Source organism: Aeromonas cavernicola (assembly GCF_002795305.1).
Classification (GTDB): Bacteria; Pseudomonadota; Gammaproteobacteria; order Enterobacterales; family Aeromonadaceae; genus Aeromonas; species Aeromonas cavernicola.
In genome coordinates, this window is sequence record NZ_PGGC01000081.1 from 1 (window position 1) to 57,671 (window position 57,671).

The following is a 57,671-nucleotide window of genomic DNA, read 5'->3' on the forward strand; positions in this document are numbered from 1 at the left end:
TCCCTCCCTCACCGCCAAATCATAACCCCAAGTAATTAATTTACTTGGGGTTTTTACTTATTTGCGATCTCGCAATAGACCGAAGATGGCGCCGCAAGTCAGTGCTGACGATCACCCTAGGGTAGCGAGGAGCGGGGTGCTGTGAAATAATGCGCGTTTGGTCATCGTTCGAATAGTTCTGTGAATACTACGCAAGTAGCTATCTAATTCACTGTTTTATTTAAATTAATTTTAAAGAGCCCCCATGAAGTTCATCATCAAGTTGTTCCCTGAAATCACCATTAAGAGCAAGTCGGTTCGTCAGCGTTTTACCAAAATGTTACAAGGCAACATTCGTAATGTGTTGCGACGTTTTGACGAAGATGCCCGTGTGAGAATGGACTGGGATAAATTGGTGGTGAGCTCGCGCAATGATCAGTTCCATGACCGTTACCTTGACACCTTGGCCTCTATCCCAGGTATTCAATATTTTCTCGAAGTGAAGCTGAGTAAATTCACGGATTTACATGACATTTTTGAGCAGACTCGCGCCGTTTGGGGCGAGCGCTTAAAAGGGAAGACCTTTTGTGTGCGAGCTCGCCGGATTGGTCAGCATGATTTCAGTTCACTGGAGCTGGAGCGCTATGTTGGCGGCGGGTTAAATCAGCACTGTGAGACGGCGGGCGTGCGTCTTAAAAAGCCAGATATTAAGGTCAACTTAGAAGTTGAGAATGATGAGCTGTACATCGTCAGCGCGGTGCATCATGGCATCGGTGGCTTTCCTATGGCGACTCAGGAAGATGTACTGAGCCTGCTTTCTGGCGGGTTTGACTCGGGAGTGGCCTCTTATCAATTCATTAAACGGGGTTGCCGAGTCCACTATTGCTTTTTCAATTTAGGCGGTGCGGCGCATGAGATTGGGGTCAAACAGGTGGCCTACTACTTGTGGAATAAGTTTGGGGCGTCTCATAAGGTGCGCTTCACGGCCATCGATTTTGAACCTGTAGTAGCTGAGATCCTAGAGAAAGTCGATAACGGCCAGATGGGGGTTGTGCTCAAGCGGATGATGATGCGGGCCGCAGGCCAGGTTGCCGATTATTTCCAGATACCAGCACTGGTGACGGGGGAGTGTGTAGGGCAGGTATCCAGCCAGACCCTGACCAATCTCAATGTCATCGATAGGGTGACCGACAAGGTGATCCTGCGTCCGCTGATTACGTGGGATAAACCAGACATCATCAACGAGGCTCGCCGTATTGGCACGTTAGAGTTTGCCGAAACGATGCCTGAATATTGCGGAGTTATCTCCCAGAAGCCGACCGTGAAAGCCGAGCTTGCACGGATTGAAATGGAGGAGAGGAATATGGACTTCGCCATTTTAGAACGAGTGGTGCGCGAGGCCCGCCACCTAGATATCCGCCGCATCGGCGAAGAGACCGCCGCAGATGTACAGGAAGTGGAAACGACCCAAGCGTTTGCGGCCAATGAGGTGATTTTGGATATCCGCTCTGCTGATGAACACGACGACAAACCGTTGGTCGTGGCAGGGGTGGATGTGCTGCATATTCCTTTCTTTAAGTTAGCGACCACATTCGCTGATTTATCCAAAGATAAAACCTATCTGCTTTACTGTGACCGCGGCGTGATGAGCAAGCTGCAAGCGCTCTACCTTAAAGAGAAAGGGTTTAATAATGTAAAGGTATACCGCCCGTAATGGGGAGTGATTGACCACCAAGCCAATCAAGACAAACAGTGCCGATCAGTTCAAGCTGATCGGCACTGTTGTTTAACCCTCTCTGTTCGAACCGAGGTCACCGCAGAGATGACGGCGCATGCTGGCGATGGGGGGGATGATGCAAGAGGCTGCGAGCAGCCCCCTGTTATCAGTTTTATCAGTCGCTCTTATGGGTGGTGGGGGTGGGGCTGAAATTGCGCGCGAGGGACCACATAGCGGCAATCGGGGAAACGGGTACAGGCAAGAAAAAGCTGGCCGGCATGAGGCCCTTTTCTCACTTCACGCTCAATCAGGGGGGCGGCACAGCGCGGGCAGTGGGGTGTGGCGTCCTCCTGTTCATCGCTAAACAGGTCACTTTCCTCTTCCTCGGCTGGGTGCACGATGCCTGTTTGTGATGCCTCAACTGGGGAAGGGTGAGCATGATGACCACCTGTTGAGTGATGATGAGTGCCTTCCTCGATGTCGATCCCCGCGAGCAATCGTGGATTGAAGGTCGGCTCGCGCCGCTCACCGGGCTGTGAGGGCTCCTCGTAAGGCTCGCGGGGTGCCAGTAGCAGCGGAAGGATCTGAGCGCGTAGCGCATCGATCGGATACTCACTACTGACAGGTATTTGCAGCAGGGGCAGACCTGCACTGTCACAGGCGAGTTGTAACAGAGACTCCCGTGGCTGGCGTTTGAGATGACGCGACGCAGCCTCGTCGAGTGTCAGCGCGCAGATAAACCTGAGGCTGTCAGGATGGCAAAGTAGAAAATCGATGTGCTCGTCGTTGATCTGATTGAATAATTGCTGCCACTGTTTTTTACCGAGCGTCGCTTTGGGGGTCAACACAGATGCTAAGTGCACTTTGGTGAACACGCGGGTTTCATTACCCACTGCTAGCGTCAATGCGTTAAGAAATGACCACTCGGCTGGACTAAGCAAGGCCTCTTGCAGCTCACAAGGTAAGTAAGCCGATAGCCGTCTCTTGTGCCAGATCCATACCAGGACAAGTAATACAGACAGTAGCAACGCTGACATAACGAGCATATTCATGAAATAACAACCCAGTGCTAATCCGAAAGGCGCTTACCTTACCACAGCTGATGGTGGCTAAGGCAGCAGGCGAGCGGATGGCATCCCCGCTTTTTCGCCAATTAGCACGGATGGGGCTTCATATGACCAGCAGCAGCAGGCACAATGCAGGGGAACCCAATTCCAAGGAGAGCAGGATGCAAAAGCAATTGGTGATCACCGTGATCGGGGCAGACAAACCGGGTATCGTCGAGGTGTTGGCTGCCGTCATCAATCGTGAGCAAGGCAACTGGCTGGGCAGTGCCATGAGTGAGCTGGCAGGCCAGTTTGCCGGTATCCTTCATGTCTCGGTCCCTGACCAACACTATGGTCGCTTGTGCGAGGCATTAGTCAATCTGCCGGATCTCACCATCAGTTTTGCCGAAGGCACTACGCACGTCGAACCTCCTCATCAATTGATGATGACGGTCACCGGTAATGACAGACCGGGCATCGTCCACGAGTTGGCCAGTCTGCTGCGCCAGCTCAATATCAATGTGGCCGATCTCACGACGGGCTGTGAGCCCGCGCCCCACTCTGGCGCCCCGCTTTTTTATGCCCATGCGTTGGTTGCACTCCCTGATGGGCTCGCCCTCGAAACACTGGTTTCGGCACTAGAAGCCCTTTCCGATGACCTAGTGGTTGATATTGACGAAGATGTTGGTGAGTAATATTTCCGTCATTAAAACGTCATATATTCACGCCACCACGGCTGCATAGGCAGTCTGACATCAGAGGCACAACATGAGCACCGATAAGCTGTATGAAGAGAAAGAGCTAAGCTGGCTTTCATTCAATGAACGGGTGTTACAAGAGGCGATGGACAAAACGGTTCCCCTCATCGAACGGGTGCGCTTCTTGGGGATTTTCTCCTCCAATCAGGATGAGTTTTTCAAGGTTCGAGTATCGGATGTGAAACGTCGCATCCTGATTAATGAAGTCCATGGCGGCGATAACGATGCTATTACCCTGCTCAGAGCGATCCAACAGAAAGTGATGGCGCTCGGTGAGGCGTTCGACAACACCTACAAAGAGCTGCTGATCGCACTGGCCCGCCATAACATCTTTCTGGTCAACGAAAACCAGCTTTCTGAGGCGATCCAGCAATGGCTTCGGGTCTTCTTCAAGGAAAAAGTGCTGCGCCACATCATCCCGATCTTACTCAATAAAGAGGTCAATCCGGTCAAGTTCCTCAAGGATGAGCACACCTATCTGGCTATCGAGATGAAGAAAAATGGTCAGGTGATCCAGTACGCGTTAGTGGAGGTGCCGACCGATGACTTGCCCCGCTTCTTCCAGCTGCCGCCGGAGGGGACTCGGCGCAAGAAGCAGATTATTATTTTGGATAACGTCATCCGCTTCTGTCTCGACGAGATCTTTAAAGGCTTTTTCGACTACGACGAAATTGCCGCCTACGCGGTCAAGCTGACCCGAGATGCCGAGTATGATCTCTCTGATCAGCTGGACTTGAGCTTGGTGGACAAGATGAGTGATGGCTTGAAGCAGCGCCTCACCGCCATGCCGGTGCGCTTTGTCTACGAGCGGGAGATGCCTGCCGCCATGATAAGCTTCCTCAAGCTCAAGCTGCAGATCAGCTCCTACGACGCCATCATGCCGGGGGGGCGCTATCACAACTTCAAGGATTTCATCGGCTTCCCCAACGTGGGCCGAGATTATCTGGAAAACCCTAAGCTGCCGGCCCTCGATTGCCGTGATTTTGATGGCTTCGTCAACGCCTTCGATGCGATTACCAAGCAGGATATTCTGCTCTACTACCCGTATCACAAGTTTCATCATTTCACCGAGCTGGTGCGCCAAGCGGCGTTCGATCCGGCGGTCAGCGCCATTCGCATCAATATCTACCGAGTCGCCAAGAAGTCGCGGATTATCCACTCCCTCATCGATGCCGCCAACAACGGCAAGAAGGTGACCGTGGTGGTCGAGCTGCGCGCTCGTTTCGACGAGGCCGCCAACATCGACTGGGCTAACATCCTCACCGATGCGGGGGTCAAGGTGGTGTTTGGAGTGCCGAGTCTCAAGATCCACTCCAAGCTCTGTCTCATCACCCGCCACGAAAATGGCGAGTCGGTGCGCTACGCCCATATCGGTACTGGCAACTTCAACGAGAAGACCGCCAAGATCTACACCGACTTCTCGCTGCTGACCCGCAACCCAGACATCACCGCTGAGGTGGAAGGGGTGTTTGAATACATTGAATATCCGTATCGGCGCTACAAGTTCAATCACCTGCTGGTGTCACCCATCAACAGCCGTCGTCAGCTCTACCGGCTGATTGACAATGAGCTGACTAACGCCAAAGCGGGTCAACCCAGTGGCATCACGCTTAAGATCAATAACTTGGTCGATCGGGATTTGATTAATCGGCTCTATGCTGCGGGTCAGGCTGGGGTGCCCATTCAGATGATTATCCGGGGCATGTGTGCCCTGCGTCCTGGGGTGCCGGGTCTTAGTGACAACATCAAGGTGATCAGCATCATTGACCGCTTCCTTGAGCACCCACGGGTGATGGTGTTTCACAACAAGGGTAATCCCCAGCTCTACATCTCCAGCGCCGACTGGATGAGCCGTAACATCGACGGCCGAATCGAGGTGGGTACTCCCATTTATGACGAGCGCCTCAAACAGCGGATCTTGGATATTCTCGAGCTGCAACTGAGTGACACCAGTAAGGCCAGAGTGATTGATGCCGAGCAGCGTAACGAATACGTCAAGCGAGGCAATCGCCGTAAAATACGCTCGCAAGTCGAGATTTATGACTACCTCAAACGAATCGAGTCAAATAATGGACAATAGCCTCTATGCGGCGGTGGATCTGGGTTCTAACAGTTTCCACATGGTGATCGCGCATCTCAGTGAAGGGCGTTTTCGCATTGTCGATCGCCTCAAAGAGCGGGTTAGGCTCGCCGAAGGGATGGATGAACAGAAACGAATGAGCCCAGCGGCAATGGCCCGTGGTCTGGCTTGTCTATCTCTGTTTGCCGAGCGCCTCACGAATATCAAGCCAGAGCATATTCGCATCGCTGGCACCTATACCCTGCGCCGCGCTAGTAACGCCCGTGAATTCGTGAGTGAAGCCGCCAAAGTGCTCAACCACCCCATCGAGATCATCAGTGGTCAGGAGGAGGCGCGTCTGATCTATCAAGGTGTGGCCCATACCCAGCACATCGAGGGGCAAGCGCTGGTGATCGACATTGGTGGTGGTAGCACCGAGCTCATCATTGGTGAAGGCTTTGTCCCGAAGGCCCTCACCAGCCGCAAGATGGGCTGCGTCAGCTTTACCCAAGGTTTCTTTGCCAGCAGCAAGCTCACCGAAAAAGCCTTTAGCGGTGCCATATTAGAAGCGCAGCATCAACTGGCCCCAATTGTTAACCAGTACCGCAAATTAGGGTGGCAGCGTTGCCTTGGCAGTTCAGGGTCGATTCGCACCGTGCGTGATGTGCTGCAAGCAGAGGGGATCACTGACGGCACCCTGACCCTCAGTGGGTTAGCGCAGCTTAAAGAGAGGCTGATTGCAGCAAAACACCTCGACCATCTTAAGCTTGCTGGGTTGTCGGAGGAGCGGCACGAGGTGTTTGCTGCCGCAGTTGCCATTTTGCTGGGGCTGTTTCTGTCGCTGCCGATTGAGCGGCTCGATTACTCTGACGGCGCGCTGCGTGAAGGGCTGCTCTACGAGTTTGAAGAGCGCCTGCAGCATCACGATATTCGTGAGCGCACCGCGCAAGCGCTCGGCACTCATTACCGGATGGATAAGAGGCAGGCCACGCGGGTGGAGCAGAGCGTATTGACACTATTTGATGCGCTGCATACCCCCTGGCAGCTGGCGATAGAGCCGTATCGGGCCATCCTTGGCTGGGCGGCGCGTCTGCACGAGATTGGCCTTGCCATCAACTACAGCGGCATCCACCGTCACTCAGCCTATATTTTGCAGCACACCGATCTACCCGGCTTTAATCAAGACGATCAGACGTTGCTGGCCGCGCTGGTGCGGTTTCAACGCAAGGGGCTTAAGCTCGCCGAATTACCGCCATTACCTAACCACGACGTGCAAACCGTGCTGCGCTGCATCCGCATCCTGCGTTTAGCAGTGGCGGCTCATCACAAGCGGCAAGATGATCTGCTGCCCCCGTGGCATGTGGATGCTGAAGGGGAACAGCTAGTGGTAAACCTGCCCGCGAGCTGGTGCGAAGAGAACCGCTTATTGATGCAAAATCTTGAAAAAGAGCAGCGTTATTGCCACGAGCAGGGGTGGCCACTGCTATTTGTACGTCATTAACGGGGGCGTGGGGTTCGCTTGTTGGATCATCAAGCGCGAGCCAAGTGGCCAACATGATGAACTGAGCACGATATAAAAAAGTCAGCCCCGCAGATGCGGGGCTGATTGTTAGCGTGGATGACGGTGTGGGATGGTTAGCTTAGACCGCCAGATAGTCCATGATCCCTTCGGCCGCTTTGCGCCCTTCATAGATGGCGGTGACCACCAGATCAGAGCCGCGCACCGCATCACCACCAGCAAATACTTTCGGGTTAGTGGTTTGGAAGGCATAGTCGGCTTGCTCGCGCGCCTTAATCCGATCTCGGCTGTCGAGGTGAATACCAAACTCCGCCAGCCAGGGCTGGGGATTGGGCTGGAAGCCAAACGCCATCACCACTGCATCGGCAGGAAGCACTTGCTCAGAGCCGGTAATGACTACCGGATTGCGGCGGCCATTAGCGTCGGGTTCACCCAGCTCAGTGCTCACTACCTTGATGCCGCAGGTGTGGCCGTTAGCATCGAGCTCGACGCCGATAGGTTGGAGGTTGAACATAAATTCCACCCCCTCCTCTTGGGCATTTTTCACCTCCCGCTTGGAGCCTGGCATGTTCTCGGCATCACGCCGATAGGCACAGATCACCTTGTCGGCCCCCTGACGGATGGCAGTGCGCACGCAATCCATGGCGGTATCGCCGCCGCCGAGCACCACCACCTGCTTGCCAGCAAAGTCGATATAATCGCTCTGCGCCTTCTCGAACCCCAGCAATCGGTTGGCGTTGGCGATGAGGTAGGGCAGGGCGTCATAGACGCCCGGCGCCTCTTCGTTGGCAAAGCCACCCTTCATGTACTTGTAAGTGCCGACCCCGAGGAAGACCGCATCGAACTCGCCGAGCAGGTCGGCGAAGGTGACATCTTTGCCCACTTCGGTTTCGAGACGAAATTCGATGCCCATGCCTTCGAAGATCTCGCGCCGACGCTGCATCACCTCTTTTTCTAACTTAAAAGAGGGGATACCGAAGGTGAGCAGACCACCGATCTCTGGGTATTTGTCAAACACCACTGGGGTCACGCCATTGCGCGCGAGCACATCGGCACAGGCCAGACCCGCTGGGCCGGCACCGATCACCGCGACTCGCTTATCGGTTTTGATCACATTGGAGAGATCAGGGCGCCAGCCCATCTCAAAGGCTTTGTCGGTGATATATTTTTCGATATTACCGATGGTGACTGCCCCGAAGCGATCGTTGAGGGTGCAAGCACCCTCGCACAGACGATCTTGCGGGCAGACCCGACCACATACCTCTGGCAGACTGTTGGTTTGGTGGGAAAGCTCCACCGCCTCCAGAATGCGCCCCTCATTGGCCAGTTTTAGCCAGTTGGGGATGTAGTTATGCACCGGGCACTTCCACTCGCAATAGGGGTTGCCACAGTCGAGGCAGCGATCGGCTTGCATCCCCACTTGTGCTTGGTTGAAGGGCTCATAAATCTCCACAAATTGGATTTTGCGGATTTTGAGCGGCTTCTTGGGGGGATCAACCCGCTGGACATCAATAAACTGAAATACGTTCTGGCTCATAGGGTTCCCTCCTTATTGTGCCTGGATTCTGAGTTCTGCACTGGAACGGCTGGTGTGGCCGAGCAGCGATTTAACATCGCTAGACTTGGGTTTGATCAGCCTGAACATGGGCACATAGGAGTCGAAGTTGGCCAAGATCTCCTCGGCGCGTGAGCTACCGGTCTCGTTAAGGTGCGCCGTGATAATACCGCGCAAATGCTCCTGATGGATGGCGAGGTTCGCCACGTCTAGCAGCTCGACCAGCTCGGGGTTGGTACGTTTGGCAAAGTTGCCGCACTCATCGAGCACGTAGGCAAAGCCGCCAGTCATGCCTGCGGCAAAGTTAACGCCAGTCTTACCAAGAATGGTGACGATGCCGCCGGTCATGTATTCGCAGCCGTTGTCACCGATCCCCTCAACCACGGCCAAGGCGCCAGAGTTGCGCACCGCGAAACGCTCGCCCGCCGTGCCTGCTGCGTAGAGCTGGCCACCGGTGGCGCCATACAAGCAGGTGTTGCCGATAATGGCTGCTTCGTGGGATTTAAACGCCACGCCAACATGCGGCTTGACCACCAGCTTACCGCCGGTCATTCCTTTGCCTACGTAGTCGTTGGCATCGCCAGTGAGGATCATCTCAAGGCCCCCTGCGTTCCAGACGCCGAAGCTCTGACCCGCAGTACCGTTGAAGTGAACCCGTACCGGATCGGCCGCCATCCCTTGGTTACCATGACGCTTGACGATTTCGCCAGAAAGACGCGCCCCTACCGAGCGGTCGGTGTTGCGAATGTCGTAGCGGAACTCGCCACCGCTTGAGGTTTCCACTGCGCTTAGCAGGTCTTCCACCATTTTCAGGTTGAGCGGCCCCTTGTCGAAGGTGGGGTTATGCTGCTGACTAAACAGGCTGGAACCTGCCGGTGCCACCGGACGGGCCAGAATGCCACTAAGATCGAGCTTGGTTTGCCGGGCCGTGAGGCCGGGCAGGGCAGCCAGCAGATCGGTGCGACCGATCAGATCGGTGAGCTGGGTGACACCCAACTCGGCCATCAGCTCGCGGGTCTCCTCAGCGATGAACTTGAAGTAGTTCATTACCATCTCGGGTAGGCCGGTGAAGTGTTCGCGGCGCAGTTTTTCGTCTTGGGTGGCCACGCCGGTGGCACAGTTATTGAGGTGGCAGATCCGCAGGTATTTGCAACCGAGCGCCACCATGGGGCCGGTGCCAAAACCGAAGCTCTCAGCGCCGAGGATGGCCGCCTTGATGATGTCTAGCCCGGTTTTAAGCCCGCCATCTACCTGCAGCCGCACCTTATGGCGCAGGCCGTTGGCCACCAGTGCCTGCTGGGTTTCAGCCAGCCCCAGCTCCCATGGGGAGCCCGCATATTTGACCGAGGTCAGCGGGCTGGCGCCAGTACCGCCGTCGTAGCCGGAGACGGTAATGAAATCGGCATAGGCTTTGGCCACGCCACAGGCGATGGTGCCAACGCCCGGCTCTGAGACCAGCTTCACTGACACCAAACAGTTCGGGTTGATCTGCTTGATGTCGAAGATGAGCTGAGCCAGATCCTCGATGGAGTAAATATCGTGGTGTGGCGGCGGTGAGATCAGGGTCACGCCGGGCACTGAATAGCGCAGCTTGGCGATCTGGGCGGTCACCTTGTCACCGGGCAGCTGGCCACCTTCGCCAGGCTTGGCCCCTTGAGCCACCTTGATCTGCACCACATCGGCGTTCATCAGGTAGTGGGGGGTGACGCCAAAGCGACCGGATGCTACCTGCTTGATGCGGGAGTTTTTCTCAGTGCCAAAGCGCTTAGGATCTTCGCCACCTTCACCTGAGTTGCTCTGACCGCCAAGGCGGTTCATCGCCACGGCTAGGGCCTCGTGGGCTTCAGGGCCGAGGGCGCCGATGGACATGGCGGCGGAGTCGAAACGGGGGAACAGCTTGTCAGCCGGCTCCACCTGATCCAGCGAGACCGGCGTGTCGACTGGGTTGAGCGTCAGCAGATCGCGCAAGGTGGCCACTGGGCGCTCGTTGACCAGCCGTGCGTACTCCTTGTAATCGGCGTAGTTGCCGGAGCGCACTGCGGTTTGCAGGGTTTGCACCACATCGGGGTTGTAGGTGTGATACTCGCCGCCATGCACAAATTTGAGCAAGCCGCCGTGGGTGAGTGGTTTACGTGCCAGCCAGGCTTGACGGGCCAGATTGTGCTGATCTTGCTGAATGTCGCTGAAGTCGGCACCCTGAATACGGCTCGACACACCGCGGAAGCAGCTATCGACCACCGTTTTGGCCAGGCCTACCGCTTCGAACAGCTGGGAGCAACGGTAGCTGGCAACCGTGCTGATGCCCATCTTGGACATCACCTTATAGAGCCCCTTATTGATACCGTTGCGGTAATTGAGTACCGCCTCACGCAGTGACATGGTGAGGATGCCCTCCTCAACCTGCTTCGCTAAGGTCTCATAAGCGAGATAGGGGTAGATAGCGGTAGCGCCAAAGCCGAGCAGCACCGAGAAGTGGTGCGGATCACGGGCGCTGGCGGTCTCCACCAGAATGTTGGCGTCACAACGCAGATTGTTGTCCACCAAGGTACGTTGCACCGCGCCCACCGCCATGGCTGCTGGGATTGGCAGGGTATCTGCGCTGATATCACGATCTGACAGCACCAGCAGCACAGTGCCACTCTTGGCTGCGGTTTTGGCCTCATCGCAGATGCGCACGATGGCCGCTTCCAGCCCCTCTTCGGGCTTGAAGTTGAGGCTGATCACCTGATGACGGTAGTGCTCGCCTTCCAGGGCCAATAACTGGCTAAAGTCGGAATAGAGCAGGATCGGTGACTGGAACAGCACGCGGTGAGCGTGACCAAAGGTCTCGTTGAAGACGTTTTGTTCGCGACCGATACAGGTGGCCAGTGACATCACGTGGTTTTCCCGCAGCGGGTCGATAGGTGGGTTGGTCACCTGTGCGAACATCTGGCGGAAGTAATCATAGAGCGTGCGCTGACCGGAGGAGAGCACCGCCATCGGGGTGTCATCGCCCATCGAGCCGACAGCCTCTTGGCCATTCTCGCCGAGCACCCGAATGATCTGGTCGAGCTCCTCGAAGGAGTAGCCGAACAGCTTTTGATAGGTTTTCAGCTGGTCGTTCGAGAAGGCGCGGGCACCGGTGCTCGCATCATCCATCTGTTCGAACGGCACGAGTCGAGTGCAATGCTTATTCATCCACTGACGGTAGGTATGACGGTTTTTGAGATCGTCATCGATCTCGAAGCTGGTCCACACCTTGCCGTTGCGGGTATCGACTACGAATAGCTCGCCCGGGCCAACCCGCCCTTTTTCCAACACTTCGTCTGGGGTGTAGTCCCAGGTGCCTACTTCGGAGGCCAAGGTGATGAACTTGTCTTTGGTGATGACGTAGCGGGCTGGGCGCAGGCCATTGCGGTCCAGCGCGCAGGTGGCGTAGCGGCCGTCGGTCATGACGATGCCCGCTGGGCCATCCCATGGCTCCATGTGCATGGAGTTAAAGTCATAGAAGGCGCGCAGGTCATCATCCATGTTCGGGTGTTTTTGCCACGCTGGCGGGATCAGTAGACGCATGGCGCGGAACAGGTCCATGCCACCGGCTAAGAATAAGTCCAGCATATTGTCGAGGCTGGAGGAGTCAGAGCCGGTGGTGTTGACGAACGGGGCCGCTTCTTGCAAATCGGGGATCAGCGGGGTCGCAAACTTGTAGCTGCGCGCCTTGGCCCATTGGCGGTTGCCCGCGATGGTGTTGATCTCGCCGTTATGGGCCAGATAGCGAAACGGCTGGGCCAGTGGCCAGCGTGGACTGGTGTTGGTTGAGAAACGCTGGTGAAACACGCAGATAGCTGCCTGCATGCGAATATCTGCTAAGTCGAGATAAAAACGCGGCAAATCCACCGGCATGCACAGCCCTTTATAGACGGTGACTAGGTTGGATAAGCTGACAACATAGAAGTAATCGTCGTTGATCCGCTTCTCGATACGACGGCGTACGATATAGAGGCGCCGCTCTAGGTCTTGTTCAACCCAGCCCGGTGGCGCGTTAACAAATACTTGTTCGATATTAGGTAACGAAGCCTTGGCAATGTCGCCGAGGACATTGGTATCGATAGGCACTTTGCGCCAACCAACCAGACTTAAGGTCTCTCTTTCGAGTTCTTCATCAATGATATCGCGAGTGGCTTGCGCCAGTACCGGATCTGGGTTGAGAAACAGCATACCTACCGCGTATTTGCGGCCCAGATGCCATCCTTTCTCTTCGGCTACGGCCCTAAAAAAACTGTCCGGTTTTTGTAGTAATAAGCCGCAACCATCGCCGGTCTTGCCGTCGGCTGAAATGCCGCCGCGGTGCTGCATGCGAGCCAAGGCTGACATCGCAAGACGGACAAGTTTGTGGCTGGCGACACCTTCCATGTGGGCCAACAGGCCGAAGCCACAGTTATCCCTCTCCAGCGTTGGATCATATAGTGACATTGCAATTTCTCCCTTGCTCGACCTTGCATTGCAAACTGCATAAATTGCGATCGGCTCTTGTGGTTCCGTACGCCTTGAGGTGGCGGACCACCAAACTAATGGGATTTTTCCATAAGGTCAATGAGACAACGGCGCTGTTTCTCTTCTTACATTCGCATAACAAAATGTGCTTTTACGGCAGTTTGGCGGAAATAATATAATGTTAATTTCGATAAAGTGTATTTTTTTAGCATAACCATCTGTCAAGTTAGACCTTAGTGGTTGACTCCATCTGTGTGGTTAAATGTAGTAATTTTACTAATCAGATCTAGTGGGTGAACACGCCGATCACATTTTGTGAGTGTAGCGCTTGAATTTATTGCGTTACCATGCACGTTGAATTTTTCATTGTTCAACAATGCCTTATCATCGATCTTAGCAATTTGACAAAAAAATCATCAGTGGGTCAAGCGACATTAAACCGATCATTACACTGTGTTATTTATATATTTATTCGGTTTTTTGTGAATATCTATACATGGTTGTGATAGCCCTTGCGAGGGAATACCAATCGCTAACAGGTGTTCTCAATCCCATGATCGTTTTATTTGCTGGCGCTTTTTTTGCCAGCTGCTGGGAGGTTATAAAGGGTGAGTGGTGGTCTGACTGGGGGGGGCCTTGCAACCGGCAGTGGTAGCCAATACCGGCTACTGGGCCTAATGCCGATCAGTTAAGGATTACTTGACCGCTCCTCCTGACGTGTGAAAATCCAAAACCTGTTGATTTAGTTTCAGATTTTTTATGCGTATCGACTAGGCTCTCGACTTCCTTCACGTCAGCAATGTTGCCCAGTTTGAGTTACTCTCCGCCCTCATCCCCCCGAGCTCATCATGACTCTGCTGAGCGAGGAAGGCGTCACTACCCTGCACCTGCGGCGCATGCCCATGGTGTGACTGGTCTGGGCCATCATCGGCATGGCGATCTTCCACCACGTTCCCATGACTCAACTGGTCAATCAGCTTGATATCCTGCGTCATGCTCGAAATTTTCACATACGCCACGTACGCAGTGGTTCCTTTACTGTACTGTGTGCGTGATCACATTGATTGCGCCACTGACGTTTACTGGAATAGGTTCTTAGTTGTCGCTTAAGCAACCCAGATATTCAGTAAAAAGCCCGCAGAATTTTGCGGGCTTTTTACTTTCTGCGTTGTCTTCCTTATCAAGGATGGCGGTAAAAACGGTTCAACTCATTCATGACCTGAATCATTGCACCCATATCCGGATTACTGTGTTTAAGTGGGCGATAACTGTCTAGGTCGAGTAATTGGAAGTCGCCCTGCTTATTAAAGTGGGTGATGGTGTTGCCTTGGTAAATAGCAAAGTCATTTTGATCGCCTGCTAATAACCAAGGGCGTGGGCTGGTGTCAAATAAGCTACGCCCAATACTGTAATCACGGGCTGGGTTACGTACACCCAGCATGCCTTGCATCAGGGTCGGCGCGAGATCCATGTGACTACTTGGTTGTGCGAATTGTTGACTAGGCCGACCAGGCCAGGCCAGTACAAATGGCACCTGTACCTGGTAGGGGGAGTAGTTGCTGCCAGCCCCCCAACTATTGTTGAGTGTGTCGTTGAGCTCTTGGCCATGATCCGAGGTAATCACCACTATGGTGTCGTTATCCATGCCCTGCTGCTGTAAATTATTGAGCATCTGTTCGAGCAATTGGTCGGTATAGAACACGGAGTTTTTGTAGCGATTCTCAAGTTTTGGCAAGTTGTTAGCCTGATAAGCCGTTGCCGGATTTACTTTGGTGAGCTCTGGTTGGAAGGGGCCCTTCATGGTCTCTGGTAGCTGATAGTTACCAGGGCTAGACAGATAAACAAGTGAAAACCAAGGGCGATCTTGGGGGCGTTTATCTAACCATTGCTGCCAATCTTTCAGGAGGGTTTCATCATTACCTTGTTCGGAAATAAATACCTGTTTGCGCAGACCAGACAGGATACTTTTACGATATTTCCGTGCGTCCTCAAGAATCCCAAACAGACCAAACTGATAATCTTGGCGCAGCATTTCATCAAACAGAATTGGTGGGCGCTTGTCGCTGCTAATAGCCGGATAGTAGTGTCCTGGAAGACCATAAAATAGGCTAAACATGCCCATCACATCATCATTACCGCCACTGAAATGATTTTTAAAGACCATTTTCTGATCAGCGTAACGCTGGAGATTAGGCATATTGATGTTATTAAGCATGTCAGCACGGAGTGAGTTAACCACCACAATCAGCAAGTTCTTGTGGCGGGTTGGTACACTGACGGTCAGTGGCCGCAGTGGATAATTCAACCGATTTTCGCCATCACTATCCTGAGATTCAGCTTCGCGCTCATATTCATCTAGATCTAACCAACCTTGTTTAGCTAAGAAGCTTTTGGCTGTCATTGGATAGGAGAGGGGGAAGTTAGCTTTTTGCATCGTGATGGGCTGATAAAGTGTTGCATCAGCCCAGCTATTGACCACGTGGGTGAGAATGAAACAGATCAGTAGTGCTAATCCTACTTGATTACCGTACTGCCGGCGTTTGCGTTTATTGACCATTCGCCAAACATGAGCAGACAACAATAGCTGTAATAAGAAAATAGTGGGTACTGCGACAAAAATAATACTCCATGTGGAGCCTTTTTCTGTCTGGGCCTGATCAAGTAGCAGCTGCCATACATGCCCATTGAGATGGAACTTAAATAACCGGAATACTTGGGTATCAATAAGTAAAATGACCAGCGCTAACGTAGCAACAATAGCCGAAATAAAGCGGAGCTGTTTCTCTTTGGGAAGTACGAAACTTAACGGGAAGATAGTGAGTAAATAAGTGACAAAGCTCAAAAACGAGAAGTGCCCAATCCAGCTAACGACTAAATAGGTAATGCCTAGCGTAGTAGATGGCCAGCTGATAGCACCCAGATAGCGGGTAGCAATCAACATGGCCAATATGATGTTAAAAAAGGAGAACCAATGCCCCCATGTGATCAGGCGAGAAACGTTGTCACGATAAGGGTTGCCGGTTTCGACCATAGTAATCCATCTACTTGAAAAACATCAGATAATTAGAAGAGTGTTAGTGTGTTTCGTGGCGGCTATCGACCGATGCGGTCAGGGCCTGAACAAACTTTTCGGTGATAGCTTGGCGTTGGGCCGGTGCCATACCGTTGATGATATTGGTGGTCAGGTTGCCAAGCACCATAAGGCTGAGATCCACCGGTGCTTTATGCTTTTCCAGCGCGGTGATCAGGTCGTTCATCAGGGCATCAAACTGCTCGTTATTGTACTTTGATACGATGGGCATAATCTTCAGTTCATCTCGGTTCAAAGCGCCTTATAATACTGCACCCTTTCGGCTAACACTATGGCTTTGTGACATGAGTCTCGATATCGACAAGATCATTCTTCACTCCTTGCGCCAGGGCGGCGATGGTCAACCCCACGCCGATACCCGCAGTCAGACCCTACCCCCTGATGAGGCGGTACAGGGGCTGATGGTGGAACTGCATAGAATCTACAACGGCAAGGGCGGCAAGGGCTTTGGCTTCTTTGCCGATCCCGAGGCCGCCGTCGCCGAGCTGGCCGACGGTGAAGAGGCTCCCAAGCAGCCTTCACCCGCGTTTCGTATCGCCCTCGAACAGCTGCTCGACGAGCAGACCGAATTCGTCCCGTTTTCGGTCACCGTGACTCAGATGCTGGTCAAGCAGCTGGTGGAGCACGCCCTCGATGAGCAAGGGGTACTGCTGTTTGCCAAATACAATTATGTCGGGGTCGATTATCTGCTGATTGCCCTGCTGGAGGGCAAGGAGAGCGTCACCGTCAGCGAAGCGCTGGAATTGCGCCATATCCAGTATCTCGATATTGGCAAACTCAATCTGGTGGCTCGCATTGATTTAACCGAATGGAAAACCCAGCCTGATTCGCGCCGCTATATCACCTTCAGCAAGGGGCGTATTGGTCGTAAACTGGGCGACTTCTTTATGGATCTGCTGGGTGCCCGCGAGGGCATGGATGCCAAGGTACAAAATAAAGGCTTGCTGCAGGCGGTAGAAGATTATTGCGACAGTCGCCAGCTCGAACCGACCGAGCGAAATGATTACAAAAAGCAGGTCTTCAAATATTGCACCGAGCAGGCGAGCGCCGGTGAAGAGATCGAAATTAAGGAGTTGTCGGCAGAACTCTCCACAAAACATGAAGGCGGTGGTGAACTCGATTTTTACAGCTTTATCGGTCAGGAGTATGAGCTGGAAGATCGCTTCCCAGCGGATCGTTCTACCCTACGCGGTTTGACCAAGTTTGTCGGCTCTGGCGGTGGCCTGACCCTGAGCTTTGAGCAAAAACTGTTGAACAGCCGGATCTTTTACGACCCTCAGACCGACACCCTGACAATCAAGGGTGTGCCGCCCAATCTCAAGGATCAGCTGCTGCGCCAGTCGTAGTCAGATCTAGTCATTATTGTTTGTAAAAAAGACCTTTCTTCGCAAAGGTCTTTTTTATTGGCTAAACAAAGAGGCGGAGAAACTCCCACAGTGCTTTATTTAACAAACCAAACCAAATGAATGACAAGAAAGGGTTTTCATTTGGATGAAAACCCTTTCTTGGTGGTAATTAATTTTCACTTTGGTAATTAACTTTCGTTTGCTGTGCTGAAATGAGTGGGGTAAGTGCAGAGATAAGCTATTTTAAGAAAATGTTTTCAACATTTCATGGAAGATAATACGTAATTGTGTTTCAAAAATGCGAGTTGCGTCATGTGAGCGAGTTGGTGCTTGGGATAATATTCGTTACGTAAATGACCCCCTACAGTACGCAAATAATACTAAGGAAAGGCTTATGAAAAAGAAAATGCTGTCATCGTTGATTGGTTTGGCCACGCTTGGCGTTGCTTGTTCTGCTACTGCGGCCATCGATGAAGGCCAGCTCACTATTTGGGTGAATGGTGATAAGGGATACAACGGTCTGGCTGAAGTGGGTAAGAAGTTTGAAGCAGAAACCGGCATCAAGGTTACTGTGGCTCACCCGGATCAGGTCGAAGTGAAATTCCAGCAAGCCGCTGCCACTGGCAACGGCCCTGACATCTTCTTCTGGGCTCACGACCGTTACGGTGAGTGGGTCAAAGCCGGTTTATTAGTGCCTGTGACACCTAACGCTGATACTAAAGCTAAGTTTGAGCAATTGGCATGGGATGCCATGACTGTTGACGGTAAAACCTATGGTTACCCCGTGGCCATGGAAGCGGTCAGCCTGATCTATAACAAGGAGCTACTGCCTGAGCCGCCAAAGACCTTCGAAGAGATTGCCAAGATTGACGAAACCCTGAAAAAGAGTGGCAAGCGCGCGATCATGTGGGCCTATGATACCCCCTATTTCAGCTATCCGCTGGTAGCGGCTAACGGTGGCTACGCCTTTAAGAAAACGGCTACTGGCTATGATGTGAAAGACACTGGCGTCAACAATGCGGGCGCGAAGGCAGGAGTGGGTTACATCTCTGAGATGATTAAGTCCGGCCATCTGGAAAAAGGCATTGACTACGGCGTAATGGATGCCAAGTTCAACAAGGGCGAAGTGGCTATGATGATCAATGGTCCTTGGGCTTGGAGTAACCTAGACAAGAGCGGCATCAAGTATGGTGTAGCCTCTTTACCTACGCTTAAAGGCAAACCCGCTAAAGCATTTGTTGGTGTATTAGGTGCGACGATTAACGCCGCTAGCCCGAATAAAGATCTGGCCATCGAGTTCCTGGAAAACTACCTGCTGACAGATGCCGGTCTGGCGCCAGTGAATGCTGATAAGCCGCTGGGTGCTGTTGCACTGAAATCCTTCCAGAAGACTCTGGAGTCCGATCCGCACATCAAAGCAACCATGCAAAATGCCCAAGCAGGCGAGCCGATGCCGTCGGTGCCAGAAATGAGCCGCTTCTGGTCTTCTTTTGAAACCGCCCTCAAAAATGTGACTTCTGGTCGTCAAGGTGTTGACGAAGCGCTAGATACCGCTGCTAAGCGTATCGTTCAGTAATGATGTACAACGTGGGAGGCTATTTGGCCTTCCACACTCTCTATCTATGGCGTTAAAAGGTTAATTGGCATGGAAGTAGTACCTTCTATCGAGTCCTATGCCGGTCCGAAGGATAAGCACACTTGGTTTAAGTGGACCATCGCGGCTTTGATTGCGATCCTCAATGGCTATGCAGCTGTCATGATGTACGCTAGCGGTGAATGGGTATTCGCTTTGCTCGACATCGTTGTGGTCTCCGTCGGTCTATATGTATTCATGAACAAGAAGACCTATGCCCATCGCTACATTTTTCCCGGTGTGGCGGGCATGGTGGTCTTCATCATTTTTCCCCTTGCTTACACCATCGGCATCGCCTTCACCAACTATTCGGGGGCTAACTTGCTCTCTGTGGAGCAGGCGCGGGACTACCACCTGAAGAAAACCTACAAGGTGGCGGGAGGGGAATTTGATTTCACCCTCTTGGGTGGAGAGAACAATCAGTTTCAGCTGCTGCTGAAACAGGACGACCAATCCTTTATCAGTCAACCCGTTACCCTGATGACCAGCAAGGCCCGTGAGCTGGCGTCCCGCGAGGGCAGAGTGCAGAGTTCCCAGCAAGTGGTCGAGCTGCAGCCCTTCACTGGTGAAGCTGACAGCAAGGCCGCACCGATCCGCGCCATTGTTGAGCATCGTACTCACCTGAGTGACCTTGATCTGGTGCTGCCAGATGGCGGTACCCACCTGACCCTGAGCAGCCTGCGCAAGTTTGCCGCCCAGAAGCAGCACTACACTCGTCTGATGGATGGCGCCGAGCTCAAGTCCGGCGTGGTGATCAAGGACAGCAACTTGCTGCGTGACAACCAGAGCGGTGAGCTGATGCTGCCCAACGGCGAGACCGGCTTCTATCAGTACATCGACGAACAGGGTCAGTTTGTCGGCAAGGGCATTGCCCCGGGCTTTGTGGTGAGCGTGGGTTGGAAGAACTTCGCCCGCATCGTGACTGACCCGGGCATTCAGGCACCCTTCCTGCAGATATTCGTCTGGACCGTGATTTTCTCCGCCTGTTCTGTCGCCTTCACCCTGGCTATCGGCATGGTGCTGGCCTGTCTGGTGCAGTGGGAAGAGCTCAAGGGGCGCGGTTTCTATCGGGTCATGCTAATCCTGCCCTATGCGATCCCGGCGTTTATCTCCATCCTGGTGTTCAAGGGGTTGTTCAACCAGAACTTCGGTGAGATCAACATGTTTCTGGAAGCGGCGTTTGGTATCAAGCCGGACTGGTACACCAACCCCTTCCTGGCCAAGGTGATGATCCTGATCGTCAACACCTGGCTCGGCTACCCCTACATGATGATCCTCTGCATGGGCCTGCTCAAAGCCATTCCGGAAGATCTCTATGAAGCGTCTGCTATGGATGGGGCAGGCCCGATGCAGAACTTCTTCAAGATCACCGTACCGCTGCTGATGAAGCCGCTGACACCGCTGTTGATTGCCTCGTTCGCCTTCAACTTCAACAACTTCGTGCTTATCCAGTTGTTGACCAACGGTGCGCCCGACATCATCGGCGCCAGCACCCCGGCCGGTACCACCGACTTGCTGGTGAGTTATACCTACCGGATTGCGTTCCAGGGATCGGGTGGTCAGGACTACGGTCTGGCCAGTGCCATCGCCACTGCTATCTTCCTCATCGTGGGTGCGCTGGCGCTGCTCAACCTGAAATTGTCCAAAGCCGACAAGCAGCTGTAAGGAGGCTTCAACATGGCAATCGTACAACCCAAATCAGTCAAATACCGGGTGTGGGCAACCCACCTGGTCATGTGGGGCTTCCTGGCTCTGATCATCTTCCCGTTGGTCATGGTTATCGCCATCTCGCTGCGTAACGGTAACTTCGCGGTAGGGGAGATCATCCCCTCCAATCCGACCCTGGATCACTGGAAGCTGGCGCTGGGCATGTCCATCACCAATGCCGACGGCAGCATCACGCCGCCGCCGTTCCCGGTGCTGACCTGGTTGTGGAACTCCATCAAGATCGCCGGTATCACTGCCCTGATGATCGTGACGCTCTCCACCACCTGTGCCTACGCCTTTGCCCGTCTGCGTTTTCGTGGCAAGTCGACCATCCTGCAGGGCATGCTGATTTTCCAGATGTTCCCTGCGGTACTGGCGCTGGTGGCTATCTACGCGCTCTTTAACAAGATCGGTGACTACATCCCTTGGCTGGGTCTCAACACCCACGGTGGCCTGATCCTGGCATACATGGGCGGCATTGCCCTGCACGTCTGGACCATCAAGGGCTACTTCGAGACCATCGACCCCTCTCTGGAGGAGGCGGCGGCCATCGACGGTGCGACGCCGTGGCAGGCATTCCGTTTGATCCTGTTGCCCCTGTCGGTGCCCATCTTAGCGGTAGTGTTCATTCTGGCCTTTATTGGTTCCATTACCGAGGTGCCCATGGCCTCCATCCTGCTGCAGGATGTGAACAATCTGACCCTAGCGGTCGGGGCCCAGCAGTACCTCTATCCGCAGAACTATCTATGGGGGGATTTCGCGGCAGCCGCAGTGCTCTCCGGTTTCCCCATCACAGTGGTGTTCCTGCTGGCACAGCGCTGGTTGGTTGGCGGTTTGACTGCTGGTGGTGTGAAAGGTTAAGTGGCGCCACGCTGCCTGCACCAAGGTGTTCCTGCTGGTCTATCTCAGGGCTGGCTAGTCGGTGGCCTCACCGCCGGTGGTGTGAAAGGTTAAGTTTATGGCTGGGGGAGCAGACTTCCCCCGCTATCACGATTTGCAAAGACTCAAGAGCGGAGCTCGACATGGCTGAAGTAGTACTCAACAACGTTCGCAAAAATTACGATCCGGCTGTTCACAAGGACACCCTGCGCAGCATTAACCTCTCCATCAAGGAAGGGGAGTTCATCGTCTTCGTCGGCCCGTCTGGCTGTGGTAAATCCACCCTGCTGCGGATGATCGCGGGTCTGGAAGATATCACCAGCGGCGAGCTGACCATCGGTGGCAGCTATATGAATGACGTGCCGCCAGTTGAGCGCAATGTTGGTATGGTGTTCCAGTCCTACGCCCTCTATCCTCACATGAACATCTACGAGAACATGGCCTTTGGCCTCAAGCTCAAGAAGATGGACAAGGAGAACATCCACAAGCGGGTGATGCGCGCCGCCGAGATCCTGGGCCTCGAGCCGCTGCTGGACAGAAAGCCGAAGGCGCTCTCCGGCGGTCAGCGTCAGCGGGTTGCCATCGGCCGCAGCATCGTGCAGCAACCGCAGGTGTTCCTGTTTGACGAGCCGCTCTCTAACCTCGACGCCGCCCTGCGGGTCAAGATGCGGATCGAGATCGCCAAGCTGCACAAAGAGCTCAACTCCACCATCATCTACGTGACCCACGATCAGGTGGAAGCGATGACCTTGGCTGATAAGATTGTGGTGCTGAGCCCGCTCAAGGCCGAAGCCGCCACCAACTTGGAGCAGTTTGGTTCACCGCTGGATCTCTACCACAACCCGGACAACAAGTTCGTAGCGGGTTTTATCGGCTCTCCCAAGATGAACTTCCTCGCGGGCGAGTTGCTGGAGATTGGCGAGCAGGAGTGCGTGGTTAAGCTGAGCTCTGGCGATACCGTGCGTGCCCGAGTGGATGCCCGCAGTGGCGCTGTGGGTGACAAAGTAGAGCTCGGTATTCGTCCTGAACACTTATTCCCTCTCGATCACCCTCATGCACACAGTAAGGTGAGTGGTACGGTGCAGGTTGCTGAACATTTGGGGGCTGAATCGTTTGTTTACATGGACGTGGATGGTCACGACTTTACGGTAAAAGCCAGCTCCGATGTGGATGTGGTGACCGGTCAGAGCTATAGCGTGGGTATTCCGGCCGAAGCCTGCTATCTCTTCGATGCCAAAGAGCAAGCGTTCCCCCGTACCGCCAAATATATCCGCAGCTGATGGGCACTGAGTAGACCAAGGTATTCGAACATCTTATTGCGGTTTGCCGGTCGTAAGACCGGCTTTTTATTACCTGCCATTCTGCCACATGGGAGTAGTGATAGGATGCAGCACTCAGGCCTTGAGCTCAGCGGTAATATCCGGCACAAACGTTTGGCAGGTCAAGGGGGGGCGATCATAGCCTTCAGTGCTGATAGGTGGCAGGGTGATGGGGTCGTAGTCAATCGCTTGGTAAGGCACTTTGCTAAGGAGGTGTGAGATACAATTAAGCCTCGCTCGGCGTTTTTCATCGGCGTCGACCACGAACCAAGGGCACTCCTCGATATCGGTATAGGTAAACATATCATCCTTGGCGCGGGAGTATTCGACCCAGCGTGAGCGAGATTGCAAATCCATCGGACTGAACTTCCATCGCTTGATAGGGGTGTTGATCCGCTCTTTAAAGCGCTTCTCCTGCTCCTCGTCGCTGACCGAGAACCAGTATTTGATCACCGTGATGCCGGAGCGGATCAGCATCCGCTCGAACTCGGGGCAGGTACGCAGAAACTCGCGATACTCGGCATCGCTGCAAAATCCCATCACCCGCTCGACCCCGGCTCGGTTGTACCAAGACCGATCAAACAGCACCATTTCACCCGCGGCGGGCAGGTGGGCCACGTAACGCTGAAAGTACCACTGGGAGCGCTCCCGATCAGAGGGTGCCGGTAGGGCGACGACTCGGCAAATCCTCGGGTTGAGTGGTTCGGTAATCGCCTTGATGACACCCCCTTTACCGGCGGCGTCTCGTCCCTCGAATACCACCACCACTTTTAGCCCCTCCTGCTTGATCCACTCCTGCAGCTTGACCAGCTCCTCCTGCAGGTAAGCAAGATGGCACTCATAAGGTTTCCTATTGAGCCGTGGCGGTTTTTTACTTTTCTCCTTTACCATCTCTTTCTCCTTGTTGAGGGGATTTTAATCATGACTTATTTGAGTCGCACTTAGCTTGCCCTAGGTGAGCCTCATAGCCAAGAGGGGCGTGTTACACTGCCACCCCGTTAGTGAGTGAGAGAAGAGAACGTGCAGCCATTTTCACTTTTGCCTCAGTGGTGGTCTACAGAACAAAACATCAAACGATTGACGACGATTTGAATTGCAGTTTCAGCATCAGTGGTGGGTGACAGGAGAAAATATGAAGCAATGGATCGAGATAGCGGGCCGCCGGATGGCTTATCTGGACGAGGGACAGGGCACTGCCGTGCTGTTTGGTCACAGCTATCTATGGGACAGCGCCATGTGGGCGCCGCAAATCGAGGCGCTCAAGGGCAGCTATCGCTGCATCGTCCCCGAGCTGTGGGGCCACGGTGATTCCGACGTACTCCCCGAAGGTGGCTGTACCTTGGCTACTCTGGCGCGCGATCACCTGGCGCTGCTCGATGCCCTCGGGGCCGACCAGTTCGTACTGGTAGGTCTCTCCATCGGCGGCATGTGGGGCGTGGAGCTGGCGCGCATGGCACCCGCACGCCTCAAGGGGCTGGTACTGATGGACAGCTTTGTTGGCCTTGAGCCCCAGATCACCTGCGAACGTTATCTTGGGATGCTGGCGATGATTGAGCAAACCGGTGCCATATCGGCACCTCTCATCGAACAGGTGGCTCCCATCTTCTTTGCCAACCAGCCCGATGTCGCCTTGTTGGCCGATTTCAAGGCGCGCCTTGCTGCCTGGCCAAGCGAGAAGATTGCCACCATGGTCGCGGTGGGGCGTAGTTTTGTCACTCGTGAAGATCGTATCGAGTGGCTGGCAGAGATCGCTGTGCCTGCGCTGGTAATGACCGGCTGTGAGGACAAGGCGCGGCCAGTGTTAGAGGGGTATTTGATGGCCGAGGTACTGGGTTGCCCATTTAAAGAGATCCCCGCAGCCGGTCATATTGCTAGCCTCGAAAATCCGGTTTGGGTGAATGATCAACTGGATTCATTTTTGGCCAGCCTCTGAGGCAAACCTGCACCGACAAATAAGCCCCAGAGAGGTATACGGGGTGCCTGTTACGGGCGGTGATCGGTTGTGCTATCGCTGTCATGGCGAGTGAGATAACCCATCGGTGGTACTGCTACCCGCCCCTTGCACTATTTTGCTGCAGCCTCGCTGGGGGCAGGGTGGATCATCAATACCAACGAGAGGGTGTCGCCTGTTGTTTGCAGCAAGGTGAGCTGATGACCCTGTCGTTGCAAGTAGGCTGGGATGTCCTGCTGTGAGCCTGGGTCAGCTAAGTGAAGCGTGACTGTTTGGCCAGGTTTAGCGTGGCGTAACCAGAGCTTGAGCCGGATCAGCGGCTCGGGGCAACGCCAAGGGGTTAGATCGAGATGTTCCATGAGCGCTCCTACCGATAGAAGGGGATGATTATGGCCATGAGATCAGCATGAAACAACGCTTGTGAGCCTTGAAGGGCAAAGGTATTCTGCCGATCTCCCGCGAGGGTCTGAATGGAGATTGAGATAACGTGGCACGCTTTTCCCCTCTGATGGTATCGATTCCCCTGCTGGCCTCCTTGATGGGGGCTACCTTCCACGTCGCGGCGAATAATCAGCTTCCTGACATCGGTACTGCTGGGGTGGCTGCGCTCCCCATCGAGCAGGAGGTGCGATACGGCAATGCCTTTATGCGTTTTGCACGGGCTGGTTTGCCTATCATTGATGACCCTGTTCTCAACCAATATATCGACGACTTAGGACAACGGCTGCTCTCTAATGCCGATGGGGTGCGTTTTCCATTTACCTTCTTTTTGGTTAACGATCCGACTATCAATGCTGCCGCGTTTCTCGGTGGGCGGGTCAAGGTGCACACCGGTCTGTTTCTCTACGCCGATAGCGAAAGTGAATTGGCCTCGGTATTGGCGCATGAGATCACTCACGTCACTCAGCGTCATATCGCCCGTTATATGGAGGCGCAAGCAAGCAGCTCTGCGGTGACCTTGGCAGGGCTAGTCGGCTCCATTGCACTGGCGGTGATCAACCCGACCGCCGGTATCGCCGCATTGCAGACAACCCTTGGGCTCTCTATGCAGTCGGCCATCAACTATACCCGTGATAACGAGTATGAAGCTGACCGGATTGGCATGAAGGCACTGTATGATGCCGGTTTTGATCCCATGGGAATGGCCAACTTCTTTCAAAAGCTGGCGGCGGAGTATCGCTATGCCAGCAAGCCGCCTGAGATGCTATTGACCCACCCTTTGCCGGAGACTCGGATCAGCGAATCGCGCGCCAGAGCAAGCGGTTTTGGCCAACGTGAGCTCTCACCCAGCCTCGATTTTTGGTTGGCCAAGGTGCGGATTCAGGTGCGTTATGGCACTGATACGCCACAAGGATTACTGAGCTATTTTGAGTCACGTATCCAGAAAGGGGACTATCCGCTCAAGGATGCGGCCCTTTATGGTAAGGCGTTGGCGCTGTTGCAACTCAAACGCTACGACGAGGCTGATCGGTTGATGCAGCAACTTGCTGCTCGTCATCCAGAAGATCTGTTTATTGTGGATGCGTTGACCGACATCGATCTGGCAAAGGATCGCAGCGCACAAGCCATTGCCCGACTTGAGAAGTTTCGCAACAGAATGCCCGATAACGAGGTCATCATCATTAACTTGGGCAATGCCTACCTTGAGAGCAGTAATTATAAAAAGTCGATTGCTATTCTTGACCCTTATGCCCGAGCACATGAAGAGAACAGCTTAGCCTGGAACCTGCTGGCCGATGCGTATCGTCAAGCGGGTAAGATGACCGAGTTGCACATGGTTCGTGGAGAAATCCTCTCGTTGCGTGGTGAGTATCAGGCGGCTATTGATGAGTTGATCGTGGCCCGTGGCAGCACCACGGATCGAATGACGTTAGCTCGGCTGGAAGCCCGTATCACTGAATTAGAGCGCGCCAAAAAGGATCTAGATAGCCTTAAGGGCTAGCGGTTTGGCACCGACATCAAGCAATAACAAGGGGCGCACTTCCTGTGCCCCTTGTTATTGGCCATATAGGCTTACTCGCTCAGTGTTACCGGCTAATCAGGCATAGCATGCACTTTTCTCTTGAGCTCCGTGATCTGGGGCTGGTCTAACTCGCCGATAAACGTGTCGATAAGTTCCCCTTTGCGGTCGAGCAGATAGCTGGTTGGGAGGCCACTGGGGCGAGGGAAGGGGAGTGATGCTGGATCATTAGCGAGCACCAGCGGTATCTGGATCTGATACTGCTGGGCCAGTTTGGCAAGATCAGCTACCGTCGTGGGATCATAGTTAATGGCCAATATGGCGATGTCGCCTTCTGCGGCGAGAGCATTAAGACGTGGCATCTCTCGCAGGCAAGGGGCACACCAGGGGGCGAAGTAGTTAATCAACAGTGGTTTACCTTGGAATTCGGTCAGCGTGATAGGTTGCCCTTGGTGGTCGGTAAAAGTGGGGATTGGGCGGCAGGCTGCCAACAACCATGCCACCAAAATAAGACCCATAAGGGAACTTGCTGATGTTAATTCCATGCTACAGCGGCTTACTCTGACCATTGCTTTCCCCTACAATAACGCCTTTTGCCATCCCATCTTGCTACCTCAGGGAGTTACCATGAGCGAGACCAGAATCTACCACAATCCACGTTGCTCGAAGAGTCGAGAAACTTTGGCCTTGCTGACCGAGCAAGGGATTACGCCTGAGGTGGTGCTCTATTTAGAGCAAGCCCCGAGCGAAGAAGAGATCTCCACCTTGCTAGTTCAGCTCGGCTTTAGCGACCCGCGTCAGCTGATGCGTACTAAAGAGGAGCTTTACCGTGAATTGGGGCTGGCCGAGGTGCATGGTGCCGCGCTGGTGCGTGCGATGCATGAGCATCCGAAGCTGATTGAGCGTCCCATCGTGATCAAAAATGGCCAAGCTCGAATTGGTCGTCCACCCGAGCAAGTGTTGGAGATCATCCAGTGACCACTTTTGCGGCTCGTTTGCTCACACTGCTTGGCTTTGTTGGTTTGCTGTGCTGGGTACTACTCTGGCATTTGTGGCTATCGCCCCACCCTGATCTGAATCCTTGGCTGCTGCCCGTGATCTGGACGGTGCCGCTGCTCTTTCCGCTGAAAGGGATACTCCAAGGTAATCCCTACACCCACGCGTGGGGCAATTTTGTGCTGATGCCCTATTTTCTTCATGCCTTGACCCTGATCACAACCGATGAAGGAGAGCGCGCACTGGCGGTGGTGGAGTTAGTGCTGACTACGTTAGCGTTTGTCGGCACGATCTATTATGCCCGTTTGCGTGGCCGTGAATTGGGGCTAAGCATTCGTAAATCGAAAGAGAATGGATGAGCCGTCATTGGTTTGATGCTCGCTTGGTGGTGGGTGATCTAGTTCTATTTTATTGATTGTTATAAGGATAAAAATGGACAGCGAGTTTTGGCATCAGCGTTGGCAAGAAAATCGGATCGGTTTTCACCAGCAGGAAGTTAACCGTTGGTTGCGATCCTGCTGGCTGGGGGCACAGCCTCATGAACCGGTACTGGTTCCTCTATGCGGTAAATCCCACGACATGCTGTGGTTACATGAGCAGGGGCATCCTGTCGATGGTGTGGAGTTGTCTGCACTTGCCGCTGAGCAGTTTTTCAGTGACAACCAATTGGCTGTGCAAGTGAGTGAGATCGGGCCTTATCGCTGCTACCAGCACCATCATTTGGCGCTTTATCAGGGCGATTTTTTCGCCGCCAAAGCGCTGGGACGTCGCTATCGGTTGGTGTATGACCGCGCGGCCTTGATTGCGTTACCAGCCAAGATGCGTCGGCAGTACGCGCAGCTGATTGCTCAATTAGTGGAAGTTGACGGAACGATCTTGCTGGTGACGCTGGAGTATCAGCCGGTTCAGCAGAGTCAGCCACCATTCTCTGTCAGTGAGCCAGAGGTTCGGGCCCTCTTTGCACAAAACTTTGAGATCGAACTGCTAGGGCGAGTGGCTGAGCCAGATCATCCCCGAGTACAAACGGGTGAGCTTAGTGCTTTTGATGAGGTGGCTTATCGATTAACTCGCCGTGGATAAGGGGGGACGGAAATTCGGGCGGCTTGCTTGATGCAGATCAACAGGATGCAGTAACTGCGTGGATAAAATAAACACGTTTTTGCAGTGGCCAAGGTTAATGGCGAGGTGCACAGGCGCTGAAGGCGATTGACTGACACTGCATTTTCACGCTCATGTTCATGTTTGGCGGTGTTTACCGCATTTGTGATGGTTTTTTCCAGCCGACCTAATAAGGTCGGCTTTTTTATGAGCGCAGGCGCCTCGATTAGTCGTCAAAGGTGGTGGCGCCTACGCGAAAGACGAGCGGATCGGCAATGAGGTGACCACTGATCCGTTCATCATGTCCATGTCCTTGGCCATAGCTGCAGAGGATCAGCCGATCTGAGGTGCGGGAACGTAACTGAGTGATAAAACGCACCAAATCGGCTCGACTGAGTTGACCGACTTGTTGGCTGACCCGTTCACGCTGATCAAATGTCAGGTCCTTGTTGCCAATACAGACCCACAGTCGTTGGCCTCGGCTGCGTAAGTTAGCGTCCCGCTCGTTTAACTGGGCCTGTAATCCGGCCTTACTGTCTTGCCACTGCTGTTCAGTCAGTTCGAGCATCGCCAGTGGGAAGAGGTCAATAAACTCCTCAATAGCATCGAGCAATATCTGGGGGCCTGCGATCGGGGATTGAATATAAAAAATCAGGCCCGGATGGCGGTTGAGAGGGAGATTGCCTGCCCCTACCACATAACCGAGTTGCTGACGGGTGCGTAACTCGTGAAAAAAGGTAGAGGACATAATGTGGTTGGCCAAGGTAAAGCAGGCGAGATCCCGAGCGTCAGTGGTAGGAGATTGGTAATAGACCAGTAGTGCGGAGTCTTCATGGTGACACTCACGTTCACAGATCAGGGTGCCTTGGCCTTGAATGGAGATCAGTGGCCGCTTTGTTTCCTCACTGGGTTGACTCGTTTCATCCAAGGGGCGCTCTAACAGTGCCGCGAGTGCCAACGCTTCTGGCGGTGTCCAGTCGCCATGCACCAAGGCCTCTACATGCACATCGCTAAATAACTGAGCGACAAAGGCAGGCATCTCCTCCAGTCGCACCGTGCGCAGATGTTGGAGCAGTAGCTCAAATGGCGGATTGTTGGGTTGCAATAAACTGGTGAGCAAGCTGAAAAGTTGGGCGATGGGACGCGCCTTAGCTTGGTTCTCCCAGTTGCGGATCAGCTGCTCTTTGATCTCGATAAAACGTGCTGGATCCGGATAGCCCAAGGTGCGGTTGTTTAAAATCATCTCGAGCAGCAGTGCTTGCTTGTCGGCAAAGCCGCTGAGGTTAATGGTAAATCCACCTTGGTGGGCATAAAACTGATAACCGAGCCCAGCCAGTTCAGCCGGATAAGTGATCGCATTGAGGTGATCAGCAAGCAGCTCTACCGCAAGGCGTGCCATCGCGATATTGCGGGGCGATTTGACCGCGTGTTCACTGTCGATGGAGATATATAGATTGCCTTTGGGGACGTTGAACTGATGTTCCTGCAAATGCCAGAGCCGAAAGCCGGGGCGATCGATGAGGCGGTGTGGAGTGCTAGCTAGCGTGGCGGGCATTCGGTGATCAAGCCGAGTGCTGATAAACGGGTTTGGCTGGGGCAAGCAGAGGGTGGGATCGGGCTGATGTTGCTGCCACCGGATCTTCTCCGCTTCGGTGATGACCGCGGTACTGTAAGGGGTTTGATACCAACGCGCTAATCGGTCGGTGCTGAGCTCGGGCGCGATCAACGTCAGTCGCAGGTTGTGCGGGGTGAGCTTAGCAAGAAATTGGCGTATCAGCGGTTCATCATACTCGCGCATCATGTAGTCGCCGTACAGCAGATCCTCGGAAGCATAGCTAAACAGGTTTAATACCAGCCCTGATACCGTATCGAGTGCTCGCCCGCGCTCTTGAAAGCGAAATGCCGATTCGAGCACTTGGCGTTTTTCTTGATAGCGCCAGTCCTGTATCCCTTCGCGAGCGATCAGTTTTAGGTAGCCAAACAGTGCGGCCACGATGTCATCAACATGAGTCAGCCCCTGTGGGGTCAAGCCAAAGTTAATCGTAAAATCTTTAAAGTTGGCACCACTGATCCCGCCACCGGCTGAAAGTTGGTTAACCCATCCTTTCTGTTTGAGCAAAGCGAGCAGGCTACCATCGCCTTCATAGCCAATCAGATGGCTAATAAAGGTGAGCGGTTTTGTGTCGTAGTGGGCATCCACATTGGGTAAAGGAAAAGTCAATGCCAGTTTACGGCTCTCTTTGACGGGGTTGATATGGATACGAATGCCGATGTCATCAAGCCGGTACAGCGGTGCGGTGAGCGTGGGCGTGCCCAGATGACGATTCACAATTGGTGCGAAGAAGCGCTCACACCACTGAATTTGCATTTCGATAGTGGCAGGAGAAAGCAGCACTAATGCCATGCGATCCGCACTGTAGTGGCGCTCGTAGAACTCGATAAGATCGGCCCGCAGATCTCGGCTTGGCAGGTCGGCCAAGGTATCCAAATTGCCGACCGAGAATTTGGCAAAAGGGTGAACTGGGTTGACCGTCTCTTTATGTACCTGATAACTGCGGCGCACGTCGTCTTTTAGCTTCAAGCGGTACTCTGAGTCGACCGCATTACGCTCTTTATCAACCCACTGAGGATCGAAGGTGGGGCAGATGAAAAATTGGGAGAAACGGTCTAAGCCAGCTTCGAAGAAGCCGTTATCAATATCGAAGAAGAAATTGGTGAATTCAGTACCGGTCCACGCATTGTTGCTACCGCCATGGCGACTCATGAATTGTTGATACTCACCAGGCTTGGGATAAGTTTGGGTACCTAAAAACAGCATGTGCTCGAGAAAATGAGCCATGCCTTGGCGATCCGTCGGGTCATCGAAATGGCCTGTATTCACCGCCAAAGCGGCGGCTGACTTATCGGTTGCGGGATCGCAAATCAGCAGCACCTTGAGCCGGTTGGGTAGCTCCATAAAATGGTATTGCCGATGATCATTGGGGCTGGCGTAGGGGCTCATGGCATATCACTCATGTAGGATTTATCTGAATTTACAAGTCATTATCGATTTGGCCAAGGGGGAAGAACGTCCTCTTGAACTCAGGGGCCTGCAATTGTTTCCCCTTGCGTAGCGGGGTAAGATCTGCGGGCCACCCAAACAGGCCCACAGGGCGAGGTTGTAATGAAAATCTATATCATGCGGCACGGTCAAGCGGGCATGAACGCGAAAACAGACGAGCAGCGTCCCTTGACCGAGCAGGGCATTGCAGAGTCTGTACAAATGGCTCGCTGGTTGCGGCCCCAGATCAATGGCGAGCTGGGGTTAGTCATCCACAGCCATTACCTACGTGCTAAACAGACTTGGCAGCATATATGTAATGAGCTACCAAAGGCTAGTTGTGTTGAGCAGAGCAGTGAGATTACCCCATATGGTGATGCTGAACAGGTCATGCTTTATCTCACGGCACAGGCAAAGAAATATGAATCAATACTGATAGTTAGCCACTTACCGTTGGTAGGGTATTTAGTGCAAGCGCTGTGCCCTACAGCGGGTGCGCCGATGTTTGCTACCTCAGGCATGGCGTGTATCGATTGGCAAGATGAGTCAGGACGCTTGCTCTGGCTCAAAGGGCCGCATACAATGGCAAAAAGTTAACAAAAAGTTATTTTTAGGTGTGTTTAATGGTTTTTTACCCTATTTTACAGATTTTTATTTCAAAATAGCGGAATTATTTCGCATGGTCTGCTGTCATACGGATACAACTTCAAGAGGTTGCAAACGATGAGAGTGTTCAAAAAATATCTGCCACTGATGGTGGCAAAGCATGTAAAAACCTTTTTTAAGGGACGCATTTATATTCATGGCCGCGGCCGATTCGATTTTCAATCCGGCTTGTTGTTAATGCCTTCTAGCGCGGATGTTCCCCACCGTCAGACGGTTACTGAAGTGAACGCCTTGATTGGAAGGCTTCATATGGATTTGGTTTAATCCTCTTTATTCTGCTTGTTTGGCATATGCCCGTGATAAGAGCGGGCATTTTGGTTTCTTTTGAGTTTCTTGCTTATCCCTTGATGCTCCCTATACTCGCCTGCTGATGTTGTTTGAGCGCGAGTTTGTCTCTATGCCCCTTGCTTTTTTGTTTCCCTTTTCATGTGTGGCTATTTGGGCAGGTAATGGCATTGCCAGCAAGTTAGCCGTTGGGGTGCTTTCACCGGCAGCTCTGTCGTGGTCACGTTGGATGGTCGCGGCACTTATTTTAACGCCTTTCCTTGCGCGGCGAACATGGCGTCAACGGGCCACGCTTCGTCGTGGCTGGTTGCAACTAAGTGGTTTGGCATTTTTAGGAATGGTGCTTAATCAGACGTTTGGTTATTACGCTGCGCAGACCCTCGGTGCTACCGAGATGGGTCTGATGATGGGGCTGACCCCGTTGTTTACGGTTCTGCTGAGTATTGTGGTGTTGAGGGAGCGCCCGACATGGGGGGCCCTATTCGGTGGCGTGTTGTCTATTGCAGGTTTGGCTATCTTGCTTGGCCAAGGGGAACCGACACGCATACTCACGCAAGGCATCCATATGGGTTCTGGGTATATGCTGCTCTCAGCGGGAACTTATGCGCTATACAGTGTGCTGCTCAAAAAGTGGGATCTGGGACTCGACAACTGGTCGATGCTTTACAGTCAAGTGCTGTGCAGCTTACTGTTTCTGACCCCATTTTATCTGTTGATCGATGGGCAATGGCCCGACCGTAGCGCCCTGTGGCTGGTACTTTACGCCGGTATTCCTACGTCTGCGTTATCGCCTTGGCTCTGGATGCAGGGGATTATGCTACTGGGTGCTAATCGTACTGCCATTTTTATGAATTTATTGCCCGTGATGACGGCGGGCTTAGCCGTTACCCTGCTAGGAGAACGGCTTACGCATTATCACTGGCTCGGTGGTGGGCTGACGCTATTTGGGGTGTTGCTAGCCCAGTTATTGGTCAAGCCCGTGAGGTTAAGGCGCCGAGCCGATATGGCGATGGTTGATCACAATAGTTAATGTGCTGTCCCTTCAACAGCAAGAGGGAGGTGTTATACCTCCCTCTTGCTGAGAGTAGCTAGCTCATGGTGAGTCTCTAAATATCCAGGATCAGGTACACCCGCCCATGATGGGTAGCCTCTGTGCTACCACCTCTTATTGCTCTGGCAAATTAAGATCCAGTTTATCCGGAAGAGGAGGCGCTGTGGGTTCCTCCGCTGGGACGGATGCTAATGCTTTTTGTAATGCACGGCGTTTTTGTACGACGAAAAAGGCAATACCGGCCACTAGCATCAATATGACCCCTCCGCCGACCGCGGCCCAGACTAGCCAAGTCATCTCTTTTTGGTCCTCTTCCTCCGGCGCGACTTGGGTTGCTGCCACACCGGACACGGATGGGGAGATGGCTTTCACGGGCGGTGGTGGTGGCTGGACAGTAAAGGTCTTGTTGGGCAGTTGTAGCTTGATTTCTCGGCCCAAGAGCGTAGTGGCATAGAGTGTGGTGACCACCTTATACATGCCGACATCGGTCACTGCGGGGAGTGCAATATCTAGCTTGGGCTCACTGCCTATGGCAGAGAAAGGGAGAGTTTTTCCTCTCTCATCGGTCATGTTCCCCGAGATGGCGACAGAGGCTGGGTCAAGCTCATCTTGGTCAAATAACAGTGAGAGCTTGGCTGTTTTATCCTCCGATGGTGGGATCACCTGATAGCTGAGGGGGAGGGGGTAGATCAGGACATCCTGATGTTTGGCTCGCACGAAAACCTGATTTCCCGTGCTAAATTGCGCCCGATATTTGCCCGCAGGAATATCTTGTAATACCGCTTGCGCTGTCATGATCCCATCTTCAGGGCGCTCGTCGAGCTCTTTACCATCATCAAGGTAATGTCCCAAGGTGTGATCTTGAGCATCACGCTGTGGCTGACCGTCCTGACTATTATCTAATGCTTGCAAGGAAACAGTGAGATCAAGATTCGCGAGGTAATAAGTTTCTTTAGCGAGTTCGCCATCGACGAGTAGCCAGCTTTTGAGTTTGAGGATTTCCCCTTGATAGAGCCTTAATGGCAGTGGATCGGTTTCTAAACGTACATCAGACAACAATCGAACACGATTATCTGGGGCAATGGCACCAATGGCTTGCCAAGGGCCAGGCATCGGATTGCGTAGCGTAATCAGGTCGTATTCTGCTAGCGATAGCCACCCCACATCATCAGGCTTTACTTTGCCAACGTAGAGTTTGCTGCCATCAGGGCGGATCAGAATGATAGAAGGGGAGCCTGCTTTACGCTTAGCGATGAAGGTGACTTCTCTGACCCCATAATCGATGCGAAAACGGTTATCTAATAACGGAACATCAGAGGGAGCAAAAACTTCGTTAGCTGTCAGGCTTATCGAAAAAAATAATAGTAGTCCTGCCAAGTACTTACTTATTTCCGCCATAGGCAGACACCTCCCTTTTTTTGAACTAGATCAAGCCTAGCTTCGTGAATAGCCGCAATCTCTGGGCTAGCACGAATCACTCGTAATGGCGCTCGATGGCTATCTAACCGTCGAATGCTAGTGTCACGGGCGCTATCACTTTCGGTGGTCTCAGTGGCCAGATTAAGTTTGGTCTGGCCACCCGTCATCAGCAGATAAACATCGGCCAATATCTCGGCATCGAGTAGAGCGCCGTGCAAAGTACGGTGTGAATTGTCGATGCCGTAACGATCACAGAGCACATCTAAGTTATTGCGTTTTCCAGGAAAACGCTCCCGTGCCATTGCTAGGGTATCGGTGATGCTGCACATATCTGCAGTTTTTATGCTAAGTCCGAGTTTGCTGAACTCGTAATCGATAAAACTGACGTCAAACGGTGCGTTGTGGGCAATCAGCTCCGCGCCACGGATAAATTCGATGAAATCATTAGCAATCTGACTAAATGAGGGCTTATCAGCTAAGAAAGCATCCGTGATGCCGTGTACCTGTACCGCCTCTGGGTCAACTTGACGGTCTGGTTTGATATAAACGTGGTAGTGATTCCCTGTCAGTTTACGGTTTATCACCTCGACACAACCGATTTCGATGATCCGGTGGCCCAGGTAAACAGGGCCGCCTGCGGTATTCATACCTGTGGTTTCAGTATCCAGAATGATCTGGCGATTCAGTTGCTGTGTGTTCATGATCCAATCTGTGTCAAACTTCGGCGGTGTCCGCTAGTTTACCCCAAGACTTATCCTAAAAAAGAAGAACGATTGCGTATGTTAAAACAGGTCGATTTATATACAGACGGCTCTTGCCTTGGTAACCCAGGACCGGGAGGGTATGCCGCCGTCATAGTGTACGGTCAGCACCGTAAAGAGATTGCCGCTGGTTTTCGCCTCACCACCAATAATCGGATGGAGTTACTAGCTGCTATTATGGGTCTTCGCACTCTTAATACCCCCTGCCAAGTCCGTCTCACCACCGATAGCCAGTATGTGCGCCAAGGGATCACCCAGTGGATCATTGGTTGGAAGAAAAAAGGTTGGCTAACCGCAAATCGTCAGCCCGTTAAAAATGTCGATCTTTGGCAAGCATTAGATGTGGAAGTGGCTCGCCATCAAGTGGAATGGCTCTGGGTAAAGGGACATTCAGGTCATCCTGAAAACGAACGGTGTGATGAGCTTGCCAGAGACGCTGCCAGTGGCTCGCAACTGGCTGAAGATACGGGCTACCAGCCCTGACGCGCCATGCCCTGTGTGGCGATCGATCTTGGCAATGGCCAGCGACGGCGCACAGGGATAAGTGGGAAGCGTCGTTTACGGGCCGCAATGACATAAACAGATGCAAATGCTCGGCAATAATCTCGCCCTACGCTTTCTCGCCACCAACTGTGCCAGCTTTGTTTACCCATAAAAGAGTAACCAAAGCGCTCATCAAGCATCACTTCACATCCTAGTAAGTGCAACCAATCCGTGATGCGACTTGGCGTAAACATCCGCGCTGACCAAGGCAGGCGGTGTCGCAAGAATGGCAGATAATGACCTATCCCCACTAAGCTGACGGGATTGTAACCAGTGATGATCAGCCAGCCATCATCAGTGAGTACGCGTTCAGCTTCCCGCAGTACTTGGTGAGGATCGCTAGAGAAATCGAGGCAATGTGCGAGCAAACAGGCATCTACGCTGCCGGTGCGCACCGGCAACGCATGGGGCTCGCCATAGAGATCAAATAATCGGCCTGTTGGCGCAATGTCAATTTGATGGCGAATAGGGGAACCCTTGCAGGAGAGCTCCGCGCTCAATGCGCCAATTTTCAATAGGTGATAGCCGAACAGATTCGGGCACCAATTATCGAGTCGTTCTTGGATTTCAGCGGCAACCCAGTCCCCCATAGGCAGGGTGGACCAGCTCGTTGGGGCATCCATTTGTTGTTCGGTACGTGCCACCTGCATAATAGGGCTCAACTTGGGGTTTCGAACACCATCCTGTTATATAAGATACCCCCCTCAAAGAGAAGCAGACTCATGTATAGCGTCATCACAGTTCCAGCCTTTAATGACAACTACATCTGGTTGATAAAAAACGGTCAGCGCGTATTGGCCGTTGATCCTGGAGAGGCTGCGCCAGTGATGGAGCGGCTTAATACCCTCGGTTTACAACTCGATGGCATCTTATTGACCCATCATCATCAAGATCACGTCGGGGGCGTCAGTGCGCTACTTGGCCATTTTCCCCAAGCTAAGTTATATGGCCCAAAACTGGACCCGATGCCAGACCATCATGGACAGTGGTTAGAGGAGGGAGATCAGATTAATTGGCATGGCTTAGCACTGGAGGTCATCCACGTGCCTGGCCACACCCATGGCCATATTGCCTATTATGGTCAGGGGATGCTGTTTTGCGGGGATACCTTGTTTTCTGGGGGCTGTGGCCGCCTGTTTGAGGGGACTGCCCAGCAGATGTATCAGTCGCTGCAACGGCTTGCCGCGCTGCCAGATGACACACTGATCTACTGTGCCCACGAGTACACTCTTGCCAATCTGCGGTTTGCTTATGCGGTTGAACCAGATAATCCTGCCATCCAGCGCCAAATCGGATGGGTCAGCAAGTTACGTCAGCAAGGGTTGCCTAGTTTGCCAAGCCGCTTGGGGGACGAGCGGATCTTTAATGTATTTCTGCGTTGTGATCACGATTCGGTAAGATTTTCTGCTGCTAAATACGGTTTAAAATGCGTGGAAAATCCAGAAGATACCTTCAAAATTCTGCGCCAGTGGAAGGACGTTTTTTGAGCAAACCTTGATCCTATGGCCATTGCCACATATGATGCGGGCTGTTTTTCTTGAAAATGACCGGAACGAGATGAAAGCACGAACGGCCTTATTGGCAGCGCTGGTACTCAGTGGCTGCCAAAACCTGAGCCATCAGGATGACCGGGCGCTAGCGGTACTAGAGCCGATCAAGTCCAGCCAAGTCAATAAAAAAGCACATAAAAAATATGCGTCGGGCATGCTATTTGGTGATGACCAGATAGATGAAACGAGCAGTACAGACAATCTGTGGGTGCGGATCAGCGATGATATGCAACTTGATACCACAGACAATGAACGGATCCGCAAGCAACGGGAGTGGCTGCTGCGCAATGATAATCATCTAGCCACCATTGCGAGCCGAGCCGAGCCCTACCTGTATCTTATCGTCGAGGAGATCGAACGGCGTGGGCTACCCATGGAGCTCGTGACGATCCCCATGATTGAGAGCATGTTTGATCCTCATGCACGCTCGCGCAGTAATGCTGTTGGGCTGTGGCAGTTTGTACCCGCTACCGGCAAAAATTTTGGTCTACGTCGTGATAATTGGTACGACGGACGGCGTGATGTGTTGGCATCAACCAGCGCTGCCCTTGATTATATTCAGTACCTGAACCGTTTCTTTGACGGTGATTGGCTGCAAACCTTGGCTGCTTACAACGCCGGTGAAGGTAGGGTCCGTAACGCGATCCAACGTAATCAACGAGCTGGGCGGCCAACGGATTACTGGTCACTTGATCTCCCTCGGGAAACCCAGATGTACGTCCCTAAAATTCTGGCCATGGCAGACATGATCAGTAATGCGGACAAGTACAACGTTACCCTGCCGGTGCTGGCTAACGAGCCAAAATTGCGGGTCGTGAATACGGGCGGCCAGCTTGATCTTAACGTTGCAGCCCAGCTGGCAGGTTTGCGCACAGCACAGCTTAAAGAGGTTAATCCCGCGTTAAGCCGTGGGGTGACCTCGCCAAAAGGCCCATACCGTTTGTTGGTGCCTGTTGAATATGCCGATACGCTTGAACTCGCCTTGGCTGATCTGCCTAAAAATGAGCGGGTACGTACTCGTACCTATCAGGTGGCCAGTGGTGATACGTTGTCGCGTATTGCCCAAAACCAAGGTGTTAGTGTTGCCGAGTTGAAGTTGGCCAATAATCTGCGGAGTAATAATCTGCGCCGTGGGCAACAACTGGCGATCCCTGCTAATGGTCAACCTAGCAAGGCGTTGACGAACACGACCAAGCCGCAGCAGCTTGCCAGCCGTACCCGCAGTAAAGCCAAGGTGCAATATCAGGTGCGTTCTGGTGACAATCTGTGGAGTATTAGCCAAGTGCATGGCATATCTCATAATGAGCTGGCCAAGTGGAATGGTTTGAAGGCGAACGCCTCTTTAAAGCCAGGTATGAAACTGGTGGTCTACTCCCCTAAGAGAAAGAGCAACCAGTCAATGGTGTATCAGGTTAAACGTGGCGATTCTATCTCCTCGATTGCCGCACGTTTTCAAGTCGCTATCAATGATGTGATGCGTTGGAATCAGTTGGATAAAACCGATTACCTCAAACCGGGCCAGGAGCTGACGTTGTTTGTCAAAAACAACAGTTAAGTAAGAGGCTATTGGTTTAACCGCGGGGGCACGTCAACAGACGTGCCCCCGTTTTGCTATGGGGGGATATCTCCTTAGCGCCACAACTGAGTGGGGGTCACGAGCAGCAAGGTTCGTTGACCGATGGCCACATTGGCATTCGGAAAGACGATTGCCTCATGATTTTTTTCCACGCAATAGCGCAGTTCACCATCTTCGGCCAGCAAAAAACCTTGAGGAAACTCGGTGAAGTTGTCGGCGTCTTGGGCAAAAAGAAAGCGAAAATCGGAGGTTTTTTTATGAAGCACGCGATCAATGGCAAACAGCTTAAAATCATCGGCATGCCAAGGTGCTAGTAGAATATCATCTTGTGTGATCAGGGCTTGTAGCGTGTGGCTGATGTCGACGAAGCGAGTCATGTCATTCTCGCCAAACGGGCGAACTTGACCTAGCTCGATGGTAAAGGCATGGGCGCCGTGCTGATGCGAGCTGTAGTAGCTAAAGGTGGTAGTTGGCGCATTTGACAGCAGGATAGTACGAACCCCACAAGCCCCGAGAAATTGCACCTGTGCCTGATCATGCCCACGCTGATGCAAGAAAGGATAGACGGCAAATTTCTCGTAGCGCGAGCCACGAATCGCGGTATGCAGGTCATAGTGATAGCGGGGCCGAGCGGGATCGGTAAAAAAGCGGCTCACATACTGCTCCAACGCCATAGCGCGGGTCCGCTCCCGATTACACTGCCCCTCTCCCTTACTGTGAGCGCCGGAGAACAGCCTGTTGAGGTTCTCTGCCACTTCACGGACGCCCAAATTAATGGCCGCTGGGTTACCAAACAGAAACAGTACTCGCTGCCGTGCCACCAGCTCCCCACTAAGTAATCGAGTCAATAGGTGGTTACAAATCTCGATCGGCGCTGTTTCGTTACCATGGACTCCACAAGAGAGCACAATATCTTTTTTTCCGCACCGCTCAGGTGGCGGCTCGAGACAGAGAACGCCGGTATCCCACACCTGCACGCGGGTGCCATCTGCTAGATCGTATGTGAACGGTTCAAGCAGCCATTCATGGCGACAAGTCAGCGCTAAAAAGTCATAGTGGGGGATCATCCGTTTCACCCTTAAGGATCAAAGAACCATAGCGGGATTATACGTAAGGCGGCCAAGCTTAAAATTCATTATTTAGCTCAATGCCCCCTGTTTGGCGTGGTGCCTAGCGACGACATCATAATGGGATGGGGGCTGAGAGCACGGCAGCTCAAACGAAGGAGATCAATATCGATAATAAGAACAAGGTCAAGCCAACCTACGCCTCACAAGCGCTGTCATCGCTGGAGCCACATCACAATGAGCATCCTTGCTCACTAGAGATAGCACGAGTTAGCTACGCCAAAATGGTTTAGTGGTCTCTTGATAACGGTCTGCTTCGTTTAGCCCAATATCTTTGAGCAAATAATCAGGCAGTTCAGAGAGCTGGCGCCGGCTGCGGCTACGTTCAAGCCAGACCAGCAGCAAGGTTTTTGCGTGAGTAAGCAGATGGATCGAATGGGGCTGGGCTTGGGTATCGCAGGTATGGGAGTAGGTCATGTTGGCCATAAGGTGGCTCCTGTTGGCAACGTCTGGCGTGCGGCAAATGGGTTGCGCAGAGATTAACCACAAATGGAAAAAGGCTCAATTGACCGATTTTGATGTGTCGCATAAGTAAAACTAATATCAAGCATGACCCGTTGTTATCTCGCGCAGATAGCCGGCGAACGGTGTGGTGGGGCAGGCTATAGCGGCCTGGCAACATGAATCACGTTATGGGTAGGAAGAGACAAAAAAATCCGAAACTGGCTGACCAGTTTCGGATTTTTATCAGCCTAATGATGACCGCATCGTGAGCAAAATTAGGTTAAGCCAACCAATCTAAGGCAGGTTATTAAGCCTTGGATTTCTTCTTACTGCTGTCGGCTTTGACGTCGACCTTGACCGCTAATGGGGCTTCTTCAGTGAAGGGGCGGCCGTAGTAGGTGTCCATCAGGATGGCCTTGAGCTCGGTGATCAATGGGTAACGCGGGTTAGCGCCGGTGCACTGATCATCAAAGGCTTCGAGGGCCAGCTGGTCGACCTTAGCTAGGAAATCAGCCTCATTGACACCCGCCTCACGGATAGAGGTCGGAATGCCGAGGGTGGCTTTCAGCTCATCCAACCATGCTAACAGCTTCTCAATCTTGGCTGCAGTACGGTCACTGGCGTTGGTCAGACCTAAATGGTCGGCAATTTCAGCGTAACGACGGCGAGCTTGCGGACGGTCGTACTGAGAGAACGCGGTCTGCTTGGTCGGGTTGTCGTTAGCGTTGTAGCGGATCACGTTGCTGATCAACAGCGCGTTAGACAGGCCATGGGGGATGTGGAACTCAGCCCCGAGTTTGTGTGCCATCGAGTGGCATACCCCTAAGAAGGCGTTAGCGAACGCGATACCCGCGATGGTTGCGGCGTTATGTACCTTCTCACGAGCCACCGGATCGTTAGCGCCATTGACATAGCTAGATGGCAGGTACTCTTTGAGCAGTTTCAGCGCTTGCAACGCTTGACCGTCGGAGTACTCGTTGGCCAACACGGAAACATACGCTTCCATCGCGTGCGTCACCGCATCGATACCGCCGAAGGCACAGAGGGACTTAGGCATGTTCATGACCAAGTTAGCATCCACAATCGCCATGTTCGGGGTCAGCTCGTAGTCAGCCAGTGGGTACTTCATGCCCGTAGCATCATCGGTCACAACAGCAAACGGCGTCACTTCAGAACCGGTGCCCGATGTGGTGGTGATACAGACCAGCTCGGCTTTCACGCCCATTTTCGGGAACTTGTAGATACGCTTGCGGATATCCATGAAGCGCATTGCCAGATCTTCAAATGCGGTGTTCGGGTGCTCGTACATCACCCACATGATCTTGGCCGCATCCATCGGTGAACCACCGCCCAGCGCCACGATCACGTCAGGTTTGAAGGAGTTTGCCATTTCGGCACCCTTGCGTACCACTGACAGGGTCGGGTCAGCTTCTACTTCGTAGAACACTTCGACTTCCATGTTCTGCTTCTTGAGCAGGCGGACCACTTCGTCAGCGTAACCATTGTTGAACAAGAAACGGTCGGTAACGACCATGGCGCGCTTTTTACCGTCTAAATCGCCCAAGGCAATCGGTAAAGAACCACGACGGAAGTAGATAGACTTCGGTAGTTTGTGCCACAGCATATTTTCTGCCCGTTTTGCGACTGTTTTCTTGTTAATCAGGTGCTTAGGACCCACGTTCTCGGAGATAGAGTTACCACTCCAAGAACCGCAACCCAGCGTCAGTGACGGGGCCAGCGCAAAGTTATAGAGGTCACCGATCCCACCTTGGGTGGACGGGGTGTTGATCAGGATCCGCGCGGTTTTCATCTTGTCGCCGAAGTATTTGATCCGGTCGGCGTTAAGGTCTTGGTCAGTGTAAAGGCCTGAGGTGTGGCCGATACCACCGATATTGACCATATCACAGGCCATGTCGACAGCTTGTTCGAAGTTCTTAGCGCGGAACATCCCCAAGGTTGGCGAGAGTTTCTCATGCGCAAACTCGTCCTCTGCACAGAGCTCTAACCCTTCACCAATCAGGATCTTGGTATTGCTTGGCACGGTGACACCGGCCATGGCGGCGATCTTGGTGGCGGGCTGCCCGACGATGTCTGCGTTCAGCGCCCCGTTGATCAACAGCACCTTGCGAACTTTGTCTGCTTCTTCTTTAGACAGAATGTAGCCAGCGTGCGTAGCGAAACGCTCTTTGACTTGGTTATAGATGGAATCAACCACGATAACCGCCTGCTCGGAGGCGCAAACTACACCGTTATCAAAGGTTTTAGACATCAAAATGGAGGCAACGGCACGTTTAATATCGGCGGTTTCATCAATGACGATGGGCACGTTACCCGCACCTACCCCGATAGCCGGTTTACCGGAAGAGTAAGCCGCTTTCACCATGCCTGGGCCACCGGTGGCCAAGATCAGGTTGATGTCGTTGTGTTTCATCAGGGCGTTAGAGAGTTCAACCGAAGGTTGATCAATCCAGCCGATGATATCTTTCGGCGCACCGGCAGCAATCGCCGCGTCCAACACCAGCTTGGCAGCAGTATTGGTCGAGTTCTTAGCGCGGGGGTGCGGGGAGAAGATAATGGCGTTACGGGTCTTGAGCGAGATCAGCGCTTTAAAGATGGCGGTTGAGGTTGGGTTGGTGGTCGGTACGATACCGCAGATGATGCCAACCGGCTCGGCGATGGTGATGGTGCCCATCTCGTCATCCTGGCTCAGGATGCCGCAGGTTTTTTCATCTTTATAAGCGTTGTAGATATATTCGGAGGCGAAGTGGTTCTTAATAACCTTGTCTTCGATGATGCCCATCCCTGATTCGGCTACGGCCATTTGGGCCAGAGGGATACGTGCATTGCTAGCGGCCAGGGCAGCAGCGCGGAACACCTTGTCGACTTGCTCTTGTGAGAAGCTAGCGAACTCACGTTGTGCTTCTTTAACGCGAGCGACCAGTGCATCCAGTTCTGCCAAATTGGTTACTGCCATGTTTATCTCCTGATGATTTGAAAACTGTTTAGTAAAACCTTGGCAAGGCCCTGCAATGATAGTCACTTTACTCGGACACTCATCACCTTCACGGGCAGTTGCATACCTTACTAAATTGCTTTCTGGGTCGATTATAGAGCGGGGGTGACCCAGAAAATGCTGATCTCGATCAAGTGTTGCAAAAGAACAAAAGAAATTTTATTTCAGAATCCACCCCCTCATTCGTTAATAAAATGTAACCAAGGAGAGATTCTAAATGAATCCTTTGGCGATGTGAATCGCCCCCTCGTCTGTAACCGCCAGCAGCCATGGAAACAGGTTAAATCGCTTGCGATTGGCTCATATAGCGCTGAGTCTGCTGCGGGCGAACATGTGGGGAGGAGGGCATCCAGCAAGATTTTCCGTTAGTGATTGTCCGTTATGCTCTTTTTTCCGCTGGGCGATAGCGGTTTGTTTGGTACGACGCTCGGTGATGGTGTAAATTTACGCGCGAAAATGATGGGGTAGCCTCACGGCTTGGCACAATTTTTTGGAGCAGGCGCCTATGGCAGCAGTTGACGTCTCTTTGTATTTGAAATTTTTTGTCGGTTTATTTGCAATCATCAACCCCTTGGGCTTGCTGCCGGTGTTTGTCAGCTTGACCAGTCACCATACCCAAGCCGAACGGATGAAAACCAACACCACCGCCAATATTGCCGTGATGGTGATTTTGCTGGTCTCCATGTACATGGGGCAGCTGATTTTAGATGGTTTCGGGATTTCGCTGGCCTCGTTTCGCATTGCGGGTGGGTCGCTGATCACCCTGATCGCCTGGTCGATGCTGCAAGGTAAGCTGGGCGAGGTAAAACACAACAAACAAGAGAAGGGTGAACTGGCGGTTCGTGAGTCTATCGCGGTGGTGCCGCTTGCCCTGCCGTTGATGGCGGGCCCTGGGGCGATTTCGTCGGTGATCGTTTATGCCAGCCAGAGCCACTGGCAACAGCTGCTCGGTATGTCGGTGGTGGTGGTGGTGTTTGCCTTCTGTTCTTGGCTGATTTTTCGGGCGGCCCCTTTGCTGTTCAAAGTGATGGGGAATACCGGTATCAACGTGGTCACTCGGATCATGGGGCTTATCATGATGTCGCTAGGGATCGAGATCATGGTGGCCGGCATCAAGGGGGTCTTCCCTAGCCTAATGTGAGCCAGATCTGTTTTGTTAAGGCCGGTCCGAGTGACCGGCTTTTTATTGGTTGCTTTTTAAGATTTATTTTCTAGAATCGAGCGATTTTTCTATCAGGTATATCTTCAACAGCCTATTTAAATGCTGTTTTTGAGATCAAAATCTAATTTTTTAACCATATATCGCCATATTTTCTGACAATATCGGTTACGTTTCGCCGATCTGCAGGAAATTATGCTGGAAACGGGCTGCTCGCCTTATTGATATCAAATCACCCATGGAATGATCTTAATTGGAGTACGGAAATGACTCATAAAAAAGCAATGATACCTACCCTGTTCATGGCGGCTGTGGTGGCTGCTATCCCTGCAACTCACGCCGCTGACGTGCCAGCGGGCACCCAGCTTGCGAAGGTGCAGGAATTGGTCAAAGGCAATGGCGCTGAGCCTGCTTCGCTCGACCCGCATAAAACCGAAGGGGTGCCAGAGTCGCAGATTTTGCGTGATCTATTTGAAGGGTTAATAAGCTCTGGGCCAAAGGGCGAAGTGTTACCCGGTGTCGCGCAATCATGGGAAACCAAAGACAATAAACACTATCTGTTTCATCTGCGTAAAAACGCCAAATGGTCCAACGGCGATCCTGTCACTGCCCACGATTTTGAATATGCCTTTAAACGGGCAGTCGATCCGAAGACCGCCTCTCCTTACGCTTGGTATCTCGAAATCCCGACCATTATCAATGCCAGCGATATTATTGCGGGTAAAAAACCAGCCGAGACCCTCGGAGTAAAGGCGATTGATGATTACACCTTCGAGGTGCAGCTTGAAAAAGCGGTGCCCTATTTCGTCAGCATGCTCTCTCGCACTACCACTTATCCAGTGCCCAAAAAGGTGATTGCGCAGTTTGGTGACAAGTGGACCCAGCCCGGCAATATGGTATCTAACGGTGCCTATGCCCTCAGCCAATGGGTGGTGAACGAGCGAATTGAAGTGGAGCGCAACAAGCACTACTGGAACGATGCTAAAACCGTCATCAATCAAGTCACCTATTTGCCCATCGATAACAATGCAGATCTGAATCGCTATCTGGCTGGCGAAGTGGATATGACCTATCAAATGCCCATCGAGCGCTTCAAACAGATGAAGAAAGAGAAGCCCGATGAGCTAAAAGTGACCGGTTACGTTGGCACTTATTTCTACACTTTTAACGTCAAGCGCAAACCCTATGATGACGTGCGGGTACGCACCGCACTGACCTATGCCATCGATCGTAACGTGATTGCCGACAAGGTGATGGGGCAGGGCCAGCAGCCAGCGTATGGGTTGGTGCCTGATTTTGTCGACGGCTTTAAACCGACCGCCCCTGAGTGGTCCAAGCTAACGCAAGCTGAGCGCAATACTCAGGCGAAAGGACTGCTGAGCGAAGCGGGCTATGGCCCAGGCAACCCCCTTAAGCTGGATCTGCTCTATAACACCGACGATAACCACAAAAGAGTGGCGGTTGCAGTTGCCTCCATGTGGAAACAGCTTGGTGTCGAGGTAAGCTTGGTCAATCAGGAGTGGAAAACCTATCTGGATAGCCTGAAACAGGGCCAGTTTGATGTGGCTCGCCGTGGCTGGATTGCTGACTATAACGAAGCGTCCTCCCTGCTGGATCTGATGCAGACCACCCATGGCAACAACGATGGCAAGTACAGCAACCCCGCCTTTGACCAGCTGATGGACTCATCGCGCGATCAAGTCGATGCTGCGGCGCGCAGCAAGGTTTACCAGCAAGCGGAAGCGCTGCTGGCCAAGGATATGCCGATTGCCCCTATCTACCAATATGTGACTGCCCGCATGGTGCAGCCCTATGTGGGCGGCTATCCGGCCAACCCGCTGGATGAGCTGCATAGCAAAGAGATGTACATCGTTGCACATTGATGCCATCGCAGACATCAGTAGGCAGAGCAAGGCCCGCCACTTGGCGGGCCTTTAAGTCGCGAAGCGCCACTGGGCAGGGGAACGACCGTCGCTCAGTGTGACCGCGAACCGTTGGACGCTGTACAAGACAGGTATTGTCTATGTTGAAATTCATTCTGAAACGGCTACTAGCCGCAATCCCGACGTTGTTGGTGCTGATCACCATCTCGTTTTTTATGATGCGCCTCGCCCCAGGTAACCCCTTTACCAGCGAACGTGCGCTCCCCCCTGAAGTGATCGCCAATATCGAAGCCAAATATGGCTTCGATAAACCGATAGGCATGCAATACCTCACCTATCTGGGCAATTTGCTGCAAGGGGACTTGGGCCCGTCGTTTAAATACAAAGATTTCACCGTCAATGATCTGGTGAGCAAAGCGCTGCCGGTCTCCGCCAAGATTGGCACCGTGGCCTTCTTGCTAGCGGTGATGCTCGGGGTGACCTTTGGCACCCTTGCTGCGCTCAAACAAAATACGCTGCTTGACTATCTGTTGATGTCATCGGCCATGGCGGGGGTGGTGATCCCCGGTTTTGTGCTGGCACCCTTGCTGGTGCTGTTTTTCAGTATTTACCTAGGCTGGTTGCCAGCCGGTGGCTGGCAGGGGGGCGGCATCCAGTTCATGGTGCTGCCAGTGGTGGGCATGATGATGTACTACATCTCGGCCATCTCGCGGATCATGCGCGGCAGCATGATCGAGACCATGAACGCCAACTTCATTCGCACCGCCCGCGCGAAAGGCTTGCCGCTGCGCCACATCATTCTCAAACATGCCCTGCGTCCCGCCATGCTGCCGGTGGTCTCTTATCTGGGCCCCGCCTTTGTTGGCATCATTACCGGCTCGGTGGTGATCGAAACCATCTTCGGTCTGCCGGGGATCGGTCAGCTGTTCGTCAATGGTGCCCTGAACCGTGATTACTCCATGGTGCTCGGTCTGACCATTTTGGTCGGCGCCCTCACCATCACCTTTAACGCGGTGGTCGATATTCTTTACGCCGTCATCGACCCCAAGATCCGTTACTAATTCGGGAGTTCATCATGGTTGTTTCAACAAAAAATCGCGATGCCGCCCTGGCATTCGCCCAGCAAATGGAGACCGTGAAGGGGCGCTCCCTGTGGCAGGATGCCCAGCGCCGTTTTCTGCGTAACAAGGCTGCCCTCACTAGCCTGATTGTGCTGACATTGATTGGCCTGTCGGTGCTTCTCGGCCCCTCTTTATCCCAATACAACTTCGATGAGCCAGATTGGAACTCCATGCAAACCGCGCCGGAACTGGCGACCGGCCACTTTTTTGGCACGGATAGTCTGGGGCGCGATCTGTTTGTGCGCACCCTGCTGGGGGGGCGCATTTCGCTGATGGTCGGCATCATGGGTGCCATGGTGGCGGTGGTGATCGGCACCCTCTATGGTGCTGCGTCCGGTTTTATCGGCGGGCGGGTCGATAGCCTGATGATGCGGGTGCTCGAAATCTTAAACGCCTTCCCCTTCATGTTCTTTGTGATCATGCTGGTGACCTTCTTTGGCCGTAATTTAGCGCTCATTTTTATCGCTATCGGGGCGGTGAGTTGGCTCGACATGGCGCGGATTGTCCGTGGCCAAACCTTAAGCCTCAAGAGCAAGGAGTTTATCGAGGCGGCCCACGTCTGTGGCGTCTCTAAGTGGAAAATCATTACCCGTCATATCGTGCCGAATGTACTGGGGATTGTGGCGGTCTACGCCACCTTGCTGGTGCCGGGCATGATCATGTTTGAATCTTTTCTGAGCTTTTTAGGGCTGGGGGTGCAAGAGCCCATGACCAGTTGGGGGGCTCTGCTCGATGAAGGCTCCAAGTCGATGGAAGTGGCGATTTGGCAACTGCTGTTCCCCGCCGGTTTTATGGTGGTGACCCTGTTTTGCTTCAACTTCCTCGGGGATGGTCTGCGTGACGCCCTCGATCCGAAAGATCGTTAATTGAGCATCGGATCGACAGGAAAGCATCACGAAAGATCGATAAGGAATTTTGATATGAAGTTACTGGATGTGAAAGATCTGCGGGTCGAGTTCAAGACCCCTGACGGCAATGTGGTGGCGGTCAATGATCTCAATTTCTCGCTGGCGGCGGGGGAAACCTTGGGCATCGTCGGTGAGTCTGGTTCGGGTAAATCCCAGACGGCGTTCGCCATCATGGGGCTGCTGGCCAAAAACGGGGTGGTCACTGGGTCTGCTCGGTTTCAGGGGAATGAGATCCTCAATCTGCCTGAGTCTGCCCTCAACAGGATCCGTGCCGACAAGATTGCCATGATCTTCCAAGACCCGATGACCTCGCTCAACCCCTATATGAAGGTGAAGGATCAGCTGATGGAAGTGCTGATGCTGCATAAAGGGGTGAGCAAAACGGAGGCGCTCGAAGAGTCGGTACGGATGCTCGATGCGGTGAAGATCCCTGAAGCGCGCAAGCGGATGGGGATGTATCCCCACGAATTTTCTGGCGGCATGCGCCAGCGGGTGATGATTGCCATGGCGCTGCTCTGCCGGCCACAACTGCTGATTGCCGATGAGCCAACTACCGCACTCGACGTGACGGTGCAGGCCCAAATCATGACCTTGATGAACGAGCTCAAGCGCGAGTTCAACACCGCCATTATCATGATCACTCACGACCTAGGGGTGGTCGCCGGCATTTGTAACAAGGTACTGGTGATGTACGCTGGCCGCACCATGGAGTACGGCAAGGTAGACGATATTTTCTACCGTCCGAGCCACCCTTACACTGAGGGGTTACTGCGCGCCATTCCCCGTCTTGATAGCGAAGGTGAGGCGCTGTTGACCATCCCGGGCAATCCACCCAACTTGCTACGGTTGCCGACCGGCTGCCCCTTCCAAGAGCGGTGCCACCGAGTGAGCGAGATTTGCACGCAGCACTCTCCGGTACTGACGCCGTTTAATGACGGCCGAGTGCGGGCCTGTCACTGGGTGTCGGATGTCATCACCCAGGGGGTGAACTAAATGAGCGCTGAAAAAAAATTGCTGTTGGATGTGTCAGATCTCAAAGTGCACTTTCGTATTAAAAGTGGCAAAGCGTGGCCATGGGCCAAGCCAGCAGAGCTCAAGGCGGTTGATGGTGTTAACTTGCGTCTGTATGAGGGGGAGACCCTCGGCGTGGTGGGCGAATCTGGCTGCGGTAAATCGACCTTTGCCCGCGCCATCATCGGATTGGTGCCAGCGACGGCGGGCAAGGTAGTGTGGCTGGGTGAAGATCTCACCCAGCTTGATCACCACGCTCTGCGGGAGAAGCGCAAAGCGATCCAGATGATCTTTCAAGACCCGCTGGCCTCGTTAAACCCAAGGATGACCATCGGCGACATCATTGCCGAGCCGCTTATCACCTTCTACCCCGATCTGCCAAAGGAGACGGTGAAGGAGAAGGTGCGCACCATGATGAGCAAGGTGGGGCTCTTGCCCAACCTGGTCAACCGCTATCCCCACGAGTTCTCCGGCGGCCAGTGTCAGCGGATCGGCATTGCCCGAGCGCTGATCCTCGAGCCCAAGATGATCATCTGCGATGAGCCGGTGTCGGCGCTCGATGTGTCGATTCAGGCGCAGGTGGTCAATTTGCTCAAATCCCTGCAAAAGGAGATGGGGCTGTCGCTTATCTTCATCGCTCACGATCTGTCGGTGGTGAAACATATCTCTGATCGGGTGCTGGTGATGTATTTGGGCAATGCGGTGGAGCTCGGTACCCGCCAAGAGATCTTCGCTAACCCGCTGCACCCTTACACCAAGGCGCTGATGTCGGCGGTGCCGATCCCAGACCCTGAGCAGGAGCGCAACAAGGTGATCCAGATCCTAGAAGGTGACCTGCCCTCGCCGATGAACCCGCCGTCCGGTTGCGTGTTTCGCACCCGTTGCCCGCAGGCGGGCCCCGAGTGTGCCAACACTCGGCCCCAGCTGGTGGGGAGCGTCGAACACGGGGTGGCCTGCCTCAAAGTGGGGGCAATCGGGAGTGAGTAATAACGAGGTCGCCACAGCATTGTGTAATGGCACCTCGTTTGATCTGGCTTGGCGCAAGTCACATCAGCTGTTACTATCCGCCTCAACAAGGGGAGTAACTTCTCGCTGGTTTGTCGTCAATACGGTGCACCCATCTCCTGCAGTGCACCCGGCAGCCGGGCAGTCGATAAAGATCGGCTGTAAGTGAGACCTTGCCGAGAGGCAAGGTGGATCTGCTCTAAATGCAAACCCACGCCGCTCGGCTGTGGGTTTTGTCGTTTTTAGGAGAGGTAAAAATGGGTGAATGGTGGATGTGGGCCAGTTTCTTTTGCATTGTGCTGGTGCTGTTATGGATCGACATACGCTTTGTTGGCGGCGGCAAATCCCACAAGGTGTCGCTCAAAGAGGCCGGCATCTGGTCGCTGATCTGGGTCAGCGTGGCGCTGCTCTTCAATCTCGCTATCTGGTTTTGGCTGGATCACAGCGCGGGCCGTGACATTGCTAACCAGAAGGGACTGGAGTTTCTCACCGGCTACCTCATCGAGAAAGCGCTGGCGGTGGATAACGTCTTCGTCTGGCTGATGCTGTTTGGCTACTTTGCCATTCCGGCCGAACTACAGCGCCGGGTGCTGCTGTACGGGGTACTGGGCGCCATCGTGATGCGGGCGGGCATGGTGTTCGCAGGCAGTTGGCTGATTGAGCAGTTCCACTGGGTGCTCTATCTGTTCGGTGCCTTCTTGCTGTTGACTGGCGCCAAAATGCTGTGGGCTGCCGACAAGGAGCCGGATCTGGCCAACAATCCGCTGCTAGGCTGGATGCGTCGCCGCTTTAAGGTGACTGAGACCCTGGAAGGGGAGAAGTTCTTCGTCTGGCGTGACGGTGTGCGCTATGCCACCCCGCTGCTGCTCATTTTGGTGCTGGTGGAGGTGAGCGATCTTATCTTCGCGGTGGACAGTATCCCGGCTATCTTCGCGGTGACCACCGATCCCTTTATCGTGCTCACCTCCAACATCTTTGCCATCATGGGGCTACGTGCCATGTACTTCCTGCTGGCGGGAGTTGCCGAGCGTTTTGCGCTGCTTAAATACGGTCTGGCGCTGATCCTGATGTTTATCGGGGTCAAGATGTTGCTATTGGATGTTTTTAAGATCCCAACCGGTATTGCACTCGGGGTGGTCGCGTTGATCCTGCTGGCCTCCATGGGACTCAGCCTCTTCGTGACCCGGAAAAAGACCGCTTGAGCGTGGTAGATGATCAAGCACTGCCAACAAGGGCTCCTGCGGGAGCCCTTGTTCATATCCTGTTATCCGCGCTTGATCTTCTTGGGGTTGCTGTAACCCCAGATGGTGTATAGGTCTGCCAGCAAGGCTCCGTTGTACTCCTCCAGATCGGCCTGTTTTACCTCGGCCTGACCCTGTCGACCAAACAGTACCACCTCGTCGCCGGGTTTGACTCCTTTGAGATCGGTCACATCCACCATGATGGTGTTCATGGAGGTCTTGCCGACCACGGGTACTTTTTGCCCTTGGATCAGCACATAGGCCTTGTTGCTGAGCGCACGGCGGTAGCCGTCGGAATAACCCAGCGGCAGGTTGGCGAGCCAGGTGTCACGCTTGAGGGTAAAGGTGCGGTCATAACCGACGGTGTTACCCGCTGCATAGTGGTTGACCGAGGCGACCTGGGTCTTGAATGCCATTACCCGCTTGTATTCGGTGTGGGAGGGGATGGAATCACCGTAGAGCAGGCCGCCCGGGCGCACCATGTCGAAGTAGGCGTCCGGTACGGCCAGGGTGGCGAAGGAGTTGGCGGCGTGGAGGGTGATCTTGCTGCGATCCAGCTTGCCCGCCTCCAGTAACCATTGGGAGTCCAGTTTGAACTGGGCCAGCCCCAGCTTGACGTCCTCTTTCTCCTCCACCGGGAAGTGGGTCATGATGCCAACGGGGGTGACCCCCTTAAGCGTGAGGATCGCCAGTGCATCTTGTTTGCCGTCAGTCAGTTGCAGGTCGATGCCGTTGCGGCTCATGCCAGCAGAGTTGAGGGCGATATGCACCGGAATGCTGGTGTGGTGGCGCTGGGCGATGTCGGCGATGCCTTGAGCACTCACCAGACTGCCGATCAGCTCTTCCATCTTGTAGGGGAGCGCCTGTTCTACTTCGGCTGGGGTGGCGGCGCGTACCCGCATCAGGCGGCCGGTAAAGCCTTTTTCACGGGCGACCCGCGCCTCTTCGTTGCTGGCAATGCCGATGCAGGGAATAGCGGCCTCAATGACCGAGGGAACCAGCAGGTCGATACCATGTCCGTAGGCGTCGGCCTTCATGATGGCGCAGATCTGCGGCCCCTGATCGCCGAGGCGATCTTTAAGGGTCTGGATATTGTGTTCAAAGGCGGTTAAGTCCACCTCCAGCCAAGCGTTGCTAACGGTCTGCTCCTGACCGTTGCGCTGATCTGCAGCCAAGGGGAGATAGGGCGCTGCCAAGGCTTGGCCCGTGAGTAGGCCGAAGATCAGGGTAGCCAGCAGAGTTTTCTTGTGCATAGTGATTCCTTTTGTTGGTCGCGTTGGATAGTTTGGATTGGGTCGGCTACATTAGTGGTAATTTAACCACAACTTGTTGTTATTATTATGATATTTCCCACACTTAACGGGTGCTGGTTGGTTGGGAGTCTAGCGTAACAAGGGGGTCGATGGACCCTTATCGGGGGAAGGAAATGGTCAATTTTGAGTTACGTTTGCCACCACCACTGGTCTTCCTGCTCTGTGCAGGGGCCGCGTGGTGGCTGAGAGGGGAGAGCCAGCCCAGCCTCTGGGCAATGGCGCTGATGGCTGTGTTGATCCTAGTGGGGGCCATCATGGGGTTTGGGGCCCTACAACGGTTTCGTCACCATCAGACCACGGTCAGCCCCACCAAGCCTCATGACACTAGCCGTCTGGTGACCTGTGGCGTCTATCGTGTCAGCCGCAATCCGATGTATCTGGGGTTGCTTTGCTGGCTGGCCGCTTGGGACTGTTATCTTGGGGGTATCTGGGTCTGGGTGGGACCGATCGTGCTGGTGGCTTGGTTGACCCGCTTCCAGATCATGCCGGAGGAGCGGTTGCTGCGCGCCCGCTTTGGCGACGAGTATGTGGCGTATTGTCAGCGCGTTCGCCGTTGGTGTTGAAGGGGAGTAGCCTGTGTGGGGTGAGCGGATAAACCGGATGGAACCTGCTGGATAAAGAGAACCCCGAGCATGCCCAAGGTTCTCGAGAATGAAGGTTAGAAAAAATCGGCTTTCTCGTCCTTGGTGGGTTCGAGGCTCCAGTCGGTGGCATCGTTGCTGCTGGTGATCAGCCCCTTTTCTCGCCACAGCTTGATCCTAAGGCGCAGGTTGTTAGCTGAGTCGGCATGTTTCACCGCTTCCTCTTCATCAATCACCCCTTCAACCAGCAGGTCGAACAGGGCGCCATCGAAGGTGACCATGCCAAGTTCTCTGGACTTTTCCATCACCTCTTTGAGGTTGTCAAATTCGCCCCGCTTGATCAGGTCGCGGATGGTGTGAGTACCCAGCATGACCTCCACCGCGGCGCGGCGGCCTCCGTCGGTGGTATTGACCAGCCGCTGCGAGACAAATGCCTGGAGGTTATTGCCCAGATCGTGCAACAGCTGGGGGCGGCGCTCTTCAGGAAAGAAGTTGATGATCCGATCCAGTGCCTGATTGGCGTTATTGGCATGGAGTGTCGAGATAGCCAGATGGCCAGTTTCGGAGAACGCCAGCGCATGTTCCATGGTTTCACGGTCACGGATTTCGCCGATCAGGATCACATCGGGGGCTTGGCGCAGGGTATTTTTCAGCGCGGCGTGAAAGCTGCGGGTATCTACCCCGACTTCCCGCTGGTTGATGATGCTTTTGTGGTGGCGATGAACAAACTCCACCGGATCTTCAATGGTGATGATGTGGCCGCCGCTATGACGGTTGCGATGATCAATCAAAGCGGCCAGTGAGGTGGATTTCCCTGACCCAGTGCCGCCAACAAACAGCACCAGCCCGCGTTTTGCCATGATGCAATCGAGCAGCACCGACGGCAGTTTGAGATCCTCAAAGCGGGGGATCTCGGTCTTAATATTGCGGGCTACCAGGGAAATTTCATTACGCTGCTTGAAGATATTGACCCGAAAACGGCCTATTTGGGGCAATGAGATGGCCAAGTTCATCTCGAGATCTCGCTCAAACTGGGCTTTTTGCTCCCGATCCATAATGGCATCGGCAATGGCGGCTACGTCACCGGGATTGAGTGGCACATCGCTTAATGGCCGCAGTACCCCGTTAAATTTGGCGCTAGGCGGCGCGCCAGTTGAAAGGTAGAGGTCCGAACCATCCTGGTTGGCCAATGTTTGTAACATGTCGTGCAATTCCATGGTGTTACCTCGTCTTACGTTGCTTCGTCCAGCAAGAAGATGCCTGTTCACTGTTATGCTAAAACTGTTGTGCTAAAAGTGGTGGGGGCAGATCACCCGCCGGTGAGTTTTTCACGAAATACAAAAAAGACCGCCCCCAAAATACAGAGTCCAGCCCATAAATAGTCCCATTTCAGGTCCTCTTTCAGATAAAAGAGAGAGAAAGGCACAAAGACGGTGAGGGTGATCACCTCCTGCAAAATTTTGAGCTGACCGACGCTCATCACGGTATGGCCGATGCGGTTAGCGGGTACCTGCAGCAGATATTCGAACAGCGCGATGCCCCAGCTGACTAATGCGGCGATGATCCAAGGCTTGTGATTCATGCTCTTGAGATGGGCATACCAAGCAAAGGTCATAAATACGTTACTACACAGCAACAGACCAATGCTGGTAATGATAGGGTTCATAAGGTTCTCCTTTAAAATCAATTGCATGTTATCGTTGCACCATTTGTTTTCATAATGGATACGTTCGGGTATTTTGTAGCCAGCGTAGTCAGGTGGAATAAAAAAATGCATAAAACATATTGGCTGGTTTTGATCCTGTTACAAAGCTGGGCCGTTCATGCCAAGGCGGTGTTGACGGTCGCCACCGATGCTTGGCCGCCGTTTCGTATTGTCGCTCCTAATGGTCAACTGCATGGTATCGATATTGCTATCTTGCGCCGCTTAGAGCAGTTAAGTGGGGTGAGTTTACAGATCAAACAGGTGCCATGGGGGAGAGCGCTCAAGCAGATGGAAACAGGACAAGTTGACCTGATGATTGGGCTGGCAATGTCTCCTGCTCGCGCCCACTATATCGATTATTTGCAACCCTCTTACTACCAGTGCCGAACTGTGTTTTATGGTAAAGCGGCGGCGGCAAAAGCGTTGCGCACCTACGAAGACCTGAAAGGGCAAACGGTAGGGTATGTCCTTAATTCGGTTTATTTTGACCCCTTTGACTCGGATAGCGAGATCCACAAATATGGTGTTCGTAACGAGGCACTGTTGTTACAAATGGTTAAGCGAGATCGCCTGCCCCTGATGATTGGTGGTGATTGTCAGGTCGATTATGCCTTAAGCCTTATTAACGATTCAGAGCTGCAAAAGGCGGAGTATCACTCTCCCCAGGCGATGAAATTGTATCTGGCCATGAGTAAACGCTCCCCTAATCAGGCACTCAAACCCTTGCTGGTGCAGGCATTGCAGCAACTGATCGATAGCGGTGAAATCGCCACGTTGGCAAAACCGTATCAGCATTAATCGGCACTCCTGTTATCATCTCGCCCCATCATCAGGATAGGACGAGCAATTAAGTCGGCCCATCGCTCTGGTATTTTCGGGGAGTTTGCTTTGTACCTCTCTTTGCTCGCTCGTCAGCAACGCTGGCAACGTCGCTGGCTATGTGGGCTTACCTTACTGACCTTGCTGCTGTTTTTGTGCTCCCTGATGTGGGGGCAGTTTGTGCTGCGGCCTTGGCAGCCTCTCGCAGAGATGGAGCGGCAGATCTTGTGGGAATTGCGCTTGCCACGAGCCCTGCTGGCCTTACTCGCGGGTGCCGCACTGGCTTGTGGTGGCGCTGTGCTGCAGGTGATGTTACACAATCCGGTAGCAGAGCCCGGACTGCTTGGCGTCTCGAGCGGGGCAG

The 57,671-nt window shown here is 53.4% G+C and carries 48 protein-coding genes and 1 pseudogene (1 of these 49 running past the window's edge); 31 read left to right on the forward strand and 18 right to left on the reverse strand.

The features are described 5' to 3' along the window. Positions 1-244: 244 nt before the first annotated feature. The gene (gene thiI, locus CUC53_RS09420) at positions 245-1,693 is read left to right on the forward strand and encodes a tRNA uracil 4-sulfurtransferase ThiI (RefSeq protein ID WP_100293923.1); all 1,449 of its coding nucleotides are present in this window, start codon (positions 245-247) and stop codon (positions 1,691-1,693) included. Positions 1,694-1,881: 188 nt separating this feature from the next. On the opposite strand, the gene CUC53_RS09425 is transcribed toward thiI, so the two are convergent. Then, a complete protein-coding gene (locus CUC53_RS09425; protein WP_100293924.1) occupies positions 1,882-2,748 on the reverse strand; it encodes a DUF2726 domain-containing protein in 867 nt (288 codons plus the stop codon). Between the two features lie 176 nt (positions 2,749-2,924). Here CUC53_RS09425 and CUC53_RS09430 point away from each other — a divergent pair, with 176 nt between their 5' ends. From CUC53_RS09430 to ppx, 3 genes are all read left to right on the forward strand, one after another. Next, the gene (locus CUC53_RS09430; RefSeq protein WP_100293925.1) at positions 2,925-3,437 is read left to right on the forward strand and encodes a glycine cleavage system transcriptional repressor; all 513 of its coding nucleotides are present in this window, start codon (positions 2,925-2,927) and stop codon (positions 3,435-3,437) included. A 73-nt stretch (positions 3,438-3,510) separates the two neighbouring features. After that, positions 3,511-5,580: a polyphosphate kinase 1 gene (ppk1, locus tag CUC53_RS09435; protein ID WP_100293926.1), complete on the forward strand. Its 2,070-nt coding sequence runs from the start codon at positions 3,511-3,513 to the stop codon at positions 5,578-5,580. Continuing rightward, positions 5,570-7,060 carry an exopolyphosphatase gene (gene ppx, locus CUC53_RS09440; RefSeq protein ID WP_100293927.1) on the forward strand — a complete coding sequence of 497 codons (1,491 nt, stop codon included), beginning with the start codon at positions 5,570-5,572 and terminating at the stop codon, positions 7,058-7,060. Before ppk1 ends, ppx begins: the two co-directional genes overlap by 11 nt. A gap of 139 nt (positions 7,061-7,199) precedes the next feature. On the opposite strand, the gene CUC53_RS09445 is transcribed toward ppx, so the two are convergent. Next, positions 7,200-8,615 carry an FAD-dependent oxidoreductase gene (locus CUC53_RS09445; protein ID WP_100293928.1) on the reverse strand — a complete coding sequence of 472 codons (1,416 nt, stop codon included), beginning with the start codon at positions 8,613-8,615 and terminating at the stop codon, positions 7,200-7,202. 12 nt (positions 8,616-8,627) lie between these two features. Next, entirely contained in the window at positions 8,628-13,085 is a 4,458-nt protein-coding gene (gene gltB / locus CUC53_RS09450) for a glutamate synthase large subunit (RefSeq protein ID WP_100293929.1), read from the reverse strand. Positions 13,086-13,880: 795 nt separating this feature from the next. Between gltB and CUC53_RS09455 the strand changes: the two are divergent. Beyond that, positions 13,881-14,095, forward strand: a pseudogene (locus tag CUC53_RS09455) (transposase domain-containing protein); the annotation flags it as partial. A 191-nt stretch (positions 14,096-14,286) separates the two neighbouring features. Here CUC53_RS09455 and CUC53_RS09460 read toward each other — a convergent pair. Both CUC53_RS09460 and CUC53_RS09465 read right to left on the reverse strand, forming a co-directional pair. Beyond that, positions 14,287-16,137, reverse strand: a complete 1,851-nt coding sequence (locus CUC53_RS09460) for a DUF3413 domain-containing protein (protein WP_100293930.1) — start codon at positions 16,135-16,137, stop codon at positions 14,287-14,289. Positions 16,138-16,180: 43 nt separating this feature from the next. Then, positions 16,181-16,408, reverse strand: coding sequence for a YejL family protein (locus CUC53_RS09465; RefSeq protein ID WP_100293931.1), 228 nt, complete (start codon positions 16,406-16,408; stop codon positions 16,181-16,183). 73 nt (positions 16,409-16,481) lie between these two features. Here CUC53_RS09465 and yejK point away from each other — a divergent pair, with 73 nt between their 5' ends. The 5 genes from yejK to CUC53_RS09490 all read left to right on the forward strand — a co-directional run bounded on the left by yejK (position 16,482) and on the right by CUC53_RS09490 (position 23,042). Continuing rightward, entirely contained in the window at positions 16,482-17,543 is a 1,062-nt protein-coding gene (gene yejK / locus CUC53_RS09470) for a nucleoid-associated protein YejK (protein ID WP_167386725.1), read from the forward strand. 394 nt (positions 17,544-17,937) lie between these two features. Beyond that, positions 17,938-19,119, forward strand: coding sequence for a maltose/maltodextrin ABC transporter substrate-binding protein MalE (gene malE, locus CUC53_RS09475; protein WP_100293933.1), 1,182 nt, complete (start codon positions 17,938-17,940; stop codon positions 19,117-19,119). A 69-nt stretch (positions 19,120-19,188) separates the two neighbouring features. Next, positions 19,189-20,841 (forward strand): maltose ABC transporter permease MalF, encoded by a 1,653-nt coding sequence (gene malF, locus CUC53_RS09480; RefSeq protein ID WP_100293934.1) that lies wholly within the window; start codon positions 19,189-19,191, stop codon positions 20,839-20,841. Positions 20,842-20,853: 12 nt separating this feature from the next. Beyond that, complete coding sequence (gene malG, locus CUC53_RS09485) at positions 20,854-21,744, forward strand: maltose ABC transporter permease MalG (protein ID WP_100293935.1); 891 nt, start codon at positions 20,854-20,856, stop codon at positions 21,742-21,744. A 161-nt stretch (positions 21,745-21,905) separates the two neighbouring features. After that, positions 21,906-23,042: an ABC transporter ATP-binding protein gene (locus CUC53_RS09490; protein ID WP_100293936.1), complete on the forward strand. Its 1,137-nt coding sequence runs from the start codon at positions 21,906-21,908 to the stop codon at positions 23,040-23,042. A gap of 114 nt (positions 23,043-23,156) precedes the next feature. On the opposite strand, the gene ppk2 is transcribed toward CUC53_RS09490, so the two are convergent. After that, a complete protein-coding gene (ppk2, locus tag CUC53_RS09495) occupies positions 23,157-23,972 on the reverse strand; it encodes a polyphosphate kinase 2 (RefSeq protein ID WP_100293937.1) in 816 nt (271 codons plus the stop codon). Positions 23,973-24,213: 241 nt separating this feature from the next. Between ppk2 and CUC53_RS09500 the strand changes: the two genes are divergently transcribed. Beyond that, positions 24,214-25,014 carry an alpha/beta fold hydrolase gene (locus tag CUC53_RS09500; RefSeq protein WP_100293938.1) on the forward strand — a complete coding sequence of 267 codons (801 nt, stop codon included), beginning with the start codon at positions 24,214-24,216 and terminating at the stop codon, positions 25,012-25,014. A gap of 131 nt (positions 25,015-25,145) precedes the next feature. On the opposite strand, the gene CUC53_RS09505 is transcribed toward CUC53_RS09500, so the two are convergent. Next, a complete protein-coding gene (locus CUC53_RS09505) occupies positions 25,146-25,391 on the reverse strand; it encodes a sulfurtransferase TusA family protein (protein WP_100293939.1) in 246 nt (81 codons plus the stop codon). 128 nt (positions 25,392-25,519) lie between these two features. On the opposite strand from CUC53_RS09505, the gene bepA reads away from it, so the two are divergent. Then, the gene (bepA, locus tag CUC53_RS09510; RefSeq protein WP_420808056.1) at positions 25,520-26,974 is read left to right on the forward strand and encodes a beta-barrel assembly-enhancing protease; all 1,455 of its coding nucleotides are present in this window, start codon (positions 25,520-25,522) and stop codon (positions 26,972-26,974) included. A 92-nt stretch (positions 26,975-27,066) separates the two neighbouring features. On the opposite strand, the gene CUC53_RS09515 is transcribed toward bepA, so the two are convergent. Further along, the gene (locus tag CUC53_RS09515; protein ID WP_100293940.1) at positions 27,067-27,561 is read right to left on the reverse strand and encodes a TlpA family protein disulfide reductase; all 495 of its coding nucleotides are present in this window, start codon (positions 27,559-27,561) and stop codon (positions 27,067-27,069) included. A 58-nt stretch (positions 27,562-27,619) separates the two neighbouring features. Here CUC53_RS09515 and arsC point away from each other — a divergent pair, with 58 nt between their 5' ends. The 3 genes from arsC (at position 27,620) to CUC53_RS09530 (ending at position 29,068) form a co-directional block, all read left to right on the forward strand. After that, on the forward strand, positions 27,620-27,970 hold the full coding sequence (arsC, locus tag CUC53_RS09520) for an arsenate reductase (glutaredoxin) (RefSeq protein ID WP_100293941.1): 351 nt from the start codon (positions 27,620-27,622) through the stop codon (positions 27,968-27,970). Further along, the gene (locus tag CUC53_RS09525) at positions 27,967-28,347 is read left to right on the forward strand and encodes a DUF2069 domain-containing protein (RefSeq protein ID WP_100293942.1); all 381 of its coding nucleotides are present in this window, start codon (positions 27,967-27,969) and stop codon (positions 28,345-28,347) included. Before arsC ends, CUC53_RS09525 begins: the two co-directional genes overlap by 4 nt. 73 nt (positions 28,348-28,420) lie before the next feature. After that, on the forward strand, positions 28,421-29,068 hold the full coding sequence (locus tag CUC53_RS09530; protein WP_100293943.1) for a thiopurine S-methyltransferase: 648 nt from the start codon (positions 28,421-28,423) through the stop codon (positions 29,066-29,068). Between the two features lie 244 nt (positions 29,069-29,312). Here CUC53_RS09530 and CUC53_RS09535 read toward each other — a convergent pair whose 3' ends face one another. Beyond that, entirely contained in the window at positions 29,313-32,087 is a 2,775-nt protein-coding gene (locus CUC53_RS09535) for an insulinase family protein (protein WP_100293944.1), read from the reverse strand. A 162-nt stretch (positions 32,088-32,249) separates the two neighbouring features. Here CUC53_RS09535 and sixA point away from each other — a divergent pair, with 162 nt between their 5' ends. From sixA to CUC53_RS09550, 3 genes are all read left to right on the forward strand, one after another. Further along, entirely contained in the window at positions 32,250-32,723 is a 474-nt protein-coding gene (gene sixA / locus CUC53_RS09540; RefSeq protein ID WP_100293945.1) for a phosphohistidine phosphatase SixA, read from the forward strand. A gap of 126 nt (positions 32,724-32,849) precedes the next feature. Continuing rightward, positions 32,850-33,056 (forward strand): DUF1107 domain-containing protein, encoded by a 207-nt coding sequence (locus tag CUC53_RS09545; RefSeq protein WP_157798239.1) that lies wholly within the window; start codon positions 32,850-32,852, stop codon positions 33,054-33,056. A 133-nt stretch (positions 33,057-33,189) separates the two neighbouring features. Then, the gene (locus tag CUC53_RS09550; protein WP_100293977.1) at positions 33,190-34,107 is read left to right on the forward strand and encodes a DMT family transporter; all 918 of its coding nucleotides are present in this window, start codon (positions 33,190-33,192) and stop codon (positions 34,105-34,107) included. Positions 34,108-34,242: 135 nt separating this feature from the next. Here the strand turns inward: CUC53_RS09550 and CUC53_RS09555 are convergent, their stop codons facing one another. Then, positions 34,243-35,517: a TIGR03503 family protein gene (locus CUC53_RS09555; protein WP_100293978.1), complete on the reverse strand. Its 1,275-nt coding sequence runs from the start codon at positions 35,515-35,517 to the stop codon at positions 34,243-34,245. Then, positions 35,514-36,248, reverse strand: coding sequence for a DNA polymerase III subunit epsilon (gene dnaQ, locus CUC53_RS09560; RefSeq protein ID WP_100293947.1), 735 nt, complete (start codon positions 36,246-36,248; stop codon positions 35,514-35,516). Before dnaQ ends, CUC53_RS09555 begins: the two co-directional genes overlap by 4 nt. 78 nt (positions 36,249-36,326) lie before the next feature. Here dnaQ and rnhA point away from each other — a divergent pair, with 78 nt between their 5' ends. Then, a complete protein-coding gene (rnhA, locus tag CUC53_RS09565; protein ID WP_100293948.1) occupies positions 36,327-36,791 on the forward strand; it encodes a ribonuclease HI in 465 nt (154 codons plus the stop codon). Here the strand turns inward: rnhA and CUC53_RS09570 are convergent. After that, positions 36,779-37,501: a class I SAM-dependent methyltransferase gene (locus CUC53_RS09570; RefSeq protein WP_167386726.1), complete on the reverse strand. Its 723-nt coding sequence runs from the start codon at positions 37,499-37,501 to the stop codon at positions 36,779-36,781. The two genes, rnhA and CUC53_RS09570, sit on opposite strands and share 13 nt — an antisense overlap. A gap of 72 nt (positions 37,502-37,573) precedes the next feature. On the opposite strand from CUC53_RS09570, the gene gloB reads away from it, so the two are divergent. Beyond that, positions 37,574-38,338 carry a hydroxyacylglutathione hydrolase gene (gene gloB, locus CUC53_RS09575; RefSeq protein WP_100293950.1) on the forward strand — a complete coding sequence of 255 codons (765 nt, stop codon included), beginning with the start codon at positions 37,574-37,576 and terminating at the stop codon, positions 38,336-38,338. A 70-nt stretch (positions 38,339-38,408) separates the two neighbouring features. Then, positions 38,409-39,956, forward strand: coding sequence for a lytic transglycosylase (locus CUC53_RS09580; RefSeq protein ID WP_100293951.1), 1,548 nt, complete (start codon positions 38,409-38,411; stop codon positions 39,954-39,956). A 74-nt stretch (positions 39,957-40,030) separates the two neighbouring features. Here CUC53_RS09580 and astE read toward each other — a convergent pair whose 3' ends face one another. The 3 genes from astE to adhE form a co-directional block, all read right to left on the reverse strand. After that, positions 40,031-41,044, reverse strand: a complete 1,014-nt coding sequence (gene astE, locus CUC53_RS09585) for a succinylglutamate desuccinylase (RefSeq protein ID WP_100293952.1) — start codon at positions 41,042-41,044, stop codon at positions 40,031-40,033. A gap of 270 nt (positions 41,045-41,314) precedes the next feature. After that, on the reverse strand, positions 41,315-41,530 hold the full coding sequence (locus CUC53_RS09590; RefSeq protein WP_100293953.1) for a DUF1127 domain-containing protein: 216 nt from the start codon (positions 41,528-41,530) through the stop codon (positions 41,315-41,317). A gap of 325 nt (positions 41,531-41,855) precedes the next feature. Continuing rightward, positions 41,856-44,522 (reverse strand): bifunctional acetaldehyde-CoA/alcohol dehydrogenase, encoded by a 2,667-nt coding sequence (adhE, locus tag CUC53_RS09595; protein ID WP_100293954.1) that lies wholly within the window; start codon positions 44,520-44,522, stop codon positions 41,856-41,858. 544 nt (positions 44,523-45,066) lie between these two features. On the opposite strand from adhE, the gene CUC53_RS09600 reads away from it, so the two are divergent. The 7 genes from CUC53_RS09600 (at position 45,067) to CUC53_RS09630 (ending at position 52,850) form a co-directional block, all read left to right on the forward strand. Next, on the forward strand, positions 45,067-45,702 hold the full coding sequence (locus CUC53_RS09600) for a YchE family NAAT transporter (protein ID WP_100293955.1): 636 nt from the start codon (positions 45,067-45,069) through the stop codon (positions 45,700-45,702). Between the two features lie 284 nt (positions 45,703-45,986). Continuing rightward, complete coding sequence (locus tag CUC53_RS09605) at positions 45,987-47,603, forward strand: ABC transporter substrate-binding protein (protein WP_100293956.1); 1,617 nt, start codon at positions 45,987-45,989, stop codon at positions 47,601-47,603. Positions 47,604-47,743: 140 nt separating this feature from the next. After that, complete coding sequence (gene oppB / locus CUC53_RS09610) at positions 47,744-48,664, forward strand: oligopeptide ABC transporter permease OppB (RefSeq protein ID WP_100293957.1); 921 nt, start codon at positions 47,744-47,746, stop codon at positions 48,662-48,664. 14 nt (positions 48,665-48,678) lie between these two features. After that, complete coding sequence (oppC, locus tag CUC53_RS09615) at positions 48,679-49,590, forward strand: oligopeptide ABC transporter permease OppC (protein ID WP_100293958.1); 912 nt, start codon at positions 48,679-48,681, stop codon at positions 49,588-49,590. 54 nt (positions 49,591-49,644) lie between these two features. Beyond that, positions 49,645-50,625, forward strand: a complete 981-nt coding sequence (oppD, locus tag CUC53_RS09620; protein ID WP_100293959.1) for an ABC transporter ATP-binding protein — start codon at positions 49,645-49,647, stop codon at positions 50,623-50,625. After that, on the forward strand, positions 50,626-51,630 hold the full coding sequence (gene oppF / locus CUC53_RS09625; RefSeq protein WP_100293960.1) for a murein tripeptide/oligopeptide ABC transporter ATP binding protein OppF: 1,005 nt from the start codon (positions 50,626-50,628) through the stop codon (positions 51,628-51,630). It begins immediately after the preceding gene. 275 nt (positions 51,631-51,905) lie between these two features. After that, on the forward strand, positions 51,906-52,850 hold the full coding sequence (locus tag CUC53_RS09630) for a TerC family protein (protein ID WP_100293961.1): 945 nt from the start codon (positions 51,906-51,908) through the stop codon (positions 52,848-52,850). A gap of 62 nt (positions 52,851-52,912) precedes the next feature. On the opposite strand, the gene alr is transcribed toward CUC53_RS09630, so the two are convergent. Further along, the gene (gene alr, locus CUC53_RS09635) at positions 52,913-54,142 is read right to left on the reverse strand and encodes an alanine racemase (protein WP_100293962.1); all 1,230 of its coding nucleotides are present in this window, start codon (positions 54,140-54,142) and stop codon (positions 52,913-52,915) included. 173 nt (positions 54,143-54,315) lie between these two features. Here alr and CUC53_RS09640 point away from each other — a divergent pair, with 173 nt between their 5' ends. Further along, positions 54,316-54,765 carry a methyltransferase family protein gene (locus tag CUC53_RS09640; RefSeq protein ID WP_100293963.1) on the forward strand — a complete coding sequence of 150 codons (450 nt, stop codon included), beginning with the start codon at positions 54,316-54,318 and terminating at the stop codon, positions 54,763-54,765. A 95-nt stretch (positions 54,766-54,860) separates the two neighbouring features. On the opposite strand, the gene tapW is transcribed toward CUC53_RS09640, so the two are convergent. Together tapW and CUC53_RS09650 are read right to left on the reverse strand one after the other, a co-directional pair. Then, the gene (gene tapW, locus CUC53_RS09645) at positions 54,861-56,000 is read right to left on the reverse strand and encodes a type IVa pilus ATPase TapW (protein ID WP_100293964.1); all 1,140 of its coding nucleotides are present in this window, start codon (positions 55,998-56,000) and stop codon (positions 54,861-54,863) included. Between the two features lie 92 nt (positions 56,001-56,092). Further along, complete coding sequence (locus CUC53_RS09650) at positions 56,093-56,449, reverse strand: DMT family protein (RefSeq protein ID WP_100293965.1); 357 nt, start codon at positions 56,447-56,449, stop codon at positions 56,093-56,095. 105 nt (positions 56,450-56,554) lie between these two features. On the opposite strand from CUC53_RS09650, the gene CUC53_RS09655 reads away from it, so the two are divergent. Together CUC53_RS09655 and btuC are read left to right on the forward strand one after the other, a co-directional pair. Further along, positions 56,555-57,286, forward strand: a complete 732-nt coding sequence (locus CUC53_RS09655; RefSeq protein WP_100293966.1) for a substrate-binding periplasmic protein — start codon at positions 56,555-56,557, stop codon at positions 57,284-57,286. 90 nt (positions 57,287-57,376) lie between these two features. Continuing rightward, positions 57,377-57,671: the start of a vitamin B12 ABC transporter permease BtuC gene (gene btuC / locus CUC53_RS09660; protein ID WP_100293967.1), read on the forward strand. Its footprint extends 713 nt past the window's final position; only the first 295 of its 1,008 coding nucleotides appear in the window; it begins with the start codon at positions 57,377-57,379; the stop codon falls past the right edge of the window.

Excerpts from the sequence above, each read along its gene's own strand:
- CUC53_RS09630 (WP_100293961.1), top strand. The coding sequence starts at position 51,906 with ATGGGTGAATGGTGGATGTGGGCCAGTTTCTTTTGCATTGTGCTGGTG.
- CUC53_RS09590 (WP_100293953.1), bottom strand. The coding sequence starts at position 41,530 with ATGGCCAACATGACCTACTCCCATACCTGCGATACCCAAGCCCAGCCC.
- malE (WP_100293933.1), top strand. The coding sequence starts at position 17,938 with ATGAAAAAGAAAATGCTGTCATCGTTGATTGGTTTGGCCACGCTTGGC.
- yejK (WP_167386725.1), top strand. The coding sequence starts at position 16,482 with ATGAGTCTCGATATCGACAAGATCATTCTTCACTCCTTGCGCCAGGGC.
- oppD (WP_100293959.1), top strand. The coding sequence starts at position 49,645 with ATGAAGTTACTGGATGTGAAAGATCTGCGGGTCGAGTTCAAGACCCCT.
- CUC53_RS09460 (WP_100293930.1), bottom strand. The coding sequence starts at position 16,137 with ATGGTCGAAACCGGCAACCCTTATCGTGACAACGTTTCTCGCCTGATC.
- oppB (WP_100293957.1), top strand. The coding sequence starts at position 47,744 with ATGTTGAAATTCATTCTGAAACGGCTACTAGCCGCAATCCCGACGTTG.
- gloB (WP_100293950.1), top strand. The coding sequence starts at position 37,574 with ATGTATAGCGTCATCACAGTTCCAGCCTTTAATGACAACTACATCTGG.
- CUC53_RS09655 (WP_100293966.1), top strand. The coding sequence starts at position 56,555 with ATGCATAAAACATATTGGCTGGTTTTGATCCTGTTACAAAGCTGGGCC.
- ppk1 (WP_100293926.1), top strand. The coding sequence starts at position 3,511 with ATGAGCACCGATAAGCTGTATGAAGAGAAAGAGCTAAGCTGGCTTTCA.
- malF (WP_100293934.1), top strand. The coding sequence starts at position 19,189 with ATGGAAGTAGTACCTTCTATCGAGTCCTATGCCGGTCCGAAGGATAAG.
- CUC53_RS09545 (WP_157798239.1), top strand. The coding sequence starts at position 32,850 with ATGAGAGTGTTCAAAAAATATCTGCCACTGATGGTGGCAAAGCATGTA.
- sixA (WP_100293945.1), top strand. The coding sequence starts at position 32,250 with ATGAAAATCTATATCATGCGGCACGGTCAAGCGGGCATGAACGCGAAA.
- CUC53_RS09535 (WP_100293944.1), bottom strand. The coding sequence starts at position 32,087 with ATGAGCCCCTACGCCAGCCCCAATGATCATCGGCAATACCATTTTATG.
- gltB (WP_100293929.1), bottom strand. The coding sequence starts at position 13,085 with ATGTCACTATATGATCCAACGCTGGAGAGGGATAACTGTGGCTTCGGC.
- CUC53_RS09530 (WP_100293943.1), top strand. The coding sequence starts at position 28,421 with ATGGACAGCGAGTTTTGGCATCAGCGTTGGCAAGAAAATCGGATCGGT.
- CUC53_RS09600 (WP_100293955.1), top strand. The coding sequence starts at position 45,067 with ATGGCAGCAGTTGACGTCTCTTTGTATTTGAAATTTTTTGTCGGTTTA.
- astE (WP_100293952.1), bottom strand. The coding sequence starts at position 41,044 with ATGATCCCCCACTATGACTTTTTAGCGCTGACTTGTCGCCATGAATGG.
- CUC53_RS09515 (WP_100293940.1), bottom strand. The coding sequence starts at position 27,561 with ATGGTCAGAGTAAGCCGCTGTAGCATGGAATTAACATCAGCAAGTTCC.
- oppC (WP_100293958.1), top strand. The coding sequence starts at position 48,679 with ATGGTTGTTTCAACAAAAAATCGCGATGCCGCCCTGGCATTCGCCCAG.
- CUC53_RS09650 (WP_100293965.1), bottom strand. The coding sequence starts at position 56,449 with ATGAACCCTATCATTACCAGCATTGGTCTGTTGCTGTGTAGTAACGTA.
- CUC53_RS09505 (WP_100293939.1), bottom strand. The coding sequence starts at position 25,391 with ATGGAACATCTCGATCTAACCCCTTGGCGTTGCCCCGAGCCGCTGATC.
- CUC53_RS09570 (WP_167386726.1), bottom strand. The coding sequence starts at position 37,501 with ATGCAGGTGGCACGTACCGAACAACAAATGGATGCCCCAACGAGCTGG.
- dnaQ (WP_100293947.1), bottom strand. The coding sequence starts at position 36,248 with ATGAACACACAGCAACTGAATCGCCAGATCATTCTGGATACTGAAACC.
- CUC53_RS09490 (WP_100293936.1), top strand. The coding sequence starts at position 21,906 with ATGGCTGAAGTAGTACTCAACAACGTTCGCAAAAATTACGATCCGGCT.
- oppF (WP_100293960.1), top strand. The coding sequence starts at position 50,626 with ATGAGCGCTGAAAAAAAATTGCTGTTGGATGTGTCAGATCTCAAAGTG.
- CUC53_RS09430 (WP_100293925.1), top strand. The coding sequence starts at position 2,925 with ATGCAAAAGCAATTGGTGATCACCGTGATCGGGGCAGACAAACCGGGT.
- rnhA (WP_100293948.1), top strand. The coding sequence starts at position 36,327 with ATGTTAAAACAGGTCGATTTATATACAGACGGCTCTTGCCTTGGTAAC.
- arsC (WP_100293941.1), top strand. The coding sequence starts at position 27,620 with ATGAGCGAGACCAGAATCTACCACAATCCACGTTGCTCGAAGAGTCGA.
- CUC53_RS09550 (WP_100293977.1), top strand. The coding sequence starts at position 33,190 with ATGCCCCTTGCTTTTTTGTTTCCCTTTTCATGTGTGGCTATTTGGGCA.
- CUC53_RS09465 (WP_100293931.1), bottom strand. The coding sequence starts at position 16,408 with ATGCCCATCGTATCAAAGTACAATAACGAGCAGTTTGATGCCCTGATG.
- CUC53_RS09605 (WP_100293956.1), top strand. The coding sequence starts at position 45,987 with ATGACTCATAAAAAAGCAATGATACCTACCCTGTTCATGGCGGCTGTG.
- alr (WP_100293962.1), bottom strand. The coding sequence starts at position 54,142 with ATGCACAAGAAAACTCTGCTGGCTACCCTGATCTTCGGCCTACTCACG.
- ppx (WP_100293927.1), top strand. The coding sequence starts at position 5,570 with ATGGACAATAGCCTCTATGCGGCGGTGGATCTGGGTTCTAACAGTTTC.
- CUC53_RS09445 (WP_100293928.1), bottom strand. The coding sequence starts at position 8,615 with ATGAGCCAGAACGTATTTCAGTTTATTGATGTCCAGCGGGTTGATCCC.
- adhE (WP_100293954.1), bottom strand. The coding sequence starts at position 44,522 with ATGGCAGTAACCAATTTGGCAGAACTGGATGCACTGGTCGCTCGCGTT.
- ppk2 (WP_100293937.1), bottom strand. The coding sequence starts at position 23,972 with ATGGTAAAGGAGAAAAGTAAAAAACCGCCACGGCTCAATAGGAAACCT.
- CUC53_RS09500 (WP_100293938.1), top strand. The coding sequence starts at position 24,214 with ATGAAGCAATGGATCGAGATAGCGGGCCGCCGGATGGCTTATCTGGAC.
- tapW (WP_100293964.1), bottom strand. The coding sequence starts at position 56,000 with ATGGAATTGCACGACATGTTACAAACATTGGCCAACCAGGATGGTTCG.
- CUC53_RS09640 (WP_100293963.1), top strand. The coding sequence starts at position 54,316 with ATGGTCAATTTTGAGTTACGTTTGCCACCACCACTGGTCTTCCTGCTC.
- CUC53_RS09580 (WP_100293951.1), top strand. The coding sequence starts at position 38,409 with ATGAAAGCACGAACGGCCTTATTGGCAGCGCTGGTACTCAGTGGCTGC.
- malG (WP_100293935.1), top strand. The coding sequence starts at position 20,854 with ATGGCAATCGTACAACCCAAATCAGTCAAATACCGGGTGTGGGCAACC.
- thiI (WP_100293923.1), top strand. The coding sequence starts at position 245 with ATGAAGTTCATCATCAAGTTGTTCCCTGAAATCACCATTAAGAGCAAG.
- CUC53_RS09425 (WP_100293924.1), bottom strand. The coding sequence starts at position 2,748 with ATGAATATGCTCGTTATGTCAGCGTTGCTACTGTCTGTATTACTTGTC.